Source organism: Bacillus sp. AFS017336, assembly GCF_002555445.1.
In the GTDB taxonomy this organism is placed as follows: Bacteria; Bacillota; Bacilli; order Bacillales; family Bacillaceae_G; genus Gottfriedia.
The window spans coordinates 1-57,671 of record NZ_NUCO01000003.1 but is presented as its reverse complement, the minus strand read 5'-3'; the positions used below and the strand labels follow the sequence as shown (position 1 = coordinate 57,671).

General features: G+C 32.8%; 61 protein-coding genes and 2 other annotated features (1 of these 63 running past the window's edge). Of the genes, 13 read left to right on the top strand and 48 right to left on the bottom strand.

The features are described 5' to 3' along the window. Positions 1 to 765, bottom strand: the 5' portion of a protein-coding gene (gene holA / locus CN601_RS00960; protein WP_179865382.1) for a DNA polymerase III subunit delta. 240 nt of this gene lie to the left of the window's left edge; only the first 765 of its 1,005 coding nucleotides appear in the window; it begins with the start codon at positions 763 to 765; its stop codon lies off the left edge, out of view. A gap of 211 nt (positions 766 to 976) precedes the next feature. Between holA and CN601_RS00955 the strand changes: the two genes are divergently transcribed. Beyond that, on the top strand, positions 977 to 1,111 hold the full coding sequence (locus CN601_RS00955; protein WP_098120451.1) for a YqzM family protein: 135 nt from the start codon (positions 977 to 979) through the stop codon (positions 1,109 to 1,111). Positions 1,112 to 1,161: 50 nt separating this feature from the next. Here CN601_RS00955 and CN601_RS00950 read toward each other — a convergent pair whose 3' ends face one another. Both CN601_RS00950 and CN601_RS00945 read right to left on the bottom strand, forming a co-directional pair. Further along, the gene (locus CN601_RS00950) at positions 1,162 to 3,489 is read right to left on the bottom strand and encodes a DNA internalization-related competence protein ComEC/Rec2 (RefSeq protein ID WP_098169699.1); all 2,328 of its coding nucleotides are present in this window, start codon (positions 3,487 to 3,489) and stop codon (positions 1,162 to 1,164) included. A gap of 6 nt (positions 3,490 to 3,495) precedes the next feature. Further along, positions 3,496 to 4,122, bottom strand: coding sequence for a helix-hairpin-helix domain-containing protein (locus CN601_RS00945; RefSeq protein WP_098169698.1), 627 nt, complete (start codon positions 4,120 to 4,122; stop codon positions 3,496 to 3,498). An 89-nt stretch (positions 4,123 to 4,211) separates the two neighbouring features. Here CN601_RS00945 and comER point away from each other — a divergent pair, with 89 nt between their 5' ends. Continuing rightward, positions 4,212 to 5,027, top strand: a complete 816-nt coding sequence (gene comER / locus CN601_RS00940; protein ID WP_098120448.1) for a late competence protein ComER — start codon at positions 4,212 to 4,214, stop codon at positions 5,025 to 5,027. Between the two features lie 119 nt (positions 5,028 to 5,146). Here comER and CN601_RS00935 read toward each other — a convergent pair whose 3' ends face one another. From CN601_RS00935 to CN601_RS00905, 7 genes are read right to left on the bottom strand one after another with little or no spacing between them, the layout of a single operon-like run. Then, complete coding sequence (locus tag CN601_RS00935) at positions 5,147 to 5,890, bottom strand: class I SAM-dependent DNA methyltransferase (RefSeq protein WP_098169697.1); 744 nt, start codon at positions 5,888 to 5,890, stop codon at positions 5,147 to 5,149. Next, complete coding sequence (rsfS, locus tag CN601_RS00930) at positions 5,887 to 6,243, bottom strand: ribosome silencing factor (protein WP_098120446.1); 357 nt, start codon at positions 6,241 to 6,243, stop codon at positions 5,887 to 5,889. Before rsfS ends, CN601_RS00935 begins: the two co-directional genes overlap by 4 nt. After that, positions 6,236 to 6,823 (bottom strand): bis(5'-nucleosyl)-tetraphosphatase (symmetrical) YqeK, encoded by a 588-nt coding sequence (yqeK, locus tag CN601_RS00925; RefSeq protein ID WP_098120445.1) that lies wholly within the window; start codon positions 6,821 to 6,823, stop codon positions 6,236 to 6,238. The genes rsfS and yqeK overlap by 8 nt, the downstream gene beginning before the upstream one ends. A 37-nt stretch (positions 6,824 to 6,860) precedes the next feature. Further along, positions 6,861 to 7,151: a ribosome assembly RNA-binding protein YhbY gene (gene yhbY, locus CN601_RS00920; RefSeq protein WP_098120444.1), complete on the bottom strand. Its 291-nt coding sequence runs from the start codon at positions 7,149 to 7,151 to the stop codon at positions 6,861 to 6,863. Then, complete coding sequence (gene aroE, locus CN601_RS00915) at positions 7,145 to 7,981, bottom strand: shikimate dehydrogenase (protein ID WP_098169696.1); 837 nt, start codon at positions 7,979 to 7,981, stop codon at positions 7,145 to 7,147. The genes yhbY and aroE overlap by 7 nt, the downstream gene beginning before the upstream one ends. A 25-nt stretch (positions 7,982 to 8,006) precedes the next feature. Continuing rightward, entirely contained in the window at positions 8,007 to 9,116 is a 1,110-nt protein-coding gene (yqeH, locus tag CN601_RS00910; RefSeq protein ID WP_098120442.1) for a ribosome biogenesis GTPase YqeH, read from the bottom strand. Further along, positions 9,113 to 9,634, bottom strand: coding sequence for a YqeG family HAD IIIA-type phosphatase (locus CN601_RS00905; RefSeq protein WP_098120441.1), 522 nt, complete (start codon positions 9,632 to 9,634; stop codon positions 9,113 to 9,115). Before CN601_RS00905 ends, yqeH begins: the two co-directional genes overlap by 4 nt. A 259-nt stretch (positions 9,635 to 9,893) precedes the next feature. Between CN601_RS00905 and sda the strand changes: the two genes are divergently transcribed. Further along, positions 9,894 to 10,034, top strand: a complete 141-nt coding sequence (gene sda / locus CN601_RS00900) for a sporulation histidine kinase inhibitor Sda (protein ID WP_056473113.1) — start codon at positions 9,894 to 9,896, stop codon at positions 10,032 to 10,034. Positions 10,035 to 10,173: 139 nt separating this feature from the next. Here sda and CN601_RS00895 read toward each other — a convergent pair whose 3' ends face one another. Continuing rightward, entirely contained in the window at positions 10,174 to 10,953 is a 780-nt protein-coding gene (locus tag CN601_RS00895) for a phosphatidylserine decarboxylase (RefSeq protein WP_098169695.1), read from the bottom strand. 326 nt (positions 10,954 to 11,279) lie between these two features. On the opposite strand from CN601_RS00895, the gene CN601_RS00890 reads away from it, so the two are divergent. The 4 genes from CN601_RS00890 (at position 11,280) to crcB (CN601_RS00870) (ending at position 14,281) form a co-directional block, all read left to right on the top strand. Further along, positions 11,280 to 11,903 carry a GTP pyrophosphokinase gene (locus tag CN601_RS00890; protein WP_373604946.1) on the top strand — a complete coding sequence of 208 codons (624 nt, stop codon included), beginning with the start codon at positions 11,280 to 11,282 and terminating at the stop codon, positions 11,901 to 11,903. An 824-nt stretch (positions 11,904 to 12,727) separates the two neighbouring features. After that, positions 12,728 to 13,489, top strand: a complete 762-nt coding sequence (locus CN601_RS00880) for a CPBP family intramembrane glutamic endopeptidase (RefSeq protein ID WP_098120437.1) — start codon at positions 12,728 to 12,730, stop codon at positions 13,487 to 13,489. A gap of 49 nt (positions 13,490 to 13,538) precedes the next feature. Beyond that, entirely contained in the window at positions 13,539 to 13,928 is a 390-nt protein-coding gene (crcB, locus tag CN601_RS00875) for a fluoride efflux transporter CrcB (RefSeq protein WP_098169693.1), read from the top strand. Beyond that, complete coding sequence (crcB, locus tag CN601_RS00870; RefSeq protein WP_257131569.1) at positions 13,925 to 14,281, top strand: fluoride efflux transporter CrcB; 357 nt, start codon at positions 13,925 to 13,927, stop codon at positions 14,279 to 14,281. Before crcB (CN601_RS00875) ends, crcB (CN601_RS00870) begins: the two co-directional genes overlap by 4 nt. A 44-nt stretch (positions 14,282 to 14,325) precedes the next feature. On the opposite strand, the gene CN601_RS00865 is transcribed toward crcB (CN601_RS00870), so the two are convergent. Beyond that, positions 14,326 to 14,778, bottom strand: a complete 453-nt coding sequence (locus CN601_RS00865; RefSeq protein ID WP_098169692.1) for an SRPBCC domain-containing protein — start codon at positions 14,776 to 14,778, stop codon at positions 14,326 to 14,328. 180 nt (positions 14,779 to 14,958) lie between these two features. On the opposite strand from CN601_RS00865, the gene CN601_RS00860 reads away from it, so the two are divergent. Continuing rightward, on the top strand, positions 14,959 to 15,507 hold the full coding sequence (locus CN601_RS00860) for a GNAT family N-acetyltransferase (RefSeq protein ID WP_098169691.1): 549 nt from the start codon (positions 14,959 to 14,961) through the stop codon (positions 15,505 to 15,507). A gap of 53 nt (positions 15,508 to 15,560) precedes the next feature. Here CN601_RS00860 and CN601_RS00855 read toward each other — a convergent pair whose 3' ends face one another. From CN601_RS00855 to CN601_RS00845, 3 genes are all read right to left on the bottom strand, one after another. Next, positions 15,561 to 16,793, bottom strand: a complete 1,233-nt coding sequence (locus tag CN601_RS00855) for an aminopeptidase (RefSeq protein WP_098120432.1) — start codon at positions 16,791 to 16,793, stop codon at positions 15,561 to 15,563. 193 nt (positions 16,794 to 16,986) lie between these two features. Beyond that, a complete protein-coding gene (locus tag CN601_RS00850) occupies positions 16,987 to 18,087 on the bottom strand; it encodes a prephenate dehydrogenase (protein WP_098120431.1) in 1,101 nt (366 codons plus the stop codon). A gap of 32 nt (positions 18,088 to 18,119) precedes the next feature. Continuing rightward, entirely contained in the window at positions 18,120 to 19,202 is a 1,083-nt protein-coding gene (locus tag CN601_RS00845; RefSeq protein ID WP_098120430.1) for a bifunctional 3-deoxy-7-phosphoheptulonate synthase/chorismate mutase, read from the bottom strand. A gap of 96 nt (positions 19,203 to 19,298) precedes the next feature. Beyond that, positions 19,299 to 19,527: a binding site (T-box leader), on the bottom strand. 258 nt (positions 19,528 to 19,785) lie between these two features. On the opposite strand from CN601_RS00845, the gene sigK reads away from it, so the two are divergent. Beyond that, complete coding sequence (gene sigK / locus CN601_RS00840) at positions 19,786 to 20,505, top strand: RNA polymerase sporulation sigma factor SigK (RefSeq protein WP_098120429.1); 720 nt, start codon at positions 19,786 to 19,788, stop codon at positions 20,503 to 20,505. A 73-nt stretch (positions 20,506 to 20,578) separates the two neighbouring features. Here the strand turns inward: sigK and CN601_RS00835 are convergent, their stop codons facing one another. From CN601_RS00835 to CN601_RS00700, 27 genes are all read right to left on the bottom strand, one after another. Continuing rightward, positions 20,579 to 20,812 carry a YrhC family protein gene (locus CN601_RS00835; protein WP_098169690.1) on the bottom strand — a complete coding sequence of 78 codons (234 nt, stop codon included), beginning with the start codon at positions 20,810 to 20,812 and terminating at the stop codon, positions 20,579 to 20,581. 223 nt (positions 20,813 to 21,035) lie between these two features. After that, positions 21,036 to 21,689, bottom strand: a complete 654-nt coding sequence (locus tag CN601_RS00825; RefSeq protein ID WP_098169688.1) for a TetR/AcrR family transcriptional regulator — start codon at positions 21,687 to 21,689, stop codon at positions 21,036 to 21,038. Between the two features lie 3 nt (positions 21,690 to 21,692). Continuing rightward, on the bottom strand, positions 21,693 to 22,709 hold the full coding sequence (locus CN601_RS00820) for an ABC transporter permease (RefSeq protein WP_098169687.1): 1,017 nt from the start codon (positions 22,707 to 22,709) through the stop codon (positions 21,693 to 21,695). Continuing rightward, entirely contained in the window at positions 22,706 to 23,425 is a 720-nt protein-coding gene (locus CN601_RS00815; protein ID WP_142317283.1) for an ABC transporter ATP-binding protein, read from the bottom strand. Before CN601_RS00815 ends, CN601_RS00820 begins: the two co-directional genes overlap by 4 nt. 1,283 nt (positions 23,426 to 24,708) lie before the next feature. After that, entirely contained in the window at positions 24,709 to 25,401 is a 693-nt protein-coding gene (gene mtnN / locus CN601_RS00810; protein ID WP_098169686.1) for a 5'-methylthioadenosine/S-adenosylhomocysteine nucleosidase, read from the bottom strand. Positions 25,402 to 25,485: 84 nt separating this feature from the next. Further along, entirely contained in the window at positions 25,486 to 26,082 is a 597-nt protein-coding gene (locus CN601_RS00805; RefSeq protein ID WP_098169685.1) for a YrrS family protein, read from the bottom strand. Between the two features lie 65 nt (positions 26,083 to 26,147). Beyond that, positions 26,148 to 27,908 carry a peptidoglycan D,D-transpeptidase FtsI family protein gene (locus CN601_RS00800; RefSeq protein ID WP_179865381.1) on the bottom strand — a complete coding sequence of 587 codons (1,761 nt, stop codon included), beginning with the start codon at positions 27,906 to 27,908 and terminating at the stop codon, positions 26,148 to 26,150. 72 nt (positions 27,909 to 27,980) lie between these two features. After that, positions 27,981 to 28,457 (bottom strand): transcription elongation factor GreA, encoded by a 477-nt coding sequence (gene greA, locus CN601_RS00795; RefSeq protein ID WP_098121801.1) that lies wholly within the window; start codon positions 28,455 to 28,457, stop codon positions 27,981 to 27,983. A 209-nt stretch (positions 28,458 to 28,666) separates the two neighbouring features. Then, positions 28,667 to 29,302, bottom strand: a complete 636-nt coding sequence (gene udk, locus CN601_RS00790) for a uridine kinase (protein ID WP_098121802.1) — start codon at positions 29,300 to 29,302, stop codon at positions 28,667 to 28,669. A gap of 20 nt (positions 29,303 to 29,322) precedes the next feature. After that, entirely contained in the window at positions 29,323 to 30,600 is a 1,278-nt protein-coding gene (locus CN601_RS00785; RefSeq protein WP_098121803.1) for a peptidase U32 family protein, read from the bottom strand. 94 nt (positions 30,601 to 30,694) lie between these two features. Continuing rightward, on the bottom strand, positions 30,695 to 31,627 hold the full coding sequence (locus tag CN601_RS00780) for a peptidase U32 family protein (protein ID WP_098169683.1): 933 nt from the start codon (positions 31,625 to 31,627) through the stop codon (positions 30,695 to 30,697). Then, entirely contained in the window at positions 31,614 to 32,279 is a 666-nt protein-coding gene (locus tag CN601_RS00775; RefSeq protein ID WP_098121805.1) for an O-methyltransferase, read from the bottom strand. Before CN601_RS00775 ends, CN601_RS00780 begins: the two co-directional genes overlap by 14 nt. A 232-nt stretch (positions 32,280 to 32,511) precedes the next feature. Further along, positions 32,512 to 33,606 (bottom strand): endolytic transglycosylase MltG, encoded by a 1,095-nt coding sequence (mltG, locus tag CN601_RS00770; protein ID WP_257131568.1) that lies wholly within the window; start codon positions 33,604 to 33,606, stop codon positions 32,512 to 32,514. 120 nt (positions 33,607 to 33,726) lie between these two features. Beyond that, on the bottom strand, positions 33,727 to 34,017 hold the full coding sequence (locus CN601_RS00765) for a DUF1292 domain-containing protein (RefSeq protein ID WP_056472710.1): 291 nt from the start codon (positions 34,015 to 34,017) through the stop codon (positions 33,727 to 33,729). A 96-nt stretch (positions 34,018 to 34,113) separates the two neighbouring features. Beyond that, on the bottom strand, positions 34,114 to 34,530 hold the full coding sequence (gene ruvX / locus CN601_RS00760) for a Holliday junction resolvase RuvX (RefSeq protein WP_098169681.1): 417 nt from the start codon (positions 34,528 to 34,530) through the stop codon (positions 34,114 to 34,116). Between the two features lie 3 nt (positions 34,531 to 34,533). Beyond that, the gene (locus CN601_RS00755; RefSeq protein ID WP_056472706.1) at positions 34,534 to 34,800 is read right to left on the bottom strand and encodes an IreB family regulatory phosphoprotein; all 267 of its coding nucleotides are present in this window, start codon (positions 34,798 to 34,800) and stop codon (positions 34,534 to 34,536) included. Between the two features lie 114 nt (positions 34,801 to 34,914). Further along, positions 34,915 to 37,566 carry an alanine--tRNA ligase gene (gene alaS, locus CN601_RS00750; RefSeq protein WP_098121808.1) on the bottom strand — a complete coding sequence of 884 codons (2,652 nt, stop codon included), beginning with the start codon at positions 37,564 to 37,566 and terminating at the stop codon, positions 34,915 to 34,917. Positions 37,567 to 37,932: 366 nt separating this feature from the next. Next, positions 37,933 to 39,000, bottom strand: coding sequence for an AI-2E family transporter (locus CN601_RS00745; protein WP_098169680.1), 1,068 nt, complete (start codon positions 38,998 to 39,000; stop codon positions 37,933 to 37,935). A 604-nt stretch (positions 39,001 to 39,604) separates the two neighbouring features. Next, entirely contained in the window at positions 39,605 to 39,739 is a 135-nt protein-coding gene (locus CN601_RS00740) for a DUF3918 family protein (RefSeq protein ID WP_098121810.1), read from the bottom strand. Between the two features lie 13 nt (positions 39,740 to 39,752). Beyond that, on the bottom strand, positions 39,753 to 39,941 hold the full coding sequence (locus CN601_RS00735) for a hypothetical protein (RefSeq protein WP_098121811.1): 189 nt from the start codon (positions 39,939 to 39,941) through the stop codon (positions 39,753 to 39,755). A gap of 112 nt (positions 39,942 to 40,053) precedes the next feature. Then, positions 40,054 to 42,411, bottom strand: a complete 2,358-nt coding sequence (recD2, locus tag CN601_RS00730; RefSeq protein WP_098121812.1) for an SF1B family DNA helicase RecD2 — start codon at positions 42,409 to 42,411, stop codon at positions 40,054 to 40,056. A gap of 34 nt (positions 42,412 to 42,445) precedes the next feature. Next, positions 42,446 to 43,105 carry a tetratricopeptide repeat protein gene (locus CN601_RS00725; RefSeq protein ID WP_098169679.1) on the bottom strand — a complete coding sequence of 220 codons (660 nt, stop codon included), beginning with the start codon at positions 43,103 to 43,105 and terminating at the stop codon, positions 42,446 to 42,448. 206 nt (positions 43,106 to 43,311) lie between these two features. Next, a complete protein-coding gene (gene mnmA / locus CN601_RS00720) occupies positions 43,312 to 44,430 on the bottom strand; it encodes a tRNA 2-thiouridine(34) synthase MnmA (protein ID WP_098121814.1) in 1,119 nt (372 codons plus the stop codon). Between the two features lie 28 nt (positions 44,431 to 44,458). After that, positions 44,459 to 45,604 (bottom strand): cysteine desulfurase family protein, encoded by a 1,146-nt coding sequence (locus CN601_RS00715; protein WP_098169678.1) that lies wholly within the window; start codon positions 45,602 to 45,604, stop codon positions 44,459 to 44,461. A 187-nt stretch (positions 45,605 to 45,791) separates the two neighbouring features. Continuing rightward, positions 45,792 to 46,208 carry a cysteine metabolism transcriptional regulator CymR gene (cymR, locus tag CN601_RS00710; RefSeq protein ID WP_098121816.1) on the bottom strand — a complete coding sequence of 139 codons (417 nt, stop codon included), beginning with the start codon at positions 46,206 to 46,208 and terminating at the stop codon, positions 45,792 to 45,794. A gap of 586 nt (positions 46,209 to 46,794) precedes the next feature. Then, the gene (locus CN601_RS00705) at positions 46,795 to 47,007 is read right to left on the bottom strand and encodes a hypothetical protein (RefSeq protein WP_098121818.1); all 213 of its coding nucleotides are present in this window, start codon (positions 47,005 to 47,007) and stop codon (positions 46,795 to 46,797) included. Between the two features lie 42 nt (positions 47,008 to 47,049). Then, on the bottom strand, positions 47,050 to 47,382 hold the full coding sequence (locus tag CN601_RS00700) for a DUF4257 domain-containing protein (RefSeq protein ID WP_172447414.1): 333 nt from the start codon (positions 47,380 to 47,382) through the stop codon (positions 47,050 to 47,052). Positions 47,383 to 47,692: 310 nt separating this feature from the next. Here CN601_RS00700 and CN601_RS00695 point away from each other — a divergent pair, with 310 nt between their 5' ends. Then, entirely contained in the window at positions 47,693 to 49,453 is a 1,761-nt protein-coding gene (locus CN601_RS00695) for a hypothetical protein (RefSeq protein WP_098169677.1), read from the top strand. Positions 49,454 to 49,545: 92 nt separating this feature from the next. After that, complete coding sequence (locus CN601_RS00690; RefSeq protein WP_098169676.1) at positions 49,546 to 50,190, top strand: DUF2306 domain-containing protein; 645 nt, start codon at positions 49,546 to 49,548, stop codon at positions 50,188 to 50,190. Between the two features lie 32 nt (positions 50,191 to 50,222). On the opposite strand, the gene CN601_RS00685 is transcribed toward CN601_RS00690, so the two are convergent. After that, entirely contained in the window at positions 50,223 to 51,512 is a 1,290-nt protein-coding gene (locus tag CN601_RS00685) for a replication-associated recombination protein A (RefSeq protein ID WP_098169675.1), read from the bottom strand. 141 nt (positions 51,513 to 51,653) lie between these two features. Here CN601_RS00685 and CN601_RS00680 point away from each other — a divergent pair, with 141 nt between their 5' ends. Both CN601_RS00680 and CN601_RS00675 read left to right on the top strand, forming a co-directional pair. Then, complete coding sequence (locus CN601_RS00680) at positions 51,654 to 52,079, top strand: Myb-like DNA-binding domain-containing protein (RefSeq protein WP_098169674.1); 426 nt, start codon at positions 51,654 to 51,656, stop codon at positions 52,077 to 52,079. A 98-nt stretch (positions 52,080 to 52,177) separates the two neighbouring features. Further along, on the top strand, positions 52,178 to 52,396 hold the full coding sequence (locus CN601_RS00675; protein ID WP_098169673.1) for a hypothetical protein: 219 nt from the start codon (positions 52,178 to 52,180) through the stop codon (positions 52,394 to 52,396). A gap of 104 nt (positions 52,397 to 52,500) precedes the next feature. On the opposite strand, the gene CN601_RS00670 is transcribed toward CN601_RS00675, so the two are convergent. The 5 genes from CN601_RS00670 to CN601_RS26720 form a co-directional block, all read right to left on the bottom strand. Then, a complete protein-coding gene (locus tag CN601_RS00670) occupies positions 52,501 to 52,749 on the bottom strand; it encodes a hypothetical protein (protein ID WP_098121825.1) in 249 nt (82 codons plus the stop codon). 92 nt (positions 52,750 to 52,841) lie between these two features. Next, positions 52,842 to 53,609, bottom strand: a complete 768-nt coding sequence (locus CN601_RS00665) for a tRNA threonylcarbamoyladenosine dehydratase (protein WP_098121826.1) — start codon at positions 53,607 to 53,609, stop codon at positions 52,842 to 52,844. Between the two features lie 164 nt (positions 53,610 to 53,773). After that, positions 53,774 to 55,543, bottom strand: coding sequence for an aspartate--tRNA ligase (aspS, locus tag CN601_RS00660; protein WP_098169672.1), 1,770 nt, complete (start codon positions 55,541 to 55,543; stop codon positions 53,774 to 53,776). A gap of 19 nt (positions 55,544 to 55,562) precedes the next feature. Further along, positions 55,563 to 56,828 carry a histidine--tRNA ligase gene (gene hisS / locus CN601_RS00655; protein ID WP_098169671.1) on the bottom strand — a complete coding sequence of 422 codons (1,266 nt, stop codon included), beginning with the start codon at positions 56,826 to 56,828 and terminating at the stop codon, positions 55,563 to 55,565. Positions 56,829 to 56,897: 69 nt separating this feature from the next. Beyond that, positions 56,898 to 57,125 (bottom strand) — a binding site (T-box leader). 71 nt (positions 57,126 to 57,196) lie between these two features. After that, complete coding sequence (locus CN601_RS26720; protein WP_098121829.1) at positions 57,197 to 57,370, bottom strand: hypothetical protein; 174 nt, start codon at positions 57,368 to 57,370, stop codon at positions 57,197 to 57,199. Positions 57,371 to 57,671 lie beyond the last annotated feature (301 nt).

Sequence of the window (57,671 nt, the reverse complement as noted above, 5' to 3'; positions counted from 1 at the left end):
AAATTGACTAGCTAATAATGCTACAATTTTTATTGGCTCTTCACCTATATATAATAATTCATGAAGGATTTTTAGTGCATCAGTCGTCTGTCTAACTGCTGTCTTTTCTATAAGTGAAAAAACATTTTGCTCAATCGTTTTTGCAACCATCATTTCTACAAGGTCTTCGGTTACTTCTCCTTCGTTTCCAATAAATAATTGAAGCTTCTCACATTCAAGTTTTAAAATTGATAAATTATTTCCAACTAGTAGCTTTAATTTTTCAATAGCCTCTTTAGTAATTGTTACATTTCCAATGAATTGTTCTTTAATCCAACCATCTAAATTATTCACTTCAACCGGGTGGCATTCAACTAACTCAACTTGTTTTTTTAATGCTTTTGTGACCTTTTTTCGCTCGTCCAACTTTTCATAAGGAGCAATAAAAACAACAGTTGTAAAGGGAGCTGGATTATCAATATAATCAAATAACGGCTCGATATCTTGTACAATTTTTTCCTTTTGAGCTGTTAAAAAAACACATGATTTTATAATAATGACTTTATTCCCACCAAAAAATGACGGTGTTTGAGCGTCCTCTAAAGCTTCACTTAAATAAGCCTCTTTTAAATCATACGTTTGATAGTTAAAGTCATCGACTTCTCCTTGTAAAGCCGCTTTCACGATTAAGTTTTCTGCTTCTTGAAGTAAAAAATCTTCAGTACCAACCAATAAATACATTGGAGACACATTCTTTTTCAATTTTTTATGTAAATCATTAATCATGTTTTGCTCCCCTACACTAATTTTCTTTATACAGTATAACATGTCCTACATGAGAAGGAAGAGATTAGTAAATACTAATCTCTAATTTATATTAACGTTTTAAATAAAGATCCGGTTTCTTTATTTAAAACGGTATAACTAAAACAAACATACTATGGATTTTTTAGTTATATTGATTTATACTAAAATTGTGAATTAGGAGGGGTTATTTGTGAATACATTTGAAAAAAACGTTCAAAGTAAGCGTAATGATTCTACAGATTCAGGCGTTGGCTTTGCTGTTTCATTTGGTTTCTTCGCTACTCTATTTATCATCGCAACGATTGTAGAATTCGTTGCACGATAATACATAGAATCAAATGGTGAGACTGCCTTGGCAGTCTTTTTATTTTTTTATTAATTTCTGTTCTTTTCTTTACGGTATGCTTTAAACACATAAAGGGTACCTTGACCACTTTTAAATTCATAAGTTATTGCGCCATTTTTATCAGTTCGTAGGATTTTAACATTATTTTTCTGTAGTCGACTAAGTACTTCTTGCTTCGGATGACCATAACGATTTTTTGTACCAACTGAGATAATACCAACTTTAGGCGAAACTGCCTTTAATAGCTCCTCAGAAGTCGATGTATTACTGCCATGATGCCCTATTTTTAAAACATCTACCTTTATATGTTTGTATTTAGAGATGAGCTCAATTTCACCACTTTCATCTAAATCACCCGTAAACAACCAGCTCTTCCCACCTATGTTTGATTTAATTACAATTGATCCATGGTTTTCCTCTCCTTTATAGTTTTTAATTGGAGAAATAACCTCAAAATAATTGCGACCTACTTTCCACTTCTTTCCTTCACTTATTTTCTTCACCTCAATCCCTTTATTAATTGCTAAAGTAATTCTTTCTTTTTCTGCTTCTGTAAATGTATGTTTGTTACCGACGATTAATTGTTTTACATGGAAAGATTGCAATACTTCTAGCCCTCCACCAATATGATCGATGTCACCATGTGTGAAGATTAATTTATCTATTTTACTTATTCCCTCTCCTTTTAATATTGGTATTAAAATATCGCTACCAGTAGAAAAAGGCTTTTTACGCTTCATCCAATCTTCTTCATTAATAATTAGTTTACCACCGGTATCAATTACATAGTTCCCCTTATTAAATGGCAGTTTAATAAGAATACAATCACCTTGTCCTACATCAATGAACATAACTTTTCCGATTGGATTAATAAAAGGGAAAAATAAATGTCCAATGATAAGAATGAAAAATCCAATTACACAATTAATAAATAGTTTCTTTTCTTTTTCAGATTCCATGAAATATAAAATTAAAAATATTAGCATTATATAGAGAAACAGAATCTCCCTTGACGGGTGTGTAAAAATTAATTTAATAAATGGTAATTGCATACAAAAACTAAGTAATTCATCTGACAAATTAATGAAAAACGTTAAAAGCATTGTAAAATAAACACTTATAGCTGGTGTTATTAAACTAAGACTAAAACAAATAATACAGAGTGGCATAACGATAAAACTGATAAATGGGATGAAGATTAAGTTGATAAAAATGCTATAAGGGGACAGTTCGTGAAAATTATAAAGTAATATAGGTATGGATACTAATTGAGTAATACCCGAAGTAAATAAGGCTTTGGCATACCATGTTTTATAATTCAAGATCTGCTTACTCGTTAAAATAAGCACAAAACTTGTCACAAAGGAAAATTGAAAGCCTAGATCATCTATGTAATTTGGTCTTATCAATAACATCACTATACAAGAAAGATATATGAGCGAAGTTAGATCCACTTTTATTTTTGCTAGTCTAAATATGCAAACTAAAGCCCCAATAATAACTGCCCTTACTACTGACGCTGATGCGCCTGCTAAAAAGCCATACGTAATAATACAAACAATGGTTATAAATAAACTAGTTTCTTTCGTTACACCTACTCTAATTAATAAAAAATAAATGCAAAGACTCAATAAACTAATGTGTGAACCACTAATAGCAAGTAAATGAACAATGCCTACAATCTGATATTGAGATTCTGTTTCTACGTTCATTTTTGAGCGATCACCAAATAATAGAGCATTTATATACCCTTCTGTAATGGAATCAAAATGCTCCTCAACATAGTTAGTTAAAGCTTGTCTGTTATAAACTATAGATTGAAGTAATGTTCGAGTTCCATTTTTACATTTCAGTAAACTATTTGGATCAGTTGTAATAGTCCACTGAATCCCTTGGTTTAATAAATATTTTTGATAATTAAATAAGTATGGGTTCGAATTTTTTTGAGGTAGATCAACATCACCAGTAACATCGCAAATCTCACCAATTTGTCGGTTTTGAAATACTTTTAATTGGTCTTTAGAATTAGCAAAGCTACTAAGTAAGACTTTTTGATTAGTAAGTTTAAATGTAAAAGAAATTTTATTTCCATCTATTATGGGGGAAGAAATAATTACACCTCGAACACTCTGAGCAGGTTTTGGGTTAGGAGAATTTATTATATTATTTTGTAAAAAACATATTAATGAGGTAATTAGGATCGAAATTAGACAAGTAAATAGAATTGACCATTTTCTTTTCATAACTAAAAATAAACTTAGAATAAGTAAAATCAATAAATAAATCAAATTATAATCTTTAAAAAGGACTGTTGTAATTATTTGTACGATAACTATATAAGCTAGATAAATACTCATTATAAATTATCGAATTAAAATAAATGGAGTCATTTGTTCAAGCGATTTTTTGCCAATTCCATTTACTGCATCTAATTGTTCAACTGAAGTTAGTGGCCCATTAGATTCAATATAATCTAAAATATTTTTTGCTTTTGTTGGACCAATTCCAGGTATTTTTTCTAATTCTGATTGTGTTGCATGATTAATATCAATTGCTACATTTTTTTCAGTATTATTATTAGTCGAAGCCATCGAAGCCGAAACACCCTCTGTTTCTTCACCAATCAATGGTACATAGATTACCATCTCATCAGAAACTTTTTCAGCTAAATTTACTTTATTCACATCCGCTTTCTTTTGAAATCCTCCTGCTAATTTGATTACATCAATAACTCGATCTCCTTCCTTGCATTCAATGACACTTGGCTTTTGAATTGCACCTTTTACATCAACCATGAAAACTTTTGATTGAGCTGGTGCACTGATTTCTTTGTTAGACTCGGTTTTCTTTTCTTCATCGTCCCTTTTTTCATGAGATCGATTTGCAAAAACAACCTCATTTTTACGCTCAGTTTGATAATAATTTACTATTAGAACTACTACAATTAATAGACAGAACCAAACTAGTTTATTGTGAATTAACTTTTTCATTTTCGTCCTCCGTTTTAACTTATATCATTATTTTCGACTTTTCATCATATAGTGTAGGAGAGAATGTATGCAAAGGAAGGGATGTACTCATGAACGTAGGCATCATAGGTACAGGAAATATGGGAACTATCTTGCTTAATGGATTTATAAAGTCGATTGCCTTGAAGCCCTCCCAGTTAACAATTACAAACCGTTCAATGTATAAAGCTTATGAGCTAAAAAATATATATCCTGATTTAAATGTTGTTGAGACAGCAAAAGAAGTCATCACCTCTTCAGAAATTGTAATCGTATGCGTAAAACCATTAGAAATACAACCATTACTTTCATCTTTACAAAAATATTTCACAAAAAAACATTGTGTTATATCGATTACAAGTCCAATAAATGTCGATCAATTAGAAGCCATTTTACCTTGTCAAGTTGCAAGAGTTATTCCTAGCATAACTAACCAAGCATTGAGTGGTGTTACTTTAGTTAATTTCGGAAAAAGGTGTACAGCCAAAAATAAGGAGCAAATTATCGAGCTATTTTCGAAAGTCTCTAAACCTGTTATGATTTCAGAGGATATTACAAGAGTCTCGTCTGATATCGCAAGCTGTGGACCGGCATTTTTTAGTTACTTACTCCAAAAATTTATTGATGCAGCTGTATGTCAAACATCCATTTCAAAAGAGCAAGCAACGATTTTAGCAGAAGAAATGATTATTGGGTTTGGAAAACTCATTGAACAAAAACATTTTACGCTTGAAACTCTTCAAGAAAAGGTATGTGTAAAAGGCGGAATTACTGGTGAAGGAATCAAAGTACTTGAAGCCCGAGTTGGGGACTTATTTGAAGAAATCTTTGAAAAAACACATAATAAATTTGATCAAGAAATCGAACGGGTTAAGGAGCAGTTTTGATTAACTTGTTGCTAATTGTACTTGTTTATTCAATTGCACACAAAAATACAAAATTAAATTTTATAAGGTTAATAAAGCAAAAAACCCTTTAAGAAAAAGAGTTTTCTTATAAGGGTTTTTTATTTTTTCATTGCTATAAAAAAGATTCGCTCAGACATTTCTTCTACCGACTCATCAAAATCAGCAATGATTTCTTTTATTTCAAATCCATTTTCATTCAACCATGTTTTATACGTATTGATTGGATATGTTCGTTGATTGTGATATTCCTCAAAACGTTCATATAGATCACGATGTTCATCTTTCATAAAAAAAACTAAATCATGTTCAACACTTAAAGGTTGTTCGCCTTGTGTACAAGACCAAACTAAGCTTAACTCTGCATCATCAATAAAAAATGTCTCTTCAGCAAATATTTCTTCGATTTTATAAGACGAATGTACATCAAATAAAAACAAACCATTTTCTTTTAAACTTTCATGTACATTACGAAATGTTTGTTTTACTTGAACTTCCGTTTCTAAATAATTAAGTGAATCACAGAAAATCGTTACACAATCTAACTCATTAAATCCTTCTAGTTCAACCATATTTTGTTGAAAAAAAGGTATATTTACTTTTTCCTGTTCGGCTTTTGCCATCGCAACACTTAACATTTCCTCAGATAAATCAACCCCACTAACTGAATAGTTCAATTTTGATAAAAGAATCGGTAAAGTTCCTGTACCACACCCAATATCTAAAATTTCAGGTTGATTTACATCATACTTTTGAAACACATTTTTTAAGAATTCGACCCATCTTTCATAAGGGACATCATTCATTAATTGATCATACAAGTACGCGAAGCGATTGTATGTCATGAAAGAATTTCTCCGTATACATCAAGAGATGGTGCATCTCCCCAAAGCTTTTCTAAGTTATAATAATTTCTTTCGTCACGATGGAAAATATGAACAACAACATCACCGATATCGACTAAAACCCAACGAGCTTCGTCAAATCCTTCAAGACGTTTTACATCTTTACCATGTTGATATGCTTGATCTTTTACTTCTCTAGCAATTGCTTGAACTTGCTTATCTGAATTACCTTGGCAAATAATGAAATAATCTGCAATTGAAGAGATTCCCTTCATATCTAATACAACTAAATCTTCAGCTTTCTTGTCGTCTGCTGCTTTTACTGCTAAGATCATTAATTCTTTTTCATTCATTTTTTTGTTCCCCCTGGCTTTGAACTTGCTTTAAAATTGAGTTATATGTTTTAACCGTTAATGGGTAGACTGTTTGTTCTTTATTGATCAAAAATGTAATCGTATTTTTTAATGCGAATAATAAAGCTCGGTCCAAATTTTGTTCGGCTAATTCACGAGCTTCTTCCACACCAGGAAAGTTACGATTAGGTTCAATATAGTCTGCTACATATATTATTTTATCTAATAAATTCATCTCTTTATGACCACTTGTATGGTATTTGATTGCTCGTAAAATTTCTTTATCATCAATTCCATATTCATGTTTTGTAAGAAATGCACCAACAGGAGCATGCCAAAGTTCTTTATTATACTTTAAAAGCTTTAGTGAAAGTTCATTTTCTTCCATAATTGCTTTTAACTCTTTAATCGGCATGCATTTTGCGACATCATGGAAAATTGCAGCTAACTCTGCTTTTTTTACATCCGCACCATATTTTTCGGCAAGTCTAACTGCAGTTTCCATCACACCAATAGTATGTGTAAAACGCCCGTTCGTTAGTTTTTCTTTTACATATGAAAGTGCTTTTTGTTTATCCATTAATCCGCTTCTCCTCTAATTAACGGTATTTAACTTATTAAGGTAATACGATTGTTTTATTTTCTTCTGACTCTTTATATAAAACAACAGTATGTCCAATTACTTGTACTAGTTCAGCATCTGTACCTTCAACTAGTTGATCTGCTATTTCATAACGGTCCTCATCACAGTTTTGAAGTATACTTACTTTTAAAAGCTCTCTTACTTCAAGTGCTTCTGAAATTTGCTTAACCATATTTTCATTAACTCCACCTTTACCTACTTGAAAAATAGGGTTTAAGTGATGAGCTTTTGAGCGTAAAAATCTTTTTTGTTTACCTGTTAACATTTTGTTCCTCCAAGTTTTCTTTCTAATAATGAATAAGCATCAATTGTATTAGGAAAAATTCCTGTCCACTCTTGAAATGCTAATGCTCCTTGATAAATAAACATCGGTAATCCATTTTGTATAGCTACATTTCTTTCTTCAGCTTCTTTTAAGAATACTGTTTTAAACGGGCTATAAATTAGATCCGATACAATTGCATTTGGTGATAAATTAGTTAGTGCTAAAGGAGTGCTATTTTCGTTTGGCTTCATTCCAACCGAAGTCGTTTGAATAATTAGCGAAAATCTTCCTAGTTGTTCTTCAGCCTCTTGAATTGAAATAATATTAACTTCATTCATCAACTTACCATCTAAGAGCTCTTTTGCTTTTTCTACCGTTCGGTTTGTAACGGTAATACGCTTAACTCCTAAGTGTAGTAGGCTATAAAGAATTGCTCTAGCAGCACCGCCTGCACCAATAATTAAAATAGTTTCTTCTTCAATCGGTTTTTCCAAAACATAAGATAGACCTCTAATATATCCAATACCATCAGTATTTTTACCCAATAATTTTCCATCTTTATTGATAACCGTATTAACAGCTCCAATTGCTTTTGCTAATGGATCAATTTCATCTAAATACTGCATTACTTCTACTTTAAGTGGTGCTGTTACATTAAATCCTTTAACAGTTGAACGAAACTCTGTCATAACTGATTTTAATTCTGTTATCCCAACTTCTTTTGCAGAATAGTGACCTGAAATATGATTAGAGAGAAACCATTCATTATGCATAGTTGGTGACATTGAATGACCAATCGGCTGACCGATTACATAGTATTGGTCTTTCATTTCTCTTTAGCCCCCAAAATTATTCTTATATAATAGAATTACGAAGTGTTACAGCTACACCTTTTGGTACATAAGCAACTATTTTAGCACCTGGGTCATTCACTGTAATCCATCCTAATCCTGAATAAACTATATCAGTTTTAGCATCTTTTATCATAAATTCATGCCTTACTAATTTAGGTAACTCATTAATTTGTTCTCCATATGGTGGAACTAATAATTCACCAGCTTGTCTTTCATATAATTCATCTGCATTTTCTTGTTTTGTACGATGAATTGATAATTCGTTTGAGAAATGACATGTAAAAGAACGTCTTCCACCTTCTAAATAATCAAAGCGAGCTAATCCACCAAAGAATAATGTTTGACCTTCATTTAATTGATAAACCATCGGCTTAATTTCTTTTTTAGGTGTAATGATTTTTAAACCTTTTTTATCAACAAAATGAGCCATTTGATGATGATTAATGATTCCAGGAGTATCGATTAAATCACTATGTTCATCAAGTGGGATTTGAATTAGGTCAAGTGTTGTACCCGGAAAGTGAGATGTTGTAATGATATTACTACTCTCTTCACTATAACGTTTAATCATAGTATTTATAAATGTTGATTTTCCAACATTTGTACAACCTACTACATATACATCCTTGCCTTCACGATACTTCTCAATACTTTCTGCTAATTCATCAATACCAGTGCCTTTAACTGCACTAACTAAATGAACACCTACTGGCACTAGCCCCCAGCGTTTTGCAGTTCCACTCATCCATTGAGTAAGTTTATTTTTCTTAACTGATTTTGGAATTAAATCTGCTTTATTTCCAACTAATAAAATTTTATTGTTACCAACAAATCGATTGATCCCATTTAACCAACTACCAGAAAAATCAAATACATCAACTACTTTTATGACTAGACAGTCTTTTGTACCAATTCCATTTAAAATACGAATAAAGTCAGAATCAGTTAACTCCACATCTTGAATCTCATTATAGTTTTTTAAACGGAAACAACGTTGACAAATAATTTCCTCTTTTTCTAATGAAGATGGAGGTGCATATCCAAGCTTTTCTTTATCCTCAGTTTGAATTTCAACTCCACAACCAATACATCTTATTTCTGTATGACTCACTTTTTATCCTCCCACTGTAGCAATCCTTGCTTTCTTAATGAAGAAAGAATTCTACGCTCTACCATTCGATTAAATCTTGTCCAAATACCATCCGTACTCGCAACCGGAACTACTAAAATCGTGTGAATCCCTTGACGATTACCACCAAATACGTCCGTAAGTAATTGATCACCAATCATTACAACTTCAGTCGGTTTTAAATTCATTTGTTTATAAGCCTTCTTATATGAAGTAGCCAGTGGCTTGCGTGCTCGATGAATAAATGGAATGCCTAGAGGGTCGCAAAATTTCCCAACACGTTCAGCATTGTTATTTGATACAACTGTAATTTTAATCCCAGCATCATCCATACCTTTAAACCATTTTGTTAATTCAGGGGTTGCTAGTGGTCTATGCCATTCTACTAACGTATTATCTAGATCCGTAATGATCCCCTTTATTCCTAAGCCTTTTAGATGCTCAGGCGTAATTGCATAAACATTATTAACAGTTTCACTCGGTAAAAATTTATTAAACATTATTACACCTCGATATATTCTATAAATCGTTCGACAAATAACTACAACCATTTAAACTGTGGATAAATCTATACACATTATCCTTAGTCCTATAACATACTTTTTCAGAAAATATAAACAATTTACCCACAAGTTATCCACTTATTTCTGTGGATAAACGAACGGTTGTTCTCTTTTTAAAAATTTGATACATTAAGTTTACAAAGAAATTAAAAAAATTCTAATCACTCGGAGGTGAACGCCCAACCGGGCAAAAAATATGTACAAATTAAATGATGAGTTGTTACTTGAGTCATACAAAAAAGCTCTTGGTTTGCAGCTAGATCCGGCCTTCATTTATTTAATTGAAAAAGAAATTAAACGAAGAGGACTAGATTTCTATATAAAAAAAACATCTTAATCATTTTTATTATTTTCAATATACGCAAATAATACAAGTGAAATTAAAATACAAGTACTCTTTACAATAACAGAAAAAGAACCATCTTTCTATACGATGGCTCTCATTTCGTGAAAAAAAGTGCATACTTTTATTATTTTTAATATAATTTACCAAGATTTTGACCAACTCTTATCGCATGTCCAGACTGTAGTTTCTCATTCGGTGTAAAACTATTTGCTTCAAAAAGTAAAACAACCGTAGATCCAAAAGAAAAATAACCTACCTCTTCACCTTTTTTTAATTGTTTTTCTTTTTTAGTTACGACGATTGTATTAACAAACATCGCACCAACTTTAATCATCGCAATATGTTTATTATTATCATTGCATAATACTTCTGAAACAATGCGATAATTTTTTGAAAGTGGATCTTTACCATACGTTAAACCTGCTTTATTAACAGGATAAGATTTAGAACCTAATTCAAATTGAGAAACAACTTCGCCTTCAATCGGACTATGCATACGATGATAATGGCTAGGACTTAAATACAACACCATATAATAACCCTCATCATACTTATCTGCCATTTCCTTTGAACCTAACATATCAATAATGCTATATGTTTTTCCTTTAACGACAAATTTAATATCCATTTCAATTTTCCCACATGACTCTAACACACCATCTACTGGACAAGCTAATTCACTTACACCAGCATGAATCGGTCTAGCATTTTGCTTTAATTCCCTAGTAAACAATGCATGTAATGAAGAAAAAGAAGTTTCTTTACTCTCATCCATATTTAAATTAAACGCTTTAATATACGGCTTAATAAATAGCTTACTCAATCTAGAAGTAGAAAACCTACGCAAAAGACCTGAAGTAAAACGATTATTGGTCAATTCAATAAACAAACGATAAAAACTCTGTTTCATCTATGTACCCCTAACTCAAAATATATATATAATTTATAACACATTATATCAAAACTAACAAAACCCAAAATAAAGCCCACAGTAGTTTATTTTATCTTTAATCTAGCACTAATTTAATGAATTTAAACTCAAGATTGAAGCTTTTGAATCGAATATTTTAAACTAATCTATTCATTGCACCTACTATACCCTAAACCCATGATCTTGTACTATTGTCTCCCTGCACTTCCTATACTCTATGTCTTGAACTAATCTTCTTGTTACAAATAATTCACACTAAGTTCACATTGGACTGATAGAATACTTACGTAATATACATTAGGAGGTTGCCTATCTTGAAAGAACTAAGCTTAGGTGAATGGACTAACACACTTTTAATATATAAATTTGCGTTAGATGAAATCAATACTAAAATTAAAATATTAAATGAAGAATTTACTTTAACTCATAATCATAATCCAATTGAACACGTAAAGTCTCGATTAAAAAAACCTGAAAGTATAATGGAAAAGCTTGAGCGTAAGGGATTAGAATTAACAAACGATAATCTAGAAAAATATATAAATGATATAGCTGGGGTTCGTATTAGTTGTTCATTTATTAGTGATATTTATATGATCTATGAACTTTTAAAGCAGCAAGATGACATTTATATAATAGAAGTAAAAGATTATATTAAAAATCCTAAATCAAATGGATATAAAAGTTTTCATATGATTATTGAAATCCCAATTTTCCTTGCATCTGAAACAAAAAGGGTAAAAGTAGAGATTCAAATTAGAACTGTTGCGATGGACTTTTGGGCAAGCCTTGAACATAAGATTTTTTATAAATACAATAAAAAGGTTCCAAAAGAAATAATAGATAGTTTGAATGAAGCTTCTGCAACCGTAAATTCATTAGACTTTAAAATGGAGAGGATTAGGGATCAAGTTGAGCAATTGAATTGAATCGAGCAGGATTAAAGAAAACAAGGTATATCAGTATACCTTGTTTTCTTCATGTTTTTATCAGTACTTTTCGATAGCAACTAGCAAAAACCAATCATTTTATAAATAAAATGGAGAACATAAATACAATTAGAAAATAGCAAAATAAATATGATGATAAGAACAATACTTGTGCAAAAATAAACTTAAAAATATTGTTCGTAAAGCGATCTGATCGCAAAAAATTTATGCATCCAAAGATTAAAATAATTAGAAAGAAAATAAGTATACTATCTGATACAAAAAAGCTTTTGAAGTAATAAATCCCTGTGTAATTAGAAATGACCTCAGCAACTCTATCTAAGTTCAAATCTATTGCTTTTGATTCGAATACTTGCTCCCATTCTTTTTCTTGTAAGTATGTAATGTAATAACTTGATAGTAGGGTTAAAGTTAATCCGATGGTTAAAATTGTTAAAAATTTCGACTTGTAGTACCGTAAACATTCTTGAATTATCATTAGTCAACCTCCGTATCGATTAAATTTCACACAAAAAATAAAAAGCCCTGTGATTACAAAAAGATTAACATAATTTAACAATCATCAAACAAAATGAAAGTTACAATAATTAGGACATTCTGTGTACTTTTGTACATCATTAAAGTTCTCTTTTCTATCACAAGTTAAATTGAATCTTAAATGGTTTGAAAATAATTAGTTTTATTTAATTTAATTTTGGTTCTTTCAGCTTTAAATTTAAGATAAAATAGGATATGTTAGTATAAATATAAAATAGATTGTTAGAAAGTTTGAGATCATAGATCAAAAAATTGGAGGAGCCGATTTGGATAATGAATTAAACTATAAAACACTCATACCAGAAAATATACCGAATGAACGTAAGTCTGCCATTAAAACACTTGTCTTCTATTTTTTAATATTTATAGTTGGTTTGAACTTACTTCTAGTGATTGCAACGATATGGGGTGCGATTTTTGTTAAAACCGCGCATATTAGTCTAACTAGAGAACAATTTTTAAATCTTTTAAATACTGTTTCGATTTATGCGGATTCAATCTTTGGTGTCCTCAGTTTATTTTGGCTATATTATTATACGAAGAAAAAAGGTCTTCTAACTTTAAGACGAATAAACATTACTGTAGTTGATATTGTAATTGTTTTAGGCGCATATGTGGTTCTTATTGTTTCTTCACAACTTCTTGATGTAATTTTCCAACATTTCAATTATTCGATAGCAACTCCAGATAATCAAAAAGAAGTTGAAGGCTTGCTGCTTACCAATCCAGCCCTTATGATTATTTCTGCTGTAATATTAGCACCGATTAAAGAAGAATGGATTACACGAAAATTAATCATTGGTTCTATTTTTAAACATTCTCCGATTATTGGATTGATTGTAAGTTCATTTGGATTTGGTTTATTGCATATGCTTGCTGGTTTTTCTATCTATGCATTACTGTCGTACTCTTTAGCTGGGTTAATTTTTGGTATTATTTATATCAAAACAAAAAAAATTGAGGTTACGATTTTTGCCCACTTTTTGAATAATTTAGTTTCGATTATTCTTTTTTATGCTACAAACTAATAAAAACGCTCCTAGTGAGCGTTTTTATCATGTATTAATGAGGTGATTTATGAACTATTTACTTATATTTGTTGGAGGTTTTTTTGGAGCAATTCTACGATACTTATTTGGGACAGCAATTCATCCACTGACTAATGGTTTTCCAATTCATACATTTTTAATCAATATAATTGGATGCTTCTTTTTAGGATTTTTCTTACCTATGGCTAAAGTTAATCTAAAACCTGAATACACTTTATTAATTGGTACAGGTTTTACTGGAGCCTTTACAACATTTTCAACCTTTTCACTTGAAAATGTGATTCTAATTGATGAAAAAAAGATACTAGTAAGTTTTGCCTATATACTACTAAGTTTAGTAATTGGAATAAGTTTGTCATATCTTGGTGTGAAAACGGCTGAGAAATTCAATAAAGCAAAAGGAGTAACCTCATCATGATCATTATTGGAATAGGTGGGGGAATTGGAGCAATTTGTCGTTATGCTCTTGGTAACTATGTTAATAAAAAGCATACAACAATTTTTCCTTTTGGCACCTTCGTTATAAACATACTCGGGTCATTTATTTTAGGTTTAACTAATCATCTTTATCTAGATCAGTCCATCTCTACAACTATGTGGTTGTTTATTGGTGTAGGAATATTAGGGGGTTTTACTACCTTTTCCACATTTGGCTATGAAGCCATTCAATTAATCCTCTCAAAAAAATTCAAAACCGCTTTATCCTACATCATTTTATCTACAATTATTAGTATTTTTTGTGCATATATTGGTTTTCATCTATTCCGATAAACTAAAAACCTCTGACAAAATCTCAGAGGTTTTTAGTTTTATATTTACCAGCCAAAATCTAATGTTTTACCTGATTCTGCATATGTTTTTACATTACTTAATATCATCGGCCAACTAGATTTTGTACTTTCATATGAAGGGTGATTTTCTGGCCATTGATCGTTAACTAATGTTAGCTTTGTACACTCTCCCACTTCTTCAAGTGTAAGGGTAATTTTTGTTTCTAATTCAGCATGATTTTCACGGTAAACTGGACCAGGATGTTCTGTATAACTCATCATTTTGTAAGGTTCAAATGCTAATATTTTTCCATAAACATGTACTGTTTGATCCCCATCTTCACCTGGTCCAATATATTCATATTTCGCACCAACTTCAAATGTTGACTTCAATATACAACCGAAAAAAATTGCCTTAGTTCCTTCTGGTGTTACAAATATCTTCCAAACTTCCTCTGGTTTAGCACCAATATAAAACTCATACTTTAGATCTTCCATTTTTTCATCCTCCATTTTGTTTATGTTTAGGTGATGAATTTTGATTCTAGATGACCCTTCCATTATATACCAAAAATGATTCAACTTATAAATTCATTTGTTTTCATAAATTTATATATTAAAATTAAATCATATGAAAATAGTTAATACTAAAAATCGATTTTAATGAGGAGTGACAAGATGAATTTAACTTATGAAGTAATTGACGAAGATCAAATTGAATTATGTAGAGATTTATGTAATGAATTAATGACTTTTCAAAAGGCAAAAGCGACGATCAAACAAGAGTTGTTTGATCATATGAATTTTGATACACGAATGGTTCCTTCAGTAAAAAAAGCCATACATAATTATATTGTTATCGTAAAAGATGAAGACATAGTCGTTGGTTATGTTTATTCAAATATTTCTCCAAAAGAGGCATATTCAAATGAATTTGCAACATTTTTTGATCTTTCCTCAGTTCATAAAAAGAATGTTGGTTGTTTGTCTCAATTTTACATAAAAGAAGAATATCGAAAATATGGCGTTGGTTCTACACTATTCAAAATGTCTATGAAGTGGCTGAAACAGTTTGATGATGTAGAGGATTATTTTATTTTTGTTTCTAATGGAAATGAGGACGCGCTTGAATTTTATAAACGTAAAGGATTTTCAGTTAGTCATACAATTTTAAATGGTTTTATTACCGTATTAAGAAGTAATGAAGTGTTCAAAGAATTTGCGTAATAATGTAAAAAAGGTATCTCAAAATAATGAGATACCCTCTTTTTTATGTTCTATTAAAATGCCCAGTTACCATTTCTCATAATTGGTTCAACTGATCCATCTTCTTTAATTCCATCGATGTTTAATTCTGGAGAACCGATCATGAAATCAACGTGAGTTAAACTTTGGTTGATTCCTAATTTTTCTTGTTCTTCAGAAGGTAATTTTTCTCCATCCTTCATATTGTTTGGATATGCTTTACCTAATGCTAAGTGGCAAGAAGCATTTTCATCATATAATGTGTTGAAGAAAATTAAACCTGTATTAGAGATTGGTGAATCATGTGGTACTAATGCAACTTCACCTAAACGGCGAGCACCTTCATCAGTATCTAATAAGTGTTGTAAAGTATCATAGCCTTTTTCAGCTGTGAAATCGACAACTTTACCATCTTTAAATGTTAAAGAGAAGTTCTCGATTAAATTTCCACCGTAATTTAATGGTAAAGTTGCTTGAACTGTACCGTTTACACCGTGGCTATGTGGCATAGAGAAAACTTCTTCAGTTGGAATATTTGGATTGAACCATTTACCATCTTCACTGTTTGCTCCGCCACCTTTCCATACATGATTATCTACTAAGTCTAGCTTCAAATCAGTACCAGGTGCAGTATAGTGTAACGTTTTATAACGCTTGTCATTTAATTGAACAACTTTTTCTTGTAAGAAATCGTTATGTTTAACCCAAGCTTCTACTGGATTTTCATTGTCAACTCGGCAAATTTTGAAAACTGAGTCCCATAGTAATTCCATAGCTTTGTCAATTTGCTCATTTGGATATACTTTTTCAGCCCATTCCACACATGGAATCGCTACGATTGACCAACGAATTCGGTCAGCCATCATGTATTCACGATAATTATGTAATGCTTGACTAGCAGTTTTATTAAAAGTAGCAATACGTTTAGGATCGATTCCTTTTAATAATTCAGGATTTGGTGAAATTACTGATAATACAGCACCACCATTTTCAGCTAATTCTTCCATTGCTGTTACTTTCCAGCCTGGGAATTCTGAAAACACTTCGTCTGGTGCTAATTCGTATTTTGTACGAGTAATTACATCATCGTTCCAATCGATATTTACATTTTTTGCTCCAGCTTCGTAAGCGTATTTTACAACTTTACGAACGAATTCTGCAGCTCCGATTGGTGCATTTATTTGTAGTGTTTGTCCTTCTACGATATTAACTCCACTTTTTACAGCAAGTTCAGCATATTTTTCTAATGATTTTTCAAACTGAGACATTGATATCCCTCCATGTTTAACTTTTTAATAACCTAACCTACTAAATTATAATATAAAGTTCAGAAAATTGGTACATAAAAGAGACTGACTATTCATTTTTATTTGAAATGTCAGAGGCTTTAACAAATAGGAACAAAACTATATCAAGTAACCGAACTTTTCAATCAAAAAAAGCACTATTAAAAGTGCTTTCTTATGAAACAATATACGTCTCATATCCATTTACATTTAAGAAGTTTTCTGCTTTCTCTCTGTCATTTTCAGTTTGAAGACTTATTCGAAGTACACCTGGTAAGCCTTCGCGTGATTCAATAATTCTCAGATTAGTAATACTTACTTGATGAATAGATAGGATTGTTGTTATATTAGCAAGCTCACCAACACGGTCTAAGACGTCAACATATAAATCAAAATAACTTGGAATGGCACCATTTGCTTTTACTGGCATATTGTCACGATAATCTTTTGAGTCCTTAAAATATTGAAAGATTTCATCTTTATTCTGATTATCTACAAGCTGATACATTTGCTTCATATCATCTATCCAGTTGGAAATTAGAGAAAGCAATATATCTTTATTTTGAATTACAATATCAGTCCACATTTTAGGACTACTTGATGCGATTCTTGTAATGTCTCTAAATCCACCTGCAGCAAGAGAGGTTACTAAGGGCTCGTCTTTTGAGTAGTTCTTAACTTGTTTTACAAGATTAGAAGCAATTAGATGTGGAAAGTGACTTACCACTCCAGTAATTTGATCATGTGTCGCTTCATCAATCACAATAAAATGTGAGCCTGTTCCTTTAAGCCATTCTTTTAATTCATCAATTTGACCATCCACAGTATTTTCACTCGGTGTCAAAATATAATATGCATTTTCGAATAAATGAACTTTCGCACTCTCAACACCAGTTTTGTGTGAACCCGCCATCGGATGACCACCAATGAAACAATATCCTTTGTCTGTAAGTGTCCTAGAGTGCTTCATAATTTCACTTTTCGTACTACCTACATCTGTTAATATGACATCATTCTTTAGTTCATATTCACTTAACATATGTATATATTTTATTGACTCCTCAACAGGACAAGAAAAGATAATTAGATGAGCCTTCTCGGCACAGGTTTTAAGCTGTACCGAGGTTTCATCTAAAACTTGAATTTTTTTTCCTATTTCAAGTTGTTTTTCGTTTATATCATAGCCAATGATATTTACATCATGAACTTTTTTTATTGCCAAGGCAATTGAGCCTCCAATTAAACCAGTGCCAATTAAAAGGACGTTCTTTTTCAAGGCTCTCACCGCCTATCTTTCATTAAGTTTAATTACCCTTGAAGCTTTGAACGGAAGTCTTTTAACTCAAACATGAACTCTTCAAATTGCGGAATATTCATTTGTTGAGCTGAATCTGATAAAGCAACTGCTGGGTCTGGATGTACTTCAGCCATTACTGCATCCGCTCCAATTGCAAGAGCTGCTTTTGCAGTTGGTAATAGTAAGTCTTTACGACCTGTAGAATGAGTAACATCGACAACAACTGGTAAATGTGTTTCTTTCTTAAGAATAGGTACAGCTGAGATATCTAATGTATTTCTTGTAGCTTTCTCATAAGTACGAATTCCTCTTTCACAAAGAATAATTTGGTCATTTCCTTGAGAAATAATGTATTCTGCAGCATTAATAAATTCTTCAATTGTAGCTGAAAGTCCACGTTTTAATAAAACTGGTTTATTTACTTGACCAACTGTTTTCAGTAAATCAAAGTTTTGCATGTTACGTGCACCGATTTGAATTACGTCAACATATTCTAATGATCTTTCAACATCATTTGGATTTAGTATTTCACTAATAACGGCTAAATCAAACTCATTTGCCACTTCTCTTAAAATTTGAAGACCTTCGTATCCAAGTCCTTGGAAATCGTATGGAGAAGTTCTAGGTTTAAATGCACCGCCTCGCATCATTGTTAAACCTTGTTGTTTCATTGCTTGTGCAACTGCACGTACTTGCTCATAGCTTTCAACTGCACATGGTCCCATAATAAACGATTGAGATCCGTCACCAAGAACGATATCATTTTTCACTGTGACAATTGTATTTTCAGGCTTTTTCTTTCTAGATACTAAAAGAGCTTTTCTGTGATCATCCTCTTGTAACTCTAAACTTGCTTGGAAAATTGTTTTAAAAATATGTTGTAATGTTGAAGTTTCAAATGGCCCTTCATTCACATTTGCAATCATATCTAAAACTTCTCGCTCACGAACTGGATCGAAACGCTTAATACCATGTTTAATCTTTTGTTTACCTATCTCTTGAACAACTGCCCCACGCTCGTTTAATAATTCCACGATTTTTAAATTAATTTCATCAACCTTATCACGTAATTGCACTAATTCATTTGTACTCATTTCTTGTTCCTCCTCAAATTTTATAATTCTATTCCAATACCACTTCTTTGAAGTAAGTATGTAAAATTGAAAACAAAAAGTCCCTACTGAATAAACAGTAGGGACGAATTATTTAATCGCGGTACCACCCTAGTTGTGAACAAAAATTCTGCTCACCACCTTCATTTTGTTAACGATCAAATAATGACCGTTTCTAATTTCGTATAACGAAATAGAAATTGCTCCAAGAATGTAATTCACCATAGCCTATGTACTGACTCGCAGCCTTCGTCAGCTCTCTTAAACAGGGAAGCTATGCTTACTGTGCTCTTTTCAACGCAATATATTTAATTGTCAAAAGATTCATTAAAAAAGTTATTAATGAGGATTATAAAGCACTTTTAAATATGCTGTCAATGCATATTTTTTTTAGAATATGTAACGATTTTTAAAAAGATACATCATTACTGAATTGGTAGCGCTTACTATTTTCAACATTTTTTTTATACTCACTACATTTTTTTTATGGTACAGACACAATGAATTTGTACAATACATAAACATATAAATAACAACTTACCTTACCTTCCTTAGGAGTGATCATATGCCTGGTTTATTTACAGCTTTAAGTCTGTTCTTAAAAGAAGTGTTTGTGTTTGTTTCGTATGTAAAAAATAATGCCTTCCCTCAGCCTCTTTCTTCAGCAGAAGAAACGCTCTATTTAAATCGTATGGCAAACGGTGATGGCGAAGCACGAAATTTATTGATTGAACATAATTTAAGGCTTGTTGCTCACATCGTCAAAAAATTTGAAAACACTGGTGAAGATGCTGAAGATTTAATTTCAATCGGGACTATTGGCTTAATTAAAGCAATCGAAAGCTTTGTCCAAGGAAAAGGAACGAAATTAGCAACATATGCTGCTAGATGTATTGAAAACGAGATACTTATGCATTTACGTGCGCTAAAGAAAACAAAAAAAGATGTCTCCCTTCATGACCCGATTGGGCAAGACAAAGAAGGAAACGAAATCTCACTTTTAGACATTTTAAAAACGGAAACAGAAGATGTAGTTGATCAAATTCAACTGAATATGGAACTTGAAAAAATCAAACAATACATTAAAATTCTTGACGATCGTGAAAAAGATGTCATTATTCAACGATTTGGTATTGATATGGATAAAGAATTAACTCAACGCGAAATTGCAAAGAAATTAGGCATTTCAAGAAGCTATGTTTCAAGAATTGAAAAACGTGCCTTAATGAAAATGTACCATGAGTTTTTAAGGGCTGAAAAAGAAAAGAAAAAGGATAAAAAATAAACCACTGATGATGAGTTCCGACTCCAATTGTTAGTCAAATCTAACGATTGGAGTCAATTCATTTTCAGTGGTTTTATGCTTGTTCTTCTTTTTGAAGTTTTCGTTTAAAATAATTTGATGTAAGGAAAAAGCCTAATGCAAAAATCAACATTGCAAAAACGACACTCTCAATTGTTAATATTTTTGTTTGAGTTAATCCGTCCTTTGGAAGAAGAGTCCCGAAATAGAAAAAAGTAGCCAATGCTGTAGTTATTGCACCGAATGTTTTAAAATCATTTACCTTTGCCTGTAGATTTTTAATATTCACGTCTCTGCACCTTCCCTTCTCTTCTTTGACTTATTAACTTTAACATATTTTATACACGAAAAGAGAAGGTAATTAAAGGCAAGAAATGCAGGTATTAGGAAGAAAAAGTAGGCTGTATTCCCTACTTTCATAAGTACTCTATTATTAAAAAAAGGGACGCTACCAGTCAGTTTTCCTGACTTTTTAGCTATCCCTTTCACAAAAAGCACCTAGTCTTTTTTAACTATTCTTTAGCATCTAACCCTGCCTTAATAAACTCGATTGTGCGTTGTGTCTCTTGCTCTTCATTCCAAAACGGAATATTTTCAAGCACGATTGACGATACAACAAGGCCTATAACAGATGAAATAATCAATCTTAGTACAGTTGGAATCGGTATGTCTTTTATTTGTCCTTTATCAATAAACGATTGTAAAACAAGCGCAATTTTAGGATACATTTTCTCTTTAAAAAGTTTTTTTAATTCTTCTTGCATATCATCTTGAAATGGCATTTCTTGTATGATTATTTTTATTACAGACTTGTTTTTTTTCACAAATTCCATTCGATTTTTAATTAGTGCATGTAAAAAATCTTCAAATGTTTTGTGTTCTAAATGAAACACTGCTTTAGAAAAACGATCCATTTCAAAAGGAGCAATTGTTTTTACTAAAGTGGGCTTTATGATACTTTTTAATAATTCTTTTTTAGTTTTGAAATAACGAAAAATTGTACCTTCAGCAACATTTGCTTTTTTTGCTATTTCATTTGTTGATGTACTAACAAAGCCTTTTTCAGCAAAGATTTCGATTGCTGCTTCAAGAATTTTTATTTCTTTTTCATTCATTTGCTGTAATTTTTCTTCTGGTAAAAACTCTTCTAATTTAATTGGAAACACTCCTTAAATCGAACGCTGTTTCTTTAAAGCAATTATGTTTAAAGAAATAAACAGTATCGAAAATCCTAGTAAAATTAATAGCTGGAAGCCAACATCTACAAGGGACTGACCTTTAATCATAATTCCTCTTAGTGCTTCTGCTCCATATGTCAGTGGTAAAATGCCTCCAATAACTTTAAACCAATTTGGTAAGAACGCTGTTGAGAAAATACCTGAAAATAGTATTTGAGGAACAGCAATCACTGGAATAAATTGCACAACTTGAAATTCATTATTAGCATATGCAGATAATAACATTCCGAGTGTTAATGCAGTCATAGATAGTAAGATATTAACTACACAAACTTCCCATGCGCTTCCTACATTATACATATCCAATACTGTGATTGAAAAGATTGTGATAATAATTGATTGGATAAGAGCAAAAAATCCAAATCCTAGAATATAACCTACTACAATTTCCCATCTTTTTACAGGTGTAACTAATAAACGTTCTAGAGTTGTCGTTAATCTTTCTCGCACAAATGAAATACCTGATAAGATAAAAACAAATAAAAACGAGAAGAATCCAATAAAAATAGGTCCAATCGAATCAAACGATTCCATATTTTTACTACCGTAAATTGGATCCATTACAATTTTAAGATTAGATGGTGTGATTTCCTTCACTGCTGATTGAATCGCATCCATAACTGCAGTAGTTCTTGCTTTATCAGTCCCTTCAATCTGTACCACTATTTCTCCTGACTTAAATAAGACAGCACCATCAAGCTTCATATTTTTCAATTTATCTTTAATGTCTGAAGGATTAACATTTTTTACTTTCGCATAGTCTTTCATTACATGTTCAAATGCTGGCGGGGGATCTACAAGAGCTAATGTAGGCTTTGTATCATCCTGCTTTAAGATATAAGAAAATAAAAATAATAACACAATAGGTGCTACGAAAATCATTGCAAGAGATCTTCTATCTTTTAAAAATTGTTTTATTATTCGTTTTGAAATAGCAAAGATTCTCATGAACTCACCTCATTATTAAAATATAGGTCTTCAATCTTGCCAGTTCTTGATTTCGAGATTAAATTTACAGTCGTGTCTAATGCGATTAGTTCACCTTCTCTAATTAATCCAATACGCTCGCATTTTTCAGCTTCTTCCATGATATGAGTTGTAATAATGATCGTAGTGCCTTGCTTTTTCATGTCAAAAAACTGATTCCAGATTTGCTTTCTTAGTACAGGATCAATTCCAACTGTTGGCTCATCCAGAATTAGTAATGTAGGTTTATGCAGGATTGAAATCGCTAGTGAAAGTCGCTTTTTCATCCCCCCAGAGTATTGATTAACTTGTTTGCTTAATGCATCCTCTAAACCAACAATTTCAGCTACTTCCTGAATTCTCGCCTTTAGTTCTTTACCTTTCAAATTATATAGCGCTCCAAAGAAACTTAAATTATCAGCACCAGTTAAATCACTATACAATGCGTCAGATTGACCCATGTATCCTATCGACGGCAGGACGGAGAAATCAGGCATCTGTTTGTTATAAACAAGTACCTCTCCTTTTGAACTTTTATCAATTCCAGCAATCAATTTAATTAAAGTTGTTTTTCCAGATCCTGATGGGCCTAATACTCCAAAAATCTCCCCTTCTTGAATAGCCATTGAAATATTTTTTAGCACAGCTCTTTTTCCAAATAAACGATCGACCTGTTGGATTTGTACAACATTGTTCATCCTAATCCTCCGTTCAAATATATTTACCTTCATATTTTTCACAATGAGTGAGTACTCACTCCACAAATTCATCTTAAATCATTCTTTATTACGAGTCAATAAAAAGTGAGTACTCACTCATTATATTTGGATAAAAAAAGAAAGATGCCTATAAAGACATCCTTCCCTAACGTCATGAATGTATCACGCGATAGTAAAATACTGTGAATATGAAAATTACTTTCTCAAGCAAGGCTCATGAGTAAGTAAAAATGCTAATATATGAAAAATTGTTACTCATAGAGGGCTCATGAGTAAGTAAACTGGCAAAAATCTGTAAAACTGTTACTCATAAAGCGTTCATGAGTAAGTAAACTGGCAAAAATCTGTAAAACTGTTACATATAAAGGGTTCATGAGTAAGTAAACTGGCAAAAATCTGTAAAACTGTTACTCATAAAGCGTTCATGAGTAAGTAAACAGGCAGAAATCTGTAAAATTGTTACTCATAGAGTGTTCATGAGTAAGTAAACAGGCAGAAATACGAAAAATTGTTACTCATAAAGCGTTCATGAGTAAGTAAACAACCAGAAATCTGTAAAATTGTTACTCATAGAGTGTTCATGAGTAAGTAAACAGGCAGAAATACGAAAAATTGTTACTCATGGAGTGTTCATGAGTAAGTAAAATGCAAAAATATGAAAAACAGAATGCTCATATCAAGCCGTAGTGAAGTCTACTACAACCAACTTTACCAAGAATCGTCATGTTGAAATATATAATAGTCAATAATTAAAGTGTTATTAGGCGAACTATTTGATGTTAGATTTGTAAACTTTTGATGATGTTATTTACTTGTTTTAATAGTTAATTTGTAAGTGCAATACCAATAAACTTAGTCATGGATCTTTTTCAGCATAAAAAATATTGATATGTTAATTGTTTGAAGAAGAAATTCCATTACTAGTTTATAAATAGACGATTTGCCGATATTAGCAATATAATCGAGTGTTTAATTTCTATTTTTCTCTAAGTAAAGGTAATCAATAAGGTTTTTGCTTTTTTATTTTGAGGAAGTTGATTGGAACGGAGGGGTTCTCGACTCCTATGGGAGATGCGGGAAGCCTGAGACCCCGCAGGCTTCCCGAGGAGGCTCAGGTCTCGCCCCATGGAAAGCGAGAATCCTGTAGTGGAAATCAACTACATACAACTTCCTTTACGTTGAAAAATATTACGCCTTAATTGACAAACTCATTTTTCAACAAAAAAAGAAAGATGCCTATAAAGACATCCTTCCTAACAGAATTATAAAGCTTTAATCATTTCCTCAACCATTAATGTTGAATTTACTGCTGCAGTATGAATGAATTGATCAAATGAAATATCTGATTCTTTACCCGCAATATCTGATAATGCACGCGTTACAACAAACGGTACTTTAAAGGCATAACAAACTTGAGCTATTGCAGCTGCTTCCATTTCTACAGCATGAAGGTCACCAAATTTTCCTTTTACGTACTCAACTCTAACAGGATCGTTCATAAATGAGTCACCAGTTACGATTAGTCCTTCAACAACTTGAATTCCACTAATCTTTTCAGCACATTTTTTAGCAATAGACCTTAATTTTTCATCTGATGGGAATGCTGCTGGCATACCTGGAACTTGACCGTATTCATAATTAAATGCAGTTACGTCTACGTCATGATGACGCACTTCTGTTGAGATAACAACGTCACCAACATTTAAGTCAGTATGAAGTCCACCAGCAGAACCTGTATTAATTACAACGTCTGGCTGATATTTTTCTAAAAGAATTGCAGTTGCCATTGCTGCATTAACTTTACCGATTCCAGACTTTAATAAAATTACTTGTTTACCTTCATATGTACCAATATTATATTCTGAACCTGCAATTTCTTCTTTTTTCAGGTTATCTAATTTATCACGTAATACATGTACTTCTTCTTCCATTGCTCCAATAATAGCTATTTTCATTCTTTTATTCCCTACTTTCTATCAAACTTTAATCATTTTAACATATACAGACATACCTTTCATCTTTCAGAATGAAACCCGTATTTAATACTTTAAAGCCTTTACTTCCTGGACTAGTATCGGGAGCCATCCTTCTTTTTCAACCCAGTGTAAGTAAACGACATATTTATAGCTTAAGTCATTTGTGGCTATATATACTTTTATACTTTGAAGATCGTATCCTTTACCGAGATGCCACACGGAGAAATCTTCTTTTGTTAAAGAAGTGGCTTTTGAAACTGCTTCTTCCATTTCGTAGAAGTCTTGAGATTTATAACTATACCGAACTATATGCGGTTCAATTTGCTTCGTTATATTAGGCTTCCATTCTTTCACAGTCGACTCGATTATATTTTCATCATTTACTGAATCTCGAATAATCTCATTTACTTTTTCGCGATATTTGGCTTGATAAGGATTCGGTATATCCGTCATTTGCTTTGGTTCTTGGACTGATGTAGTTAGCTCAGCTTTTGCAGTTTTAGGTTCCATTTTTTCTTGCTTAATGATTGGTAGCGCAATTTTTATCCCTAAATAGATAATTCCAAAAAGAAGTGGAATAAGTAGTAAACGGTAAAAATAATCCCCTCTTCGTACACGTCTTAACTTTTGGACCCTTCTGTTTGTTTCAATCGAAGACATTTACAAAATCCTCCAAAAACAACTAATTTTCCCTATTTTATCATAGAGTTAATTAAGAAAAAAAGTTATTTAGTGTGGCTTTTATCAAAGTTATAAATAGATTTTACTAAATTTGTAACAGTATCAGACGTAGATGTGACTTCGTTAGAAACATTTAAACTAACTACTGCAAATGCATATCTTGGTTTGTCATATGGGAAATATCCTGCGAACCATTTGTTTTGTTCGACTATTTTACCATCGACTACTTTCGTTTCCGCAGTACCACTTTTACCAGCTAATGTATACGGTAAACTAGCATATCTACTTCCAGTTCCTTTAGCATCCGTTACTACTCCTCTTAATAGCTCTCTTAATTTTTCCATTGAATCTGGAGCTAAATAATCATCTGCCAATGTTTGATCTGGGAATTTAAACATTTCCGTACCATTTTTATATAAAACGGAATCTACAACTTTTACTTGTTTTGGACTTCCACCACGCGCTATTGTCGCCATCATATTGGCTACTGCAAGAGGTGAAACTTTCACATCCTGCTGTCCAATGGATGAATTTAAGAGTTTATCACTTAAATTGTTTCCTACAAAATAAGTTGGTTTTCCCTCATTTTGAAATTGACTAAAACTAGCCTCGTGATAAACCGAACCTGTCCAACCTACGGGACCATCTAAACCTAGCTTTTTAGCATAAGTTTGAAACATATCTTTATTTTTTAAAGTTAATTGCTTTCCTAATTGTCCAAAAGTGTAATTACAACTTTCATAGAAGCTTTGTTGGAAGTTTAAATTACCTTTTCGTTTTTTCTCTTCGTCTTCGTATTTACCAACTAGATTATTATTACAATTAAACATTTGATTATCTTTCACAATTCCTTGATCAATTGCAGCAGCCGCTACTACTGTTTTAAAAACAGATCCAGGAGTGCTAGCTAATAATGCATAATTTGTTGCTGTATTGTCATTTTGAGAAAATAAATTTTGGAAATCCATAGTAGGTCTACTTACCATAGCTAATAATTTGTTTGTCTTCACGTCAATTAGTACCGCTGCACCTTTTTTAAGTTTAGCTTGGTCAACTGTTTGTTCTAGCATTTGCTGTAAATTTTTATCCAGTGTTGTAGAAAGGGAAACTGGATAAAAGGGATTACTTGGCTTGGCATACTTTACTTCATTTCCGAACATTGGTTTACCTAAATTGTCTACATGAAGCATTAGATTAGATGTGCCATCAGATTTTAGGAAATCTTCAAACTGAGCTTCTAACCCAATTACTCCAAATTCCTTAGGTTTATAATCTCGATCACTCTCATACTGCTTTTCATATTGTTCTTTATTTTCTCTTGCAATTCCTATTAAATGCTCTGCTAACTGTTTATCGTCTTTATCTTGTGACAGCATTGAAATTAAACCAGAAACATGTAAATTATTGATTTCGTCAATTTCTTCAGATGTTAATGTCTTCTTAATCCCATCCAGTGTAAAAGGTTCTTTTTTATCATTAAACTGTTTTTTTATATTTGTAACCGATACTCCTGTGATTTGAGATAATTTTTCAATCGGCCAATTAATAGTTTTTAAAAAGGGAAATAATATAACTTTTGGGGTATAGGCTGCGCTTAATAGTTTTCCATTACGGTCCAGTATTTTTCCACGACCATTATCAATTCGAAATTGAAAAGTCCTTTGAGCAACGCTTCGTTCAATTAAGTTTACCTTCTGTGGCCCAAAATCCTTTTGATTAAGTACACCTATATCTAAACATCTGTATAGGATTAAAGAAAATAATAACGTAAATATAATTAAAATGGCTTTTATCCGTCTATGCATAAAAAAACACCTCATCTACAGTGTAGACGGGGTGTTCTCTTTTCAAACTATTAAATTGTTAAACAAATCAAATTATTTAACAGCAGTAATTCTCACTTGCATATCTCCACCTGGAGTACTAACAGTTACTTCTTCACCAACTGTTTTACCTAATAGGCTTCTAGCAATTGGTGAATCGTTTGAAATTTTACCTTCAAATGGGTCAGCCTCAGCACTACCTACGATTGTGTAAGTTTCTTCGTCACCAGCTGGTAATTCTAAGAAAGTTACAGATTTACCTAAAGTTACTGTATCTGATGCTTCGTTGCTTTCAGTAATAATTTCAGCATTACGAATCATATTTTCTAAAGTTGTAATACGCCCCTCAACAAATGCTTGCTCATCTTTTGCAGCATCGTATTCAGAGTTCTCAGAAAGGTCACCGAAACTACGAGCGATTTTAATACGCTCTACTACTTCAGCACGCTTTACTGTTTTTAAGTTTTCTAATTCTTGTTCTAATTTTTGCTTCCCAGCTAAAGTCATAGGGAATTTTTTTTCGTTAGCCATTTTTGTACACTCCTTTTAGTATCCACCGTTTCTTTATGTAGAACTTCTAAATATATGTTTATACAATGGTTGTACAAACAGTGTATGAGAATAATTAATGAAACATTCAAGTTTTGAAAACGCATTCTTTTATATAGAAAGATGAAGAAGTTTATGCTTCTCCATCTTTCCAAAATTATTTTTAGGAATTATTCTCTCATATGAAGGTATTATAATACACTTACTCTTTCAAGTATAGTCTGAATTTTTGTAGCCATTAAATCAATAGCCACAAAGTTCTGACCGCCTTCGGGTATAATAATGTCGGCGAATTTTTTTGATGGTTCACAGAATTGATTATGCATAGGTCGTACAACATTTACATATTGATCTACTACAGAATCAACTGTTCTTCCACGTTCTTTTATATCTCGTTGTATTCTACGAAGGATTCGTAAGTCAGCATCCGTATCTACGAATATTTTTATATCCATTAAGTCACGTAAACGCTCGTCTTCTAATACTAGAATACCTTCTAAAATGATAACTTCTTTTGGCTCTACAGGGATTGTTTCTGAAGATCTTGTATGAATTGTATAGTCATATACAGGTTTCTCAATTGCTTTATATTGCAATAATTCTTTGATATGCTCAATAAACAAATCATTATCAAATGCTAATGGATGGTCATAATTTGTTTTTAATCTTTCTTCCATTGGCAAATGAGTTTGGTCTCTATAATAAGAATCTTGCTGTATCATTAAAATTGAATGACCTTTAAATTGATCATAGATTGCTTTTGTTACAGAAGTTTTACCAGAGCCAGTCCCTCCGGCAATTCCAATTACAATGGGCTTATTCCCCATACTTCAATCCCTCTTTCTTATCAAACTAACTTTTTTCTCATCATGTTGTAAGGATATACTTTTTGATCTACTTTAATTTTTATAATTTCTAATGGATGTCTTGCAGCATCTACTTCTGTACCTTCTTCATTCACAATTACACCAACTGTTTGTTTGAAGTTTTCGATTTCTGGACCAAAGAATTCAATTTGATCACCTGGTTTAAAGTAGTTACGTTGTTGGATTGTTGCGATTCCTGTTTGCTCATCATAGTCTAATACAAGACCTGCAAAATCATACGTTGTTTTTTTGCTATGATTTCCATACATTTGTTCTTTCATTCCTGGGAACCCTTCAAAGAATGAAGAAGCAGTGTCACGATTAGCACATTTATCTAGTTCTTCAACCCACTCTTCTTTGAATTCAAAGTTATCAGGGTCAGCACAATATGCATCAATTATTTTACGGTAAACAGATACAACTGTTGCCACATAATGAATTGATTTCATACGACCTTCAATTTTTAAACTATCTACACCAATTTCAATAAACTTAGGAATTGAACGTAATAAATTTAAATCTTTAGGGCTCATTGCAAATGGAGAATCTTCTTCAGCAAATAAAGCATTTTCCATTGAATCTGGGTTCTGAGACTCAGTTTGAACTAAATCATAGTCCCAACGACAAGATTGACAGCATCCACCACGGTTTGAATCACGTGCAGTCATATGATTACTTAAAGTACAACGACCAGAGTACGCAATACACATTGCTCCATGAATAAATGTTTCGATTTCAACGTCAACTTTTTCTTTAATCTCTTTAATTTCCTCATAGCTTGTCTCACGTGCTAATACTAATCTGTGTAAACCTTCTTCTTTCCAGTATTGTGCAGCACGATAGTTTGATAAAGATTGTTGTGTACTTAAATGTACTTCTAGTTTAGGAGCAGCCTCTTTACATGTTTCAATAATATAAGGGTCAGCTACGATAATACCTGTAACTCCTGCTGCTTCAATTCCTTGCAAATACTCAACTAATCCGTCCATGTTTTCGTTATGAGCAAAAATATTTGTTGTTACATAAATTTTCGCATTAAATTTATTTGCAAATTCTACCCCTTCAGCCATATCTTCTAAAGAGAAGTTATCTGCATTCGAACGTAAACCAAATTCTCTACCACCAATAAATACAGCATCAGCGCCATATCTTACTGCAATTTTTAATTTCTCTAAATTACCAGCTGGTGCTAATAGCTCAGGTTTTTTCACGATCACACGTTTGCCATCAACTATTTTATCTAATTGTCCAATTGCCATCATTTATCCTCCTCTTTAATACAGGATTGTGAGCCCAGAATCCTAAAACTCTTACAAATCCAGTTTTCTCTGCCTTACCTGTTTAAAAGCTCTATTAATAAACTGTTTCCTTGAAGAAGAATCCTGCGTCCAGTGGTCTGTTTACTGGCTGGATTGCCTCAATTTTATCGAAAAGTTCGTCTTTGATTTCTTCATATGCTTCACGGTCATCTACACATAGGTCAATCGCTTGTCTGTATAATTTAGTTACTTCAACGATATATTCCGAAGATTTTAAGACACCGTCAATTTTGAATGAATCAATACCTGCATCAACTAATTCTTCTAGCTCATTAATAATACAAATATCGTTTGGACTCATAATATGAGTTCCGTTTTGATCTTCAAAAATCGGATATTTGTTATTACGTTCATGGTCAACTAAGAACATATTTTCTTCATATTTCTTTTGTTGAATAATCTCTAAGTTTTTACCTTGGTATTCAAAATAATTACCTACTAGAGAACGTTTAGATTGGAACATACACGTCATTCCATGTACTTGTACTTCGATTTCTACATTCGCATTTTCTTTAATTTCAGCAACAGCTTCAAAGCTTAGTTCTCTAGCTAATACAGCACGTTTTGACCCTCGTTTACCCCAGTAATTACATGTAAACCAGTTAGTTGCTGTTGTTTCTGTGTTCCAATGTAACTGCATGTTTGGTGCAATCTGACGTACCGACATAAGGACTGCTGGGTCACCAAAAACAATCGCATCAACATTTGCATCTCTTAAAAATGCAATGTAGCCTTCTATTTCATCAAGAATTTCATTATGGTATACGCCATTCATAGCTATATATACTTTTACATTTTTTTTATGTGCAATTTCTACTGCCTCTTTTACAGCTTCACGATTAAATTCACCCGCTAAGCGTAATCCAAAGCGTTGTTCACCAATAATAACTGCGTCTGCTCCAGCATCAGCTAATTTATCTATATCATTTAGGTTAGTTGGCGTAACTAATAATTCAGGCTTCATCATTATTAACTCCCCTTCTCTTACTAATAGCAACTCCATCACCAATCGGCATAATTGTTGAATCATACTTTGGGTGGTTCATTAGCCATTCATTGTAGTTTTGAATTCTTTTTATTAAAGCTTTCTTGCGTCGATTATCAACTAAATCCGCACTTTCAGCAACCTGACCTTTAAATAGTACATTATCCGATATAATAACACCTCTATCTGATAATAACGGCTCATATAATTCAAAGAATCGCTGATACTGAGCTTTAGCTGCGTCGATAAAAATAACATCAAATTGTCGATTGTCAGGCAATTTTTCTTTTAAAAGTAGAGCGTCCCCTTCTAAAAGTAGAATTCGATCACCGTAATCACTTCGACCAATAAACTCTTTTGCTTTTCGAATTCTTTCTGCATTTCGCTCCATTGTAACAATCTTTACATTTGGAAACTCTTTTGCCATTCGAATACTCGAGTAGCCAATTGCACTTCCAATTTCAAGTATTGAAGTTGGCTGTATTAAATAAAGTAAACCAAGCATAAATTCCATGCCTGCTTTATCCATAATTGGTACATGATGCTCCAATGCATATGTTTCCATTTCTTCTATAAAAGGTTCTCTATGTTTATAAAAATTCGCCAAGTATTGACGAACTAAAACGTCATTCATTGCTTATAAAGCCTCCAATAGAAATACAACCTTGTTTAAAACAAGGTGTAAGTAAAATTTCTGTGTATCTGAATTTTTTAGACCCGTAATATTCTAACATAAAAAAAAGACCCTTGGCTAGTACCAAGAATTGTTGCAACGCTTACACTATTTTTTGATTTACAAAATTCCTCAGTAGACTATTTGTACTACTGAGGAATTTAATATTTTGTATACAAGTATTTCCAATTTTTTATTTTATATGCTTTTCTTTTTCAGTATTGTGCTCTGCTAATGATTTAGTGAAGATTACTTTACCTGTTTTATCAGCTAGGAAGTATAGATAATCTGATTTAGCAGGTTCAAGCGCAGCAACAATACTATCTACTCCAGCACTTGCGATTGGTCCAACCGGTAATCCTTTTACATAGTAAGTGTTATAAGGAGATTTAACTTCTAAATCTTTATATAATACACGTTGTTTATGTTTACCTAAAGCATATAAAACAGTTGGATCTGTTTGTAAAGGCATATTTACTTTCAGTCGATTGTAAAACACACTTGAAATCAACTTTCGATCTGTAGTACCTGTAGCTTCTTCCTCAATTAACGAAGCCATCGTTAAAGTTTGATGTGGTGTAAGCTTTTTGTTAGTCATTTCAACTTTATATTGATCTAAAATTTTCACTGTTTCATTTAACATTGGCGTAATAATTTGCTCTAAGCTTGGTGTGAAATCCCCATACATATAAGTCGAAGGGTACAAATATCCTTCTAGTGGATATCTAACTCCTTTTTTAAAGATTTCATTTGTTAATAATTGCGGAAACTTTTTTTGTAAACCTTGGATAAATGCTTTATCATTTAACTGTTTAAATACATTCGCTTCATCTAATTTAAATTCTTTTGCAATAATCGCAGCGATTTCCTTTAATTGAGATCCTTCTGGAATCATTAAATCCTTAACAGCTACTTGGTATTTTCCCCCTACTTGTAGGTGGTTTACAATTGTTGAGATTCCTTGATTTTCACTAAAATGATAGTTGCCTGATTTAAGACTAGCGTTGTTATGCAATTTCACATATAGTTTAAAAATTGTTGTATTTTTTATTAAGTTTTTCTTTTTGAAAATTGCTGCAATATTATCAACTGAGCTTCCTTCAGGAATTGTTACTAATTTAATTTGTTTATCGGATGCATTAACAGGTTTTAACATATATTTATATGTAGCAAAGCCTGCTCCAACTAAAACAATTAAAGCAATGATAAGATATGTAAAAATACGAATACCTCTGCCTTTTTTAGTTGAATTATTGAATCCATTTTGATTAAATTCATTATAAGTCAAGTTACCAACCTCCTTTTCCACGTTATAGTATACTACAAATAAGTGGTGAATCGGCAATTTTCTACATAAAAAAATGCTAAACACCTTATAAGTGATTAGCATTTTTAAAATTCGAGAATATTATTCTCCTTCTTCTTCGTCAAAGAAAGTATTTAATACTTCTTCAACCATTTCCCATTCTTCGTCAGATTCAATTGGATATAACTCTCCATCTTCACCGTCTTCTGCAGGAATGAAGCTAGAAGCATGATAGATTGGATCTCCATCTTCATCAAACTCTTGTCCTACTGGGCTGTAAATTACGTATGATTTACCATAGTCATCTGATTCAAAAGTCATAATAATATTACAAAGAATCTCATTACCTTCCTCATCGATGATTGTAATTTGTCTGTCTTCACCGTGTTCCATTTATATCACCTCTATTATTTTAATCCTTTTATGTACAAGTATAAAAGTGAATATGTGGAGTTTGCCCAGTAATCGGCCAAGCTCCACTCTTCTTTATCACTTTATACTATCTAAGTAGTTTTGTAAAATAACTACTGCTGCCATTTTATCGATTACTTGCTTTCTTTTCTTACGACTTACGTCAGCAGAAATTAGTAAACGTTCAGCAGCCATCGTTGAAAGTCTTTCATCCCATAGTATAACCGGAAGATTGAATTCTTCTTCAATCATTTTTCCAAAACGCTTGCAAGCTTCACCGCGTTCTCCAATGCTTCCGTTCATATTTTTAGGTAAACCTACTATTATTTTTTCAATTTCGTAGCTGTCGATGATTTCTTTCAGTCGGTCTAGTCCAAATTTCTGACGTTCTTCGTTAATTCGAACTGTCTCAATGCCTTGAGCTGTCCAACCTAGAGCATCACTTACAGCTACACCAATTGTTTTAGTTCCTACATCTAACCCAAGTGCCCTCATTAATTATTCTCCACGATGTTGTTGTAAGTATGATTTAACTAGTTCTTCGATTATTTCATCGCGCTCTAGCTTTTTCATCATACTTCTTGCGTCATTATGACGAGGAATGTATGCAGGATCACCTGATAGTAAATATCCTACTATTTGATTGATTGGATTATAGCCTTTTTCTTGTAACGCGTCATGAACCTTTAACAAAACTTCATTAACTCGTATATCTTGACCTTCATCTTGCAAACTAAACTTCATCGTTTTATCAAATGAATCCATACAAAGCACCCCACTTATCCGTATATTTTTAGCTAATTACATTGTACCATTTTTATTGGACAGTTACGAATCAGCTAAAAATTTTTATTTCTGTTATTGTACACGATTTTTGTTTTATTTTGAAATCGTGTTCATCCATTTTTCAACAAAAGCAACAGCTTCGTCTAATTTTGCAGGATCTTTACCACCAGCTTGAGCCATATCTGGACGGCCTCCGCCTCCGCCGCCACAAATTGTAGCAGCTTCTTTAATTAGATTTCCTGCATGATATCCTTGGCCAACTAAATCTTTTGTAACACCAGCAATTAAGTTTACTTTTCCATCATTAGCAGATCCAAGCAATACAACAACAGATCCAATTTTATTTTTAAGATCATCAACCATCGTACGGAGACTATTCATATCTGCTCCATTTACTTTAGCAGCAACGAATTTCACTCCATTTACTTCTTTCACACTATTACTAATATTTCCTGCTTCAATATTGCTTAATTTTGAAGAAAGTGATTCATTTTCTTTTTGTGATTGTTTTAAATCTGATTGTAAAGTTTCAATACGAGAAACAACGTCTTTTGTATTCGATTTTAATAGACTAGCTGCATCTTTTAATTGACCAATTTGTTCCTGCATATATTCATAAGCTGCTTTTCCTGTCACTGCCTCAATACGACGAGTACCTGCTCCAATACCTGATTCAGATACAATTTTAAACGTACCAATCGATGCTGTGTTATCAACATGGCAACCACCGCATAGCTCTAAACTATAATCTCCAACTTGTACAACTCTTACTACATCACCATATTTTTCTCCGAATAATGCCATTGCACCCATTGCTTTTGCTTCAGCAATTGCTTTTTCAGAAATTTGAACTGGGATACTTTCCCAAATTTTTTCGTTCACAATTTTTTCAATTGTTTCTAGTTCATCTGCAGTAACTTGACCAAAATGTGAGAAGTCAAAACGAAGACGCTCTTGGTTTACTAATGATCCAGCTTGGTTTACATGAGTCCCAAGTACATCTTTTAATGCTTGATGTAATAAGTGAGTAGCTGTATGGTTCTTTACGATACTTGAACGATTAGCTTTATTAATAGTTGAAGTAACTTTAGCACCTACTGATAGTGCACCTTCAACAACCTTTACACGATGTAAACTTTGTCCGTTAGGTGCCTTTTGTGTATCAAGAACCTCAACTTTTAAACCAGGAGCTGTTATCGTTCCACGGTCTGCAATTTGACCTCCACTTTCAGCGTAGAAAGGGGTTACATCAAGAATTAAATGAGCTTCCTCACCATTTGCTACATCTTCAACTCTTTCACCGTCTTGAACTAGAACAAGAACTGTAGATTCAACTGAGCCTTCGCTATACCCTACAAAAGATGAAGCTTCCTTAATTTCACGTAGTGCCTCACTCTGTACTTGCATTGAGTCTACATCTTGTCTTGCAGAACGAGCGCGTTCACGTTGTTTTTCCATTTCAACTTCGAAACCATCATGATCAACAGTTAATCCTTCTTCTTCTGCATATTCTTCTGTTAATTCAATAGGGAATCCGTATGTGTCATAAAGACGGAAAACATCTTCACCATTTATAACTGTACTTCCTTTAGCTTTTGCATCCTTCATTACATTTGTAAGAAGTGATAAGCCTTCATGTAAAGTTTCATGGAAACGCTCTTCTTCGTTTTTAATTACTTTTTGAATAAATGGCACCTTATCCATCACGTTTGGATAATAGCTTTCCATAATTTCTGCAACAACTGGTACAAGCTCAAACATGAATGGACGTTCAACGCCTAGTTTTTTAGCAAAACGTACAGCACGTCGAATTAATCGACGTAATACATATCCACGCCCTTCATTTGAAGGAAGTGCACCATCTGCAACAGCAAACGATACAGTACGAATATGGTCAGCAATTACTTTAAAAGCAGTATCTTTATCTAAATCACCATTGCGGTATTTTTCATTAGAGATTGTTTCAACTACATTGATAATTGGCATAAATAAATCAGTGTCAAAGTTTGTATCAACTTCTTGTAGTACACTTGCCATACGCTCTAAGCCCATTCCAGTATCAATGTTCTTGCTCGGTAATTCAGGATATTCTTTACGGTCTAAACCATCTTTTGAATTAAATTGAGATAATACAATATTCCAAATTTCTAAATATCGATCATTCTCTAAATCTTCTTTTAATAATTTAATTCCAATGTTTTCAGGATCGTATTTTGTTCCACGATCATAGAAAATCTCTGTACATGGTCCGCATGGTCCTTCACCGATTTCCCAGAAGTTTCCTTCTAACAGGATAATATGCTCTGGATCTAGCCCTAATTTAATCCATAAATCATAAGTTTCTTTATCTTCTGGGTATACAGTAACGTATAATTTTTCTTTTTCAAAACCAAACCAGTTAGATGAAGTTAATAACTCCCATCCCCATGTTACAGCGTCTTCACGGAAATAATCCCCGATTGAGAAGTTACCTAACATTTCAAAAAATGTATGGTGACGAGCTGTTATACCTACATTCTCAATATCATTCGTACGAATTGATTTTTGTGAATTTGTTATTCTTGGATTCTCTGGAATTACACGACCATCAAAATATTTTTTTAATGTCGCTACACCACTATTAATCCACAATAAGGTTGGATCTTCTACTGGTACTAAAGATGCACTCGGCTCTATAGAGTGACCTTTTTCTTTAAAGAAATCTAAGTACATTTGGCGAATTTGAGCAGCCGTTAGCTTTTTCATTATATTAACCTCCATTTAGTAAATTTATCATGTTATAAAATGACTTAAAAAAACAAAAAAATCCCGTCCCTAAAACAGGGACGAGATGTACTCGCGATACCACCCTGATTATGAATAGAAAGCAAATTGCTTAGACATTTACTGCCTCGATGTCTATTCATCACCTCAAGTGACCGTAACGTGGCCTGACGTCAGTGATTAGCTGCATTCAGGAGTAGCTTTTCTGTCACCCTTCATTAAAGTTTCTTTCAGCCTAGGAAACTTCTCTCTTTAGTAAATGCTTAAATGGTCTGTGACATACTTTTTCCTTCAAAATTTTGCAAATATAATTGTATGAAAAAATAGTATCATTGTAAAAAATGAAAGTCAAGTTGAGAGTCGCTCTTTTCTATTACTGAAATACCGTATAACAGAAATGACGACAACTAGTAATGGAACAGCAAGTAGTAATCCTACAAACCCAGCTACTTCACCTGCAACCAGGAGAGAAAACATGATGATTACCGGGTGAGTATGAATCGATTTTCCAATAATAAGTGGAGAAAGAACATTCCCTTCGATTAATTGTAAAATAATTAATATAATACCTACTCTAATTAGTAAACTTGTACCTTCTGAAGCAGCTAAAAATAAAGTTGGTACAGCTCCAATGACTGGACCAAAATAAGGAATTATATCTGTTATGCCAATGATAACCCCTAACACTAGAGCATATTTCATTCGAACAATCCAAAGAAAAATTGTTGCTAAAACAAAAAGTAAAAAACAAACTAATATTTGACCGCGTATATATTTTCCAAATGTATTATCAAGTTCCTTTGCCATGCCCTTTGTTTCATAACGCCATTTATAAGGTATTATTTTCCATAATATATTCGTTAAGAGCTTATAGTCTTTTAAAAAGTAAAACACGATAAATGGAATAATAAAGAGCGAAATAATATTGTTTACTAATTGTTTCATCCATACCCCTGATTTATTCAATAATGATAAACCAGATTTTTCAGCCCCATTAATCATTAAATCAATCCGATTGTGAAGAAAGATTGGCATTCTTGAAGTTTTCTTCTCAATTTTAGATAAAAACTGATCATATAATGCCATTACTTTTGGGAAAGATCGCAATATATCTTCCCATTGTTGTTTGAAGATTGGTAATAGCAAATATAATCCTAATACACATCCTCCAAAAAATAAAAAATAAATAAGTAAAATCGCATATACTCGTTTTAACCCTTTTCTATGAATGTATTCAATTGCTGGGTGCAATAAATAAGCAATGACTAGGCCAATCAAAAACGGCACCATCGACTTCAAAATACCAATCACAATATGTAAGTAAACTGGTTTTAAATAATAAAATACAATACCAACTAATCCTATTAATAAAATTAAACATAATCGATAAATCCACTTTAATTTTAACCCGTCCATAAAAAACCTCCATACTGATAATAGTATGGAGAATTTCAATCAATTTATGTGGCTTTCAATAAAATTTGAAAAGTCTTCTCGCTTCCACCTGGATCTAAAATAGATCTTATCAATTTAATCCATAATTTTTTTCATGTAAGGGAAGCTATATGATGTTGATTTCCACTACAGGATTCTCGCTTTCCATGGGGCGAGACCTGAGCCTCCTCGGCTAGCCTGCGGGGTCTCAGCCTTCCCGCATTTCCCATAGGAGTCGAGAACCCTTCCGTTCCAATCAACTTCTTCAAAATAAAAAAAGTATGAAATAAGAACCTTAATAATCCCCTTTGGTTAGAAAAAAGAGATTAAAATACTCGGTTATTCTGCTCATATCTGTAAATCGTCACTTTTAAACTAATAATTGAATTTGTTCAAACAATTAACATCTATAATTTATATTCTGAAAAAGAGCCATTACTAAAGAATGTTGATATTTCACAAACAAATTATCTTCAACAAAAAAGATTTACCATCAGATAAATCACCTAGTAACATTTTAACTATTGACTAATTTATATTTCAACAACAAAAAAGCACATGTCTATATAGACATGTGCCTCAAAAATTAAAGCATTTTTTTCAATGACTTTCTCATGCGTTTCATGTTTTTTGAAGAAAGCCATTTATTGTCGTACGCCAATTTCATCGCAAGTGCACCTGCACCCAAACCTAAACCTAATAAAGAGCTTTTTCTAGCCATTAATTAACCACTCCTACATACTAAGTTTTCGATCCTCATCGTCAAATAAATCATCTAACGAACTTAACGTACCATCTTCTTCAACTTGGTGGGTATAAATCATGCCTTTATTAATTGTTAGTTCAATATAGCAACCCCAACAGTAATATTGATTTACACCGATTTTCCCTAAGTCTTTACTATGACAATTTGGACAAATCACAACGCTCGCTCCCTTAGCCTAAAAAAGGCAATGTTTCTAAGCATTGTGACCAAATTTTCATAAAAATATACGTTAGTACAGGAATCGTCTTGCACTATATATTCTTAGTCAATTACATGAAATCATAAGGTGAAAGATTTGGTAATTCATCTGAAAGCTGAAATGGCAAATCATTATCTAACTGTACTTCACCATTTTCAATTCCTTTTAATTTCATACATAGTGTAGTTTGTCTTTGTCCATCATCCGTTCGACCGATCCCTTGAATAAATGCGTCTTGTTCACCACATATAATTAAGAACTTCTTACTTCTTGTCACTGCCGTGTATATTAAATTTCTTCGTAGCATTCGATAATAACTTTTTACAATCGGAAGCACAATAATATCAAATTCACTACCTTGTGACTTATGGATTGAGCAACAATAAGCAAGTGTTAATTGAGAAAAATCTGGTCTAGTATACGTTACTTCATTTCCATCAAATGAAACGATTATAATGTCCTGTTGCTCTACATTTTCTTTAGCGAAAAATATATTAACGATCTCACCCATATCACCATTAAAAACATTGTTTTCAGGGACATTTACGAGTTGGAGTACTTTATCACCTGTACGGTAAGTTGTATCTCCAAAATGCATTTCACGCTGTTTTTCTCTTTTAGGGTTAAACACCTCTTGCAACCCAACATTTAGAGCATCAATACCAGCTGGACCGCGATACATCGGTGCTAGCACTTGAATATCTCTTACAGGAAAACCTTTTTTATTGGCATTTTCACACACCTTTTTGACGACTTCAACAACTTGTTGACTTGAACAACCGATAAACGAACGATCTTTTCTTTGCTCAAATAAATCCTCGGAAATTGTTCCATCTTTTATATAATGTGCAAGTGTAATAATCGAGGAATCTTCTGATTGACGGTAAATGTCTTTTAATCTCACTGTTGGTACTGTCCCAGAGTTTAATAAATCCTTTAATACTTGACCTGGACCAACTGACGGTAATTGATCCTCATCCCCTACAAAGATCACTTGGCAGCCTTCTGGGATACTTTTCAACAGTTGATTCCCTAACCAAACATCAACCATTGAAAACTCATCAATGATCAGTAATTTTCCATTTAAAGGATTGTCCTCGTGATGGCTAAACTCGCCTTCTCTTGTCCAACCAAGCAAACGATGAATTGTTACTGCCGGCAATCCTGTTGCTTCGCTCATACGTTTTGCAGCTCTACCAGTAGGCGCAGCAAGCAAATATGGGAATGGATCATCTTTCGGATACGAATGCTGGTCTAACGATAGATCATGAATTTTCGAGAAAAGATTAACGATTCCTTTAATAACTGTCGTTTTTCCTGTCCCTGGCCCACCAGTTAAAACCATCATCGCTGACTCCATCGCCTTTTTAATTGCTTCTGCTTGCGAAGGTGCATATTTCACTTTCATCTTTGCTTCAAGTTCTTCTAGCTCTTTTACAAATCTTGATTCAGTCATTTCACCTAAATCTGGAGCACTGCTTAATAATTTTTGGATTGCATTCACAATCCCTTTTTCTGCGTAATAAAGAGCAGCTAAATAAATCCGCTCGTCTTCCATTACTAGCTTGCCGTCTGCTACTAACCGTTTCATTTCCCGAGAAATGTCGAGTGCTTCGACAAGCTCTTTATCTTGTTTCATTAGTAATTGTCTAGTTTCGTCAATAAACTGGTCTTGTGTAATATAAACATGACCTTCTTGCATCGATAAATGCTCTAATATATATATACACCCCGCTCGTATTCGATCAGGATGATTTCCAGTAATTCCGATAGCTCGACCAATTTCATCTGCTCTTCCAAAACCAATTCCATCTACATCTTCAATCAACTTAAATGGATTTGTTCGTATAACATCTAGAGTTGATTCATTATAAGTCTTATAAATTTTAATCGATAAGCCTGTACCTATACCGTAGCTACTTAGAAAGCTTATTACTTTTTCAAGGCCTTGATGAGATAAAATGGTCTCATAAATTTCTTTAGCTTTTGCTTTTGCCAGCCCGGGAACACCTTCTAAGCTATCAGATTTATCTAAAATTTTATTAATTGCACCTTCACCTAGATGATCAACAATTTTTTCGGCCGTTTTCTTTCCAATTCCTTTAAACAAATCTGATGATAAATATTGGATAACACCTTTTTTAGTAGATGGAAGCTCTTTTTCAAACGATGAAATCTGAAATTGTTTACCATACCTTGGATGGTCTTTTAGAATCCCTTTAAATGTATATGACTCATCTTCATTCATTCTTGGAATATTTCCAGTAATAGTCATTTCCTGTTCACAATTTGATAAATTTGTATCGACCACTTTTACCTTTGCAACAGTATAAAAATTTTCTGCATTATAAAAGATGATTGTTGTGACATTTCCTTTAATATAAGGTGTCTCATCAACAAACAATTCCATTTCACTTTGCGTTTGCATTTCTCCACCTCCCAAGCTTTAAAACTAAAGTAACTTATTCTTCTTCTTTATTTTCAATCACTTTTAATGCATGCATTGCAAGCATGTGATCATCTTGATTTTCAATCGCTTTATTAAAATGATCTTTAGCAATTTCAACATGATCATTAAACATCGCAATGATACCTAAATTGTAGTGTGCATCAGCATGATGTTCATCTAATTGTAATACCTTTTCTAAATTTACTTTTGCTTCATCTAACATTTCTAATTTTGCTAAAGTAAGACCATATTGGAATAGTGCATCTACGTCTTTTTCGTCTAGCTCAATTGCTCGTTGAAAAAATGGAAGTGCAAAACGATCATCTCCATTATTTACACAGCATAATCCAATCATAAAATGTACATCACTATCATTCATGCCAAGTTTCACACAATGTTGAAAATGATTTTTTGCTAAATCAAACTTTCCATCCTCAAAATACACTGTTCCGACAGCGTAGTGTGCAGCTGCTAGTTCTGGATCAATTTCTAAAGCTTTTTCAAAAAAGCGACAAGCTCGTTCTACATCGCCCATTGATAGTAAAAGCTGACCAAAATTAACATATGCTAATGAGTTAGTAGGATTTTCTTCTATTTCTTTCGTTAAAAAATTAGCTGCAACTTCTAAGTTTCCTTCTTGAAGGGCTGCAACTCCGCGTTCAAAATTATTCATGTATAACACCTCTATGTATTTTCTTTCAATTATTTTATCTTTTAATCATAACTACTAAGTTTATGAAATAACCAAATCTTTCTATTTAACACTATCACACCAATGAATACATTTCAAAGGAACGTTTCTTCAATTTTGTTATAGTATTTTATTTACTTTTCCCTAAAATAAAACAACCCCAACCATCCTTGGCTGGGGTAAATAGATTATCTTAAGTAAGTTAATTCCTCACCATCGATAAATGCACGATCAATCGTTCCTCCACCTAAACAGTCTGTTCCATCATAGAATACAACTGCTTGTCCTGGAGTGATTGCACGAATTTTTTCATGGCAAAGAATTCTTACTGAGTTATCGTCTAAAATATGCACTGTTACTTCGTTATCTTCTGAGCGATAACGGAATTTAGCAGTACATGTAAATGGACCTTCTTTTGGCATTTCTGAAGTCCAACTAATATCAGAAGCAAGTACTTCATTACTATAAAGTAACTCATTGTGAAAACCTTGTTCAACTAATAAAACATTATTTTCTAAGTCTTTTCCTACTACAAACCAAGGGTCGCCATTCCCACCAATTCCAAGGCCATGACGTTGTCCAATTGTATAGTACATTAGTCCATCATGTTTCCCTTTAACTTCCCCGCTCATCGTTCTCATTTCGCCAGGTTGAGCAGGTAAATAATTACTTAGAAATTCTTTAAAGTTACGCTCACCAATAAAGCAAATTCCAGTGCTGTCTTTTTTCTTAGCTGTCGCTAAATCTGCTTCCTCAGCAATTTTACGAATTTCAGGCTTTAAATAACCTCCAAGAGGAAACATAACTTTAGAAAGTTGTTCTTGGCCAAGCTGATTTAGGAAATATGTTTGATCTTTATTGCTATCAATCCCTCGTAACATTTTAAATTCACCGTCACGATACTCAACTCCAGCATAGTGTCCAGTTGCTACATAATCCGCTCCAAGTTCCATTGCATGTTCAAGAAAGGCTTTAAATTTAATTTCTTTATTACACATTACATCAGGGTTTGGTGTTCTACCTTTTTTATATTCATCTAAAAAATAAGTAAACACTTTATCCCAATATTGCTTTTCAAAGTTCACTGCATAATACGGAATTCCGATTTGATTACAAACTGCAATTACATCTTCATAATCTTCAGTTGCTGTACATACGCCAAATTCATCTGTGTCATCCCAGTTTTTCATGAAAATCCCGATGACATCATATCCTTGTTGTTTCAATAAATATGCCGTCACAGATGAATCTACACCACCTGACATCCCAACTACTACGCGAGTGTCTTTTGGATCTTTTTTATTCATCAATATTATCCTCTCGCATTTAAAAAATTTATATTTTAACTAATCGTTTTACAATTGAAGATACGCGTTCTCCAACTAAACGAATTTGTTCGTCTGTATTACCATAACCAAAGCTAAAACGCACCGAAGAACGTATTTTTGGTGAATCAATTCCAAACATTTCAACTAGAACATGTGATGGATCAATACTACCGGCTGTACAAGCAGATCCACTTGATGCTGCTACACCTGATAAATCAAGATTTACCAAAAATGATTCAATTGAAATATCATCAAAAGATAAGTTTAACACATGCGGTGCAAAAAACGTCTCATTTCCATTTTTTTCAAAGTGAATGCCATTTTCTTTTAGAACATTCATTAAGATTTCTTGAAAACGTAAATAGCTTTCTACACGTTGTTCTCTTTCAATATGAATTAATTCAACAGCTTTAGCTAGCCCAACAATACCGGGCACATTTTCTGTACCAGCACGACGTTTTCGCTCCTGCTGTCCACCAAATTGCAGTTGTGTAAAGATTGCATTTTCGCTTATATATAAAAATCCTACACCTTTAGGACCATTTATTTTATGTGAAGAAATTGATAAAAAGTCTACACCAAGTTCTTCAACATTTATTGGAATCAAGCCATAAGCTTGGACTGCATCAGTATGAAAATGAGCTTTATGATTTCTAAGAAGCTCACCAATTTCCTTGATTGGCTGTACTGTTCCGACTTCATTATTAACCATCATAATCGATACTAAAATAGTATCCTCACGTAGTGCCGCCTTTACAGATTCGATCTTCACACGACCTGTTTCATCAACTGGTAAATACGTTACCTCAAAGCCTTCCTTTTCAAGAGCCTGACATGTATGTAATATAGCATGATGCTCAATACTTGAGGTAATAATGTGCTTACCATATTTTTGATTTGCATATGCAACTCCACGCACAGCAAGATTATCACTTTCTGTTCCACCGCTTGTAAAAATAATTTCGTTAGCTTTTGCTCCTATACTATTAGCACAAACCATGCGCGCGGTATCAATTTTTTGACGAGCTTGTCGTCCAAAAGAATGAATACTCGATGGGTTTCCAAAAGTTTCTTGCATTTCTACAACCATCTTTTCGATTACTTCTGTATGCATCGGAGAAGTCGCAGCATGATCTACATAAATACGTTCCATTTTTATTAAATCCTTTCTTTATGAAGCGTACAGTACATGAGTTGGGAAATCTCGGAAAAAGAGGTTAGGATTTAACTAATTTCCTTTTCCGAGCATTTCATCCACATTTTTAATAAGCACTTGCCGCCTCAAACACTTCTTTCATAAAAGTTACATTTCTTAACATGCAACAATACAATAAACGAGCTTAAATATAAAACATATATCCATTCAAATCATCAGATTCTAACTTAGCTAAATCTTCAAGAGTAGTATGGTCCAAAACTTCATTGATCGCTTTTTGAACACGAGACCATAGCTCTCTTTGGGCAGGATTTTCATCTTCAATATTTTCGATCGGTGATAATGAGCCTTCAAGCGCAGTAATAACTTCTCCCGCTGAGATTTCATTTGGTTCTTTTGTTAAAATATACCCGCCATATGCACCTCGAATACTCTTAACTAATCCCGCATTACGTAATAATGAAATAATTTGCTCTAAATAATGCTCAGAAAGATTCTGTGCTTTTGCAATACTCTTAAGCGAAATTGGTTTATCACAATATCTTTTCGCTAATTCAATCATAACTGTTAGTCCATATCTTCCCTTAGTTGAAATCTTCATGAATTCACTCCGTTCAATAAACTGTATCTCTTATTTTTATCTGTTTTATCCTATTTTTAAACTGTAGTAATACAATTATTGTACACTATTTATACTATAAATTCACATGTCAGGGAAAAAACACACCTAATCCAATTGGAAAAGTATAATATCTATCTTAAAAATCGTATATAAATATGTTTTAGTTTTTCTGATTAACAAAGATTAAATTTTCAAATTTACTCCTCCATTGTTGTAAATAATCTGTATTATTTGAAGCGAATTGGAACAAAAACAAACGAAACACAGACATAAACTTTGATGGTACTACAGATGCTTAAGACTTTAAATTACTATTAAAAGAAAATGATTATGTGTTAAATATACCAAGCCCAGTTCAAGAGATGTATGGACAAACAATTAAAGCAAAACTTGGTGTTAACTAAAAAAAACTGGAACTCTTTTTATAGAGTTCCAGTTTTTTCATGGCTAATGTTTTTCAAATACCTCTTTTATTAGAATTAATGTAAATTAATAGAAAGGCAATTCATTTTTTATTATAATAATTGCGACAATATTTACGGTACTATTTCTTTTAATATTTTTCTTAACTTTTCAACTTTCCAGCCCGAACGAATTGAGCTGTTGCTGCTTTTTCATCGAAATCTTCAACATTTTTTCTAAAATCTTTTATGTTATTTAAAAAATTTAAGATGTTGAATTCGATGCTTTTTATTTCGTATTCAGTATCAGCATTTAATAAGTCCTCTAATAAATCTAAATAAATCGCTTTCTCTTCAGGTGTTAGCACTAACCTCATTACATGCCTCCTTCATTTCAGCTAAGAATATTATTGAAACTACTATACTATTTGCTTCGAAATATTATGCAGCGAACTTACCCTTTCCCGTTCAGTGTTAAGTGCCCTACTTAAAAGAAAGCTCTGTGATGAGAGGCCAGCTAATATACAGTATCCAATTACCATACGCATATCTTTTAACATATTCTCTGGTATAAATAAAGAAACAAATAATGTCGAGGCTGTTGCTCCAAATAAAATATCCGCAAGAAATCCTAAATAAAAGCCTTTCTTTCTTCTCACCGGGAGCATAATCGTACCTTTGTTAAACAGGATGTGAAAAATAAATCCGGTCACTCCACCAATGACGATCGCCAAGACATAGAGCTTAACCATGTTCATCCTCCATTCTTAATTTTAGGTACAAAAAAAATTCCTACTTTCGTTTCGAATATAACTTAATCGAAATGATCGCTAGGATTGGACAAGTTCTATATTAAAGTATGAACAGCTTGTACTTATTATTATAAAAGCTTGAAAAAAAATTATCAAAACAATCTTGTAAAAATTATCCAATTGTGACAAAAAACAAGTTAATAGTCCTGCAATAATATTTGAACTAAAAAACTATAAGTCTAATTAACTATTTCCCAATAACCTTATTATGATATATTTGAATTACAAAGCTGCTATAGGAGGTAATAAGTTGGCTGTACAAAGAAAATTCAAGACTATCGTAAAACAACTACACCATCAAGATTTATATCAGCGGGCAAAAGGAATAGACCAACTTAGGAAGTCTTTAGGTTCTGGTGCTTCGATCGAATCTTTAATTTATTTATTAGAGGAAGCCGGCGGAAACTTCCCAAAATCAAAAGAGGATTGGGATGATGGAAGCTATCATCTAGTTGGATTTTGTTCAGAGTTCGAAATACAAGAATTGATCATTCCAATCGAACAGAATTTCGAGGCATACAGTGAACGAGCAAAACTTCAATCACTTTATTTATTAATAAATCTTAAATCAGACTTAGCTAGAGATGTTTATATACGACTAATCGATAAATATGTTTTACAATTTTCACTAGAAATTGATGTACAGTTCATTTTTGAAGAGACAAATTGGACTCCTCATTTAGTAAAAAAATTACTACATTTAATTGAAAATACTGAAACCGCTATATCGATATTCCATTTAATTCTATTGTGTCATAGAAATTCAATATCTCTTTCTTTTACATCTGATGAAGCCGATTATGTAAAAGAACAAATTAAACACTATTACCAGTTTAAACGCGATTCATATTTAAATTATGATAACGATTATGACTTAAAATACGTTTACCAAGCTTGGAAGGAATCATACTTATTTGTTCGTACTGAAATGGGTATTTGTCTTCAATTAATGCAATTTTATTATGATGATTTTATGCATGGCTATTTAGAAGAGGCAATTGATTTTAAAGACCCGTATTTAAAAATTGATGCCGTTATCTCATTAATGGAGCAAGACGTTCAGATTGAAAAAGAAATACTCGACTATTGTGCTCACAATATTGAATCTGCCATTTGGTTTTATACAAAGCTTAATGAAGGGTCAAAAAATAAGATGTATTCGTTTACCGAAGAGCATCAATATAGTTTTGTAAAAAACAGATTGTTTCTTTATTTGATTTCTCATGAGGATTTTGGGGTCATCCCTGATGATATTGAAGTCGTTAAACGATTTGATACTGCAAACTATTATGAAGAAGAAGTAACTTATTATTTAACTAGATTTCGTAGTAACCAAGAAAACTGGGACGAAAAAGATTGGATGGCAGCATATGTAGGAGCCTATATTACTGAACAAATCCCAAGTCCTAGATTTATTGATGAAACAATTACAGCGTTTACGAGTTGGGACAAATATACGCTGGATGAACATAAAGAACAACTTGAATTACTAAATAAAACCGAAAACGATAAATTAGGTCAAGAAGTCATATTAGAATCAAAGCCAAGCTGGCACTTTGGCACGTACTTCTTAGGTTTTTTAACTGCCATTCGTACAGGTACTGCTTTCGGAAATCACGATCCATTTTATTTTTTATTACTATCTGTACTATGGATTGTTTTCTTGTTTAAATTGTATGCAACAATCCAGCTACGAAAAGGGTCAAAAGTGATTTTAACAACTAGACAATTAACCTTTAAAAAAGGAAATGAAATAAAGTCAATCGAGCTCCATAAAATAAATCGAATGAAAATCGAGCTCCGAAAATGGGGTAAAAATGAAGGGAAAATGGCAGCTTATCAAAGAAAAGTAAATTATATTGTTTTCTATGATAAGGAGGACAAGGAAATTCTATCTATTCCTTCAATTTTTATTAAACCAGAACTCCTTTTCTTTGAAATAAAATTATTAACTAATCATTTAGTTGAAACTCCAATTGTTGAAGTTTTTGAAAATGATGTCAGTGCTTAAAGCCGAGAAAAAAATCTCGGCTTTTTTTATTCATGCTCGGTTCATATTACGGTGTTATGATGATGCTAGATTTTATAATGGAGGCAGATTTGATGTATTCAAAAAAAACTTGGTGGATTTTATTTATTCTCTCTCTTTGTGTCATGATTCCATTTATAGTTCCTTATTTTTTATTTAATCCAGAAAATAGTCGTATTCAAATATCTTCTACTTCAATACAGTACCCTGCTCTAATAGCACATATCTTTTTTGCGTTGATAGCTCTAATTACTGGTTTCTTACAATTTGTTAAAAGTATTCGAAATCGTAATCCGCAAATCCATAGAATGATTGGAAAAGTTTACTTTATAAGTGTTTACATAAGCGGACTTTTAGCGTTTATTGTCATTTTTTATGTTGAGGACTTTACTCGGGCAACGTCTTTTCTTGCTTTAACATTACTTTGGATCTTTACTACATTTCAAGGTGTGTATAGCATTAAGAAGAAAAATTATATTGATCACAAAATCTGGATGATTCGAAGTATGGGGATTACTTTAGTTGCAGTTAGTGCTAGAATTTTAGTACCTATTTTATTTTTAGCTTACTTCTTGCTAAATGGAATGCATATACCTGGTGGAAGAGAGAAAATGGTCGAAGTAGCCTTAAACGTGAATATATGGGTAGGCTTATTACTTAATTTTATCATTATTGAGTGGATCATTTTAAAGAAACATAATAAAAGGAAGCTCGATTAAGCGAATACACTCGCTTAAATCGAGCTTCCTTTTTATTTTCGATCCTTCTTGAATTGCTGTAGTTTTTCAAATATAGCCCCATAACGTTTTTCGTTACCAGCATCTTTTGGTTTATAGTAAATTTGATTAACGAGTCGGTCTGGAAGATATTGTTGATTTACCCATCCACCAAAATTACCTAATGGATGATCATGTGGATAAATATAGCCAATTCCATGACCCATATCTTTTGCCCCAGCGTAATGACTATCCTTTAAATGTGCAGGAATATCATCATGTAGCCCACTTCTCACATCATTTAATGCGCGATCAATTGATGTAACACTTGAATTAGATTTCGATGATAAACAAAGTTCAATTACCGCATTTGAGAGTATAATTCTCGCTTCAGGAAAACCAACTTGTTTTGCTGCTTCACAAGCTAGTACAACCTTCCATGGATCACCAGCTAATCCGATATCTTCGTATGCAATAACTAATAGTCTACGGATAATACTAGTTATATCACCCGCTTCAATCAACCTTGCTAAATAATAAAGCGCCCCATTCACGTCACTTCCACGAATACTTTTTTGAAATCCAGACAATGTATCGTAGTGAAAGTCTCCATTTTTATCATGATTAAATCCTTTCGATCGAAGGAACTCATCAATGATTTCATCTTGTACTACAATTGTACCGTCTGATTCTTTTGGTGAACCATAAACAATTGATTCTAATATATTTAAGGATGATCTTGCATCCCCATTCACTCCATGAGCTATTTTTAATATTTGTTCCTCAGAAATTTGAATTTGTAAATTTCCTAATCCTCGATCTTCATCTCTTAAGGCCTTATCTAATAGTTTATAAATATGCTTTGGCAAGAGAGGCTCTAATTTTAATATATGGTTACAGCGACTTCTAATCGCACTGTTAACATCGTGGTATGGATTCTCAGTTGTCGCTCCAATTAAAGTAATAAATCCACTTTCTACATACGATAATAAATAATCCTGCTGCAGCTTCGACCAACGATGAATTTCATCAGCAAAAAGAATGATCTCACCGAACATTTTTGCTTCATGTACGATATCCTCAAGTTCCTTTTTCCCAGAAGTAGTAGCATTTACAGTGACAAATCGTTTATCAACTGTACCAGCAATAGCATGGGCAAATGAAGTCTTGCCAATTCCTGGTTCTCCATGTATTAACATTGAAGGCACTCGCCCATTATGTATTAATCGATATAACGCTGATTCTTTTCCGATTATTTTTTCTTGACCGATCAATTCATCAATTGTCCTAGGTCTCATACGGTATGCTAGAGGTTCATGACTCATTTTTCACCCTCCTTTTAACAAACTCTTTTTTCTATTGTAAATGAATTGGAAACATTTTTCATCTGCACTAGAAAATATTTCTCATTACTAAACAAATTAATTGGTGATGATAATAATAGATGAATTCAAGAAGGTGAAAAAATGAATATTCCTAAATCTAAATGGTCCATAGAGGATGAAAATACATTAATTGAACTAGTAAACAATTATGAAAGCAAAGGTAAATCGAAGCAAGAAGCATTTGAAATGGTCGCAAATATTGTCAATCGGACAAAAGCCGCATGTGCATCTAGATACCGAAAACTATCAACAAATCAAAGCACTGAATTAGAGGAGAAAAACCAAATCATCGAAACACCTATAAATAATCATTCATTAAATTTAGATATAGTCATTCAATTCTTAACGAATTTACAACCAAATACCCAAATCATTGAACAAAATTTCATTTTAAAAGAAAAGGTCATGAAAATAAAAAAAGAAAATGAGGAATTGTACAAGAAAATAATCAATTTAAAAATGCTGATCCAAAAGAAACAAGATGTATTGATCAATTTAGCTGATTAATTTAGACAAAATACTGTAATACATTTACCGTATTTTCTAACTTGTACTATTGTATAATTAATTAATAAATCGAATGCAGTAGTAAGGAGTATAATAAAATGAATTGGAAAAAAGGCGGTTTATGGATTATTATATTTTTTATTATTAAAGGTACATTCTCTACACTTTTGATTGTAACTGGTGCAAAATATTTTAACTTATCAACAATTCAAATATTCCTACTTGTTATTTCGCTTGTAGTGATTTCTTTAATTGGTCGTAGATTTGTTCGCAGGCATAAAAGTACAAATAAAAATGAAAAAGACATAAATATGTAACAGCTTTAAGAAAATTACACAGATTCTTTTTGAGCATCACAAAACAGCCGAAACAAAAGAAAGCGAGCAGTTTGAAACCCCCAATTTCTTGAGGGTTTCTTTTTTTACTTATTAGGTTTTCGCTTATTCATTTCAATTGATTCCATATCGTTAACAACACCGTCTTTGCCAACTTTACCTTTCTTCTTGACGACATTATCTTTCTTTTTATATAAAACATTTAACCGATTGGATAAATTATCTACATTATGCTGAGTTCGATCTTTTTCCATGTTGTTCGTACTACTACAGGCAGATAAAATTGTTAATGATAATCCGAAAGCACAACATACTTTCAATGTTCTATTCAACATCAAACACCTCCTACTTTAAGGTTAGTTTTTGCATTTATAAATAAAAAAACTGTAGGAAATTAATTCCTACAGTCTGACTACCACTAATTTTTTTATTCTTTACCTACACGTTTAATTTCAATATCTTTTATTAATTCACGTACAGCATGACTTGCCGCGATTAAGCCAGCAACTGAAGGGACAAATGCGTTTGAAGATGGTGGCATTTTTGCTTTACGAATTTTTGTATTTTCATCTGGTACGATTTCTTTACGTACATCTTCACGAATGACAATAGGGCTTTCATCTGAAAAGACAACTGTTACCCCTTTTTGAATACCTTCTTTGCGCAGCTTTGTTCGAATAACCTTTGCAATCGGATCATGTGTTGTTTTAGAAATATCTGCAATTTTAAATCTTGTTGGATCCATCTTATTAGCAGCACCCATACTTGAAATAAGTGGAATTCCTCGACGGCGACACTCTTTAATTAAATGAATTTTATATGTAATCGTATCAGAAGCATCAATTACATAATCTAATGGAATTTCGAAAAACTTTTCAAATGTTTCTTCTGTATAAAACATTCTATGTGTTATGACATCGCATTCAGGATTGATTTCTAGAATACGTTGTTTCATCATTTCTACTTTAGGTTCTCCAACCGTTGATAATAAAGCATGAATTTGTCTATTCACGTTTGTTATATCGATTACATCTTTATCGACTAGTATTAAACGACCGACTCCAGAACGAGCTAAAGCCTCTGCAGAGAATGATCCAACTCCTCCAATACCTAAAATAGCAACCGTACTGTTTTGTAAACGCTCTAAACCTGCTTTACCAAAAGCAAGCTCATTACGAGAAAATTGGTGTAACATTTGTTCAACTCCCACTATCTTAATCAGATTACAATGATTTAAATATACATGATACAAGCTATTACCATCAAGCTTGAATTTTAGAAATAAAGAATTTTAATAATCTTTCAACAAGAAAAAGGAAAGGATTAAGAAAATAAATTCCTTTCCCCTTCCTTTTTATTTTACTCTTCTACAGTTGTTTTTAACGCTAATTCTTCTAATTGTGCAGAAGAAACTGCGCTTGGTGCTTCTGTTAATAAGCAACTTGCTGACGCTGTTTTAGGGAATGCAATTGTATCACGTAAGTTTGTGCGACCTGCAAGTAACATGACAATACGGTCTAAACCTAACGCAATTCCGCCGTGTGGTGGAGTTCCATATTCAAATGCTTCCATTAAGAAACCAAATTGAGCTTGTGCTTCTTCTTCAGAGAATCCTAAGCATTTGAACATTTTTTCTTGTATGTCTCTTTCATAAATACGTACAGACCCACCACCAAGCTCGTAACCATTTAGAACTAAGTCATAAGCTTGTGCTTTTACACTACCAGGATCAGTATCTAATTTTGCAATATCTTCACGTACAGGTGATGTGAATGGATGGTGAGCAGCAAAATATCGGTTTAAATCTGCATCGTACTCAAGTAAAGGCCATTCAGTAACCCATAAGAAATTGAATTTCGATTGATCGATTAAATCTAAGTCTTTTCCTAGTTTTAAACGAAGTGCTCCTAAGCTGTTTGCAACTACTGAAGCATCTGATGCTACGAATAAAATCAAGTCACCAGCTTCAGCTTCTACAGCTAATTTTAATGTAGCAAACTCTTCGTCACTAAAGAATTTTGCGATTGGTCCTTTAAAACCATCTTCTTCAAGTTTTAACCAAGCAAGGCCTTTCGCTCCATAACGACCAGCATATTCTTGAAGACCATCGATGTCTTTACGAGAATACTTTGCTGCTTGACCTTTCACGTTTAAACATTTTACTTGGCCACCATTTTCAACAGCTGAAGTAAATACCTTAAATCCGCTTTCTTTTGCGAAAGAAGAAACATCGATTAGCTCTAATCCAAAACGAGTATCTGGTTTATCCGAACCATAACGATTCATCGCTTCATCATAGCTCATTCGAGGAAGTGGTGTAACTAATTCAACACCCTTTGTTTCCTTCATCATTTTAACCATCATTCTTTCAGTCATCTCCATAATTTCCTCTTGAGAAAGGAAGCTAGTTTCGATGTCTATTTGAGTAAATTCTGGTTGACGGTCAGCACGTAAATCTTCGTCACGGAAGCAACGAGCAATTTGGAAGTAACGCTCAAAACCTGAAACCATTAATAATTGTTTAAAGATTTGAGGTGATTGCGGTAATGCATAAAACTCACCTGGATGTACACGGCTAGGTACTAAATAGTCACGAGCTCCTTCAGGTGTACTCTTCGTTAAAATTGGCGTTTCAACTTCTAAGAAGTCTTCACCGTCTAAGAAATCACGAACTGATTTTGTAATTTTTGAACGTAATTTAAATGTGTCATACATAACCGGACGACGTAAATCTAAATAACGATATTTTAAACGAAGATCTTCAGCAACATCTGATTTATTTTCAATCGCAAATGGAGGATTTTTAGCTTTGTTAATAATCTCAAGCTTTTCTGCAGAAACTTCAATTGCTCCTGTAGCAAGATTTGTATTAACTGTACCTTCACCACGAGATACTACTTGCCCTTGAACATGAAGAATAAATTCATTACGCACAGTTTCCGCTAAAGCTAAAGCTTCACCTGAAGTTTCAGGATTAAAAACGATTTGTACAAGACCAGTACGGTCACGTAAATCAATGAAAATTAATCCACCTAGATCACGTCTTTTTTGTACCCATCCTTTAAGTGTTACACTTTGACCTATATGTGATTCTCTTAGTTCTCCACATAAATGCGTTCGTTGTTCCATTTTCAATTCCCCCACTTGATTATTTAGAGCTTACGTATTTTACAAAGAGGTCTAATGCGACTTCCTCTTGTACACCAGTTTCTTGGTCCTTTAAATTAATAACTCCTCGTGATAATTCATCTTCACCTAGAACTGCTACGAATTTTGATTTATAACGTTCAGCTGCTTTGAACTGAGCTTTTATTTTACGGTCTTGATAATCTTTTTCACAAACAAGACCAGCTTTACGTAATTGATATAAAATAGCTGTTGCTTCTTTTTTCACTTCGTCTCCAAGTCCAATTAGGAATACATCCATCTCTTGCTGAATAGGAAGGTCAATTTCTTCAGTTTCAAGAGCTAATAATAAACGCTCAATACTTAATGCGAAGCCAATGCCTGGAGTATTTGGACCACCGATTTCTTCAACTAAACCATTATAGCGACCACCGCCACTTAATGTTGAAATTGAACCGAATCCTTTACCTTCTAACATGATTTCAAATACCGTGTGATTATAGTAATCTAAACCACGCACTAAGTTTGCATCAATTTCAAATGGAATCTTCATAGCAGTTAAGTAAGATTGAACAGCTTCAAAGTACTTTACAGATTCCTCATTTAAATAATCTAAAATTGAAGGTGCTGTCTTCATTGAAGGATGATTATGATCCTTTTTACAATCTAAAACTCGTAATGGATTTGACTCTAAACGAGTATTACAGTCGCCACATAACTCATGTGCCACAGGTTTAAAATGATTCACAAGCGCTTCACGATGTGCTTTACGGCTTTCTAAATCACCTAAACTATTAATAACTAACTTAACATTTTTCAATCCAAGTCCACGATATAAATCCATTGAAAGTGCTAATACTTCCGCATCGATTGAAGGATCATTACTACCTAAAGCTTCGATACCAAATTGTACGAATTGACGATAACGACCTGCTTGTGGACGCTCATAACGGAACATAGGACCAATGTAATACAATTTTGTAGGTTGGCTACTATTTCCGTACATTTTATGTTCAACATAAGAACGAGCAATTGATGCCGTTCCTTCTGGACGTAATGTTAATTGACGATTTCCACGATCCGTAAAAGTATACATTTCTTTTTGGACGATATCCGTTGTATCACCAACACCACGTAGGAATAACTCAGTATGCTCAAACATTGGCGTACGAATTTCACTATAGTTGTATCGATTACACAAATCTTTTGCAAATTTTTCAATATACTGCCACTTTTCAACAGTACCAGGTAAAATATCCTGAGTACCTCTTGGAATATTAATTGACATTGTAAATCCTCCTAAATAAAAACCTCTTTATAAATACAAAAAACTCCCGTGCCTACTGAAATAAATATCAGTAGGGACGAGAGTTATAAGCCCGTGGTGCCACCCTAATTGAAGAACAATAAATGTTCTCCCACTTTCATCGTTAACGCCGATTCACGTTTATCCTTACTAGAAATCGTTCAGAATAAAGCCTCGGGAGTGTCTTTCAAATAGTCTACTTGTGGAAATGCTCTCAGCCACGGCACTCCCTCTCTCTCCAAGAGATCCTATCCTACTTTTCTCCGTCTTTGGATTGTTATTATGTATCAATATGTTATTTTATATCTTACGTTCGGATACAATAAATGTCAAGAACAGTTAAAAATTTTTTACGAACGCTCTAGCTGTCTTTTCAAATCACGCACTTCTCTTAAAGTAAGGCCAAACTCACTCGCCATCTCTAGTGAATTAGTTTCTTGCCCCCTATTTTGAAACTCATGAAAATCCATATTCAAGACACCTTTTCTACCTGATCCTAGACTATTACGATTATTTATTCTCATGATGCAGTCTCCTTCCAAGTATGTTGTTATATAGGATGTCCAAATATTTATCGGATTAAACAATTAAAGTAGTTTCAGTTCTATCGGCTTACGAGAAAATGTGTAAAACTTTATAAAAATTGAGTATTTCTTAATATATCGTTTCAAAAATGAATCAAATAATTAGTATAATTGGATGAAATTAGTGGTTATTGCTGACTTATTTGCAGATTTGATGATTTTATTTGCAGTTTGGGTAATTTTATTTGCAGTTTTACTATTTTTATTTGCACTTTAGATCGTTTATTTGCAGTTTCACTAT

Coding starts and splice junctions, on each gene's coding strand:
- aroE (WP_098169696.1), bottom strand. CDS start 7,981: ATGAAAGACCAATACTATGTAATCGGTCAGCCGATTGGTCATTCAATG.
- CN601_RS00665 (WP_098121826.1), bottom strand. CDS start 53,609: ATGTTACACCAATTTTCTCGTAATGAGCTTGCTTTTGGTAAAGCAGGT.
- CN601_RS00860 (WP_098169691.1), top strand. CDS start 14,959: ATGAATTTAACTTATGAAGTAATTGACGAAGATCAAATTGAATTATGT.
- CN601_RS00865 (WP_098169692.1), bottom strand. CDS start 14,778: ATGGAAGATCTAAAGTATGAGTTTTATATTGGTGCTAAACCAGAGGAA.
- sda (WP_056473113.1), top strand. CDS start 9,894: ATGTACAAATTAAATGATGAGTTGTTACTTGAGTCATACAAAAAAGCT.
- crcB (WP_257131569.1), top strand. CDS start 13,925: ATGATCATTATTGGAATAGGTGGGGGAATTGGAGCAATTTGTCGTTAT.
- CN601_RS00745 (WP_098169680.1), bottom strand. CDS start 39,000: ATGGACGGGTTAAAATTAAAGTGGATTTATCGATTATGTTTAATTTTA.
- mtnN (WP_098169686.1), bottom strand. CDS start 25,401: ATGAAAATAGCTATTATTGGAGCAATGGAAGAAGAAGTACATGTATTA.
- yqeK (WP_098120445.1), bottom strand. CDS start 6,823: ATGGATAAACAAAAAGCACTTTCATATGTAAAAGAAAAACTAACGAAC.
- CN601_RS00845 (WP_098120430.1), bottom strand. CDS start 19,202: ATGAGTACAAATGAATTAGTGCAATTACGTGATAAGGTTGATGAAATT.
- alaS (WP_098121808.1), bottom strand. CDS start 37,566: ATGAAAAAGCTAACGGCTGCTCAAATTCGCCAAATGTACTTAGATTTC.
- recD2 (WP_098121812.1), bottom strand. CDS start 42,411: ATGCAAACGCAAAGTGAAATGGAATTGTTTGTTGATGAGACACCTTAT.
- greA (WP_098121801.1), bottom strand. CDS start 28,457: ATGGCTAACGAAAAAAAATTCCCTATGACTTTAGCTGGGAAGCAAAAA.
- CN601_RS00705 (WP_098121818.1), bottom strand. CDS start 47,007: ATGAGGTTAGTGCTAACACCTGAAGAGAAAGCGATTTATTTAGATTTA.
- CN601_RS00800 (WP_179865381.1), bottom strand. CDS start 27,908: ATGCATAGACGGATAAAAGCCATTTTAATTATATTTACGTTATTATTT.
- CN601_RS00805 (WP_098169685.1), bottom strand. CDS start 26,082: ATGTCTTCGATTGAAACAAACAGAAGGGTCCAAAAGTTAAGACGTGTA.
- rsfS (WP_098120446.1), bottom strand. CDS start 6,243: ATGAATGAAAAAGAATTAATGATCTTAGCAGTAAAAGCAGCAGACGAC.
- CN601_RS00905 (WP_098120441.1), bottom strand. CDS start 9,634: ATGTTTAATAAATTTTTACCGAGTGAAACTGTTAATAATGTTTATGCA.
- CN601_RS00670 (WP_098121825.1), bottom strand. CDS start 52,749: ATGTTGAATAGAACATTGAAAGTATGTTGTGCTTTCGGATTATCATTA.
- yhbY (WP_098120444.1), bottom strand. CDS start 7,151: ATGTTAACAGGTAAACAAAAAAGATTTTTACGCTCAAAAGCTCATCAC.
- crcB (WP_098169693.1), top strand. CDS start 13,539: ATGAACTATTTACTTATATTTGTTGGAGGTTTTTTTGGAGCAATTCTA.
- CN601_RS00690 (WP_098169676.1), top strand. CDS start 49,546: ATGTATTCAAAAAAAACTTGGTGGATTTTATTTATTCTCTCTCTTTGT.
- CN601_RS26720 (WP_098121829.1), bottom strand. CDS start 57,370: ATGAGAATAAATAATCGTAATAGTCTAGGATCAGGTAGAAAAGGTGTC.
- CN601_RS00700 (WP_172447414.1), bottom strand. CDS start 47,382: ATGGTTAAGCTCTATGTCTTGGCGATCGTCATTGGTGGAGTGACCGGA.
- hisS (WP_098169671.1), bottom strand. CDS start 56,828: ATGTCAATTAATATTCCAAGAGGTACTCAGGATATTTTACCTGGTACT.
- CN601_RS00725 (WP_098169679.1), bottom strand. CDS start 43,105: ATGAATAATTTTGAACGCGGAGTTGCAGCCCTTCAAGAAGGAAACTTA.
- CN601_RS00945 (WP_098169698.1), bottom strand. CDS start 4,122: ATGAAAAAGTTAATTCACAATAAACTAGTTTGGTTCTGTCTATTAATT.
- cymR (WP_098121816.1), bottom strand. CDS start 46,208: ATGAAGATTTCAACTAAGGGAAGATATGGACTAACAGTTATGATTGAA.
- CN601_RS00675 (WP_098169673.1), top strand. CDS start 52,178: ATGAATTGGAAAAAAGGCGGTTTATGGATTATTATATTTTTTATTATT.
- CN601_RS00780 (WP_098169683.1), bottom strand. CDS start 31,627: ATGATGAAGCCTGAATTATTAGTTACGCCAACTAACCTAAATGATATA.
- CN601_RS00785 (WP_098121803.1), bottom strand. CDS start 30,600: ATGGCAATTGGACAATTAGATAAAATAGTTGATGGCAAACGTGTGATC.
- CN601_RS00680 (WP_098169674.1), top strand. CDS start 51,654: ATGAATATTCCTAAATCTAAATGGTCCATAGAGGATGAAAATACATTA.
- CN601_RS00820 (WP_098169687.1), bottom strand. CDS start 22,709: ATGAGAATCTTTGCTATTTCAAAACGAATAATAAAACAATTTTTAAAA.
- CN601_RS00815 (WP_142317283.1), bottom strand. CDS start 23,425: ATGAACAATGTTGTACAAATCCAACAGGTCGATCGTTTATTTGGAAAA.
- CN601_RS00715 (WP_098169678.1), bottom strand. CDS start 45,604: ATGGAACGTATTTATGTAGATCATGCTGCGACTTCTCCGATGCATACA.
- CN601_RS00935 (WP_098169697.1), bottom strand. CDS start 5,890: ATGACATACAATCGCTTCGCGTACTTGTATGATCAATTAATGAATGAT.
- sigK (WP_098120429.1), top strand. CDS start 19,786: ATGCCTGGTTTATTTACAGCTTTAAGTCTGTTCTTAAAAGAAGTGTTT.
- CN601_RS00950 (WP_098169699.1), bottom strand. CDS start 3,489: ATGAGTATTTATCTAGCTTATATAGTTATCGTACAAATAATTACAACA.
- mnmA (WP_098121814.1), bottom strand. CDS start 44,430: ATGAATAAAAAAGATCCAAAAGACACTCGCGTAGTAGTTGGGATGTCA.
- CN601_RS00740 (WP_098121810.1), bottom strand. CDS start 39,739: ATGGCTAGAAAAAGCTCTTTATTAGGTTTAGGTTTGGGTGCAGGTGCA.
- CN601_RS00855 (WP_098120432.1), bottom strand. CDS start 16,793: ATGTCTCAGTTTGAAAAATCATTAGAAAAATATGCTGAACTTGCTGTA.
- comER (WP_098120448.1), top strand. CDS start 4,212: ATGAACGTAGGCATCATAGGTACAGGAAATATGGGAACTATCTTGCTT.
- CN601_RS00685 (WP_098169675.1), bottom strand. CDS start 51,512: ATGAGTCATGAACCTCTAGCATACCGTATGAGACCTAGGACAATTGAT.
- udk (WP_098121802.1), bottom strand. CDS start 29,302: ATGGGGAATAAGCCCATTGTAATTGGAATTGCCGGAGGGACTGGCTCT.
- CN601_RS00755 (WP_056472706.1), bottom strand. CDS start 34,800: ATGGATTCATTTGATAAAACGATGAAGTTTAGTTTGCAAGATGAAGGT.
- ruvX (WP_098169681.1), bottom strand. CDS start 34,530: ATGAGGGCACTTGGGTTAGATGTAGGAACTAAAACAATTGGTGTAGCT.
- CN601_RS00775 (WP_098121805.1), bottom strand. CDS start 32,279: ATGAATGACGTTTTAGTTCGTCAATACTTGGCGAATTTTTATAAACAT.
- CN601_RS00895 (WP_098169695.1), bottom strand. CDS start 10,953: ATGAAACAGAGTTTTTATCGTTTGTTTATTGAATTGACCAATAATCGT.
- CN601_RS00765 (WP_056472710.1), bottom strand. CDS start 34,017: ATGGAACACGGTGAAGACAGACAAATTACAATCATCGATGAGGAAGGT.
- aspS (WP_098169672.1), bottom strand. CDS start 55,543: ATGGAACAACGAACGCATTTATGTGGAGAACTAAGAGAATCACATATA.